The sequence below is a fragment of the Brevundimonas sp. genome, from assembly GCF_047617075.1.
Lineage (GTDB): Bacteria > Pseudomonadota > Alphaproteobacteria > Caulobacterales > Caulobacteraceae > Brevundimonas.
Map to the genome: position 1 here is coordinate 1 of NZ_JBLGCI010000011.1, position 57671 is coordinate 57671.

At 68.4% G+C, this 57671-nt stretch carries 39 protein-coding genes (1 of these 39 running past the window's edge); 18 read left to right on the forward strand and 21 right to left on the reverse strand.

Annotated features, from left to right (window positions below; translation table 11 throughout):
* The coding region (locus ACI8U3_RS11595; protein ID WP_415015035.1) for an outer membrane protein at nucleotides 1-823 on the reverse strand (823 nt) is incomplete at its 3' end.
* Nucleotides 824-1093: 270 nt separating this feature from the next.
* On the opposite strand from ACI8U3_RS11595, the gene ACI8U3_RS11600 reads away from it, so the two are divergent.
* Nucleotides 1094-2254: a DegT/DnrJ/EryC1/StrS family aminotransferase gene (locus tag ACI8U3_RS11600; protein WP_415015036.1), complete on the forward strand. Its 1161-nt coding sequence runs from the start codon at nucleotides 1094-1096 to the stop codon at nucleotides 2252-2254.
* 10 nt (nucleotides 2255-2264) lie between these two features.
* Here ACI8U3_RS11600 and ACI8U3_RS11605 read toward each other — a convergent pair whose 3' ends face one another.
* A complete protein-coding gene (locus ACI8U3_RS11605; RefSeq protein WP_415015037.1) occupies nucleotides 2265-2822 on the reverse strand; it encodes an ActR/PrrA/RegA family redox response regulator transcription factor in 558 nt (185 codons plus the stop codon).
* Between the two features lie 48 nt (nucleotides 2823-2870).
* On the reverse strand, nucleotides 2871-4247 hold the full coding sequence (locus ACI8U3_RS11610) for an ActS/PrrB/RegB family redox-sensitive histidine kinase (RefSeq protein ID WP_415015038.1): 1377 nt from the start codon (nucleotides 4245-4247) through the stop codon (nucleotides 2871-2873).
* Nucleotides 4248-4301: 54 nt separating this feature from the next.
* On the opposite strand from ACI8U3_RS11610, the gene ACI8U3_RS11615 reads away from it, so the two are divergent.
* Entirely contained in the window at nucleotides 4302-4913 is a 612-nt protein-coding gene (locus ACI8U3_RS11615) for an SCO family protein (RefSeq protein WP_415015039.1), read from the forward strand.
* 4 nt (nucleotides 4914-4917) lie between these two features.
* Here ACI8U3_RS11615 and pheT read toward each other — a convergent pair whose 3' ends face one another.
* Genes pheT through pheS form a run of 3 tightly spaced genes read right to left on the reverse strand, consistent with a single transcriptional unit; the run spans nucleotide 4918 to nucleotide 8849 of the window.
* Complete coding sequence (pheT, locus tag ACI8U3_RS11620; RefSeq protein ID WP_415015040.1) at nucleotides 4918-7335, reverse strand: phenylalanine--tRNA ligase subunit beta; 2418 nt, start codon at nucleotides 7333-7335, stop codon at nucleotides 4918-4920.
* Complete coding sequence (locus ACI8U3_RS11625; protein ID WP_415015041.1) at nucleotides 7332-7757, reverse strand: hypothetical protein; 426 nt, start codon at nucleotides 7755-7757, stop codon at nucleotides 7332-7334. The genes pheT and ACI8U3_RS11625 overlap by 4 nt, the downstream gene beginning before the upstream one ends.
* A 15-nt stretch (nucleotides 7758-7772) precedes the next feature.
* A complete protein-coding gene (pheS, locus tag ACI8U3_RS11630; RefSeq protein WP_415015042.1) occupies nucleotides 7773-8849 on the reverse strand; it encodes a phenylalanine--tRNA ligase subunit alpha in 1077 nt (358 codons plus the stop codon).
* Nucleotides 8850-9058: 209 nt separating this feature from the next.
* Here pheS and ACI8U3_RS11635 point away from each other — a divergent pair, with 209 nt between their 5' ends.
* Nucleotides 9059-10657, forward strand: coding sequence for an ATP-binding protein (locus tag ACI8U3_RS11635; RefSeq protein WP_415015043.1), 1599 nt, complete (start codon nucleotides 9059-9061; stop codon nucleotides 10655-10657).
* Nucleotides 10658-10714: 57 nt separating this feature from the next.
* Here ACI8U3_RS11635 and rplT read toward each other — a convergent pair whose 3' ends face one another.
* The 4 genes from rplT to infC all read right to left on the reverse strand — a co-directional run bounded on the left by rplT (nucleotide 10715) and on the right by infC (nucleotide 14182).
* Nucleotides 10715-11068 (reverse strand): 50S ribosomal protein L20, encoded by a 354-nt coding sequence (gene rplT, locus ACI8U3_RS11640; RefSeq protein WP_021697751.1) that lies wholly within the window; start codon nucleotides 11066-11068, stop codon nucleotides 10715-10717.
* 111 nt (nucleotides 11069-11179) lie between these two features.
* Nucleotides 11180-11377: a 50S ribosomal protein L35 gene (gene rpmI / locus ACI8U3_RS11645; RefSeq protein ID WP_021697750.1), complete on the reverse strand. Its 198-nt coding sequence runs from the start codon at nucleotides 11375-11377 to the stop codon at nucleotides 11180-11182.
* Between the two features lie 170 nt (nucleotides 11378-11547).
* Nucleotides 11548-13500 carry an alpha/beta hydrolase family protein gene (locus ACI8U3_RS11650; protein ID WP_415015044.1) on the reverse strand — a complete coding sequence of 651 codons (1953 nt, stop codon included), beginning with the start codon at nucleotides 13498-13500 and terminating at the stop codon, nucleotides 11548-11550.
* Nucleotides 13501-13660: 160 nt separating this feature from the next.
* Complete coding sequence (infC, locus tag ACI8U3_RS11655) at nucleotides 13661-14182, reverse strand: translation initiation factor IF-3 (RefSeq protein WP_415015045.1); 522 nt, start codon at nucleotides 14180-14182, stop codon at nucleotides 13661-13663.
* Nucleotides 14183-14334: 152 nt separating this feature from the next.
* Here infC and ACI8U3_RS11660 point away from each other — a divergent pair, with 152 nt between their 5' ends.
* Nucleotides 14335-15078, forward strand: coding sequence for an alpha/beta fold hydrolase (locus ACI8U3_RS11660; RefSeq protein WP_415015046.1), 744 nt, complete (start codon nucleotides 14335-14337; stop codon nucleotides 15076-15078).
* A gap of 64 nt (nucleotides 15079-15142) precedes the next feature.
* Here the strand turns inward: ACI8U3_RS11660 and ACI8U3_RS11665 are convergent, their stop codons facing one another.
* The 4 genes from ACI8U3_RS11665 to ACI8U3_RS11680 are packed head-to-tail and all read right to left on the reverse strand — an operon-like array spanning nucleotide 15143 to nucleotide 21038.
* Nucleotides 15143-16657 (reverse strand): tryptophan halogenase family protein, encoded by a 1515-nt coding sequence (locus ACI8U3_RS11665; protein ID WP_415015047.1) that lies wholly within the window; start codon nucleotides 16655-16657, stop codon nucleotides 15143-15145.
* 6 nt (nucleotides 16658-16663) lie between these two features.
* Nucleotides 16664-18193, reverse strand: a complete 1530-nt coding sequence (locus tag ACI8U3_RS11670; RefSeq protein WP_415015048.1) for a tryptophan halogenase family protein — start codon at nucleotides 18191-18193, stop codon at nucleotides 16664-16666.
* On the reverse strand, nucleotides 18190-19518 hold the full coding sequence (locus ACI8U3_RS11675; protein WP_415015049.1) for a tryptophan 7-halogenase: 1329 nt from the start codon (nucleotides 19516-19518) through the stop codon (nucleotides 18190-18192). The genes ACI8U3_RS11670 and ACI8U3_RS11675 overlap by 4 nt, the downstream gene beginning before the upstream one ends.
* Nucleotides 19519-19520: 2 nt before the next feature.
* On the reverse strand, nucleotides 19521-21038 hold the full coding sequence (locus ACI8U3_RS11680; RefSeq protein WP_415015050.1) for a tryptophan halogenase family protein: 1518 nt from the start codon (nucleotides 21036-21038) through the stop codon (nucleotides 19521-19523).
* Between the two features lie 290 nt (nucleotides 21039-21328).
* Between ACI8U3_RS11680 and ACI8U3_RS11685 the strand changes: the two genes are divergently transcribed.
* The 9 genes from ACI8U3_RS11685 to ACI8U3_RS11725 all read left to right on the forward strand — a co-directional run bounded on the left by ACI8U3_RS11685 (nucleotide 21329) and on the right by ACI8U3_RS11725 (nucleotide 34308).
* On the forward strand, nucleotides 21329-24538 hold the full coding sequence (locus ACI8U3_RS11685) for a TonB-dependent receptor (protein ID WP_415015051.1): 3210 nt from the start codon (nucleotides 21329-21331) through the stop codon (nucleotides 24536-24538).
* A 109-nt stretch (nucleotides 24539-24647) separates the two neighbouring features.
* On the forward strand, nucleotides 24648-25961 hold the full coding sequence (locus tag ACI8U3_RS11690) for a cation:proton antiporter (RefSeq protein ID WP_415015052.1): 1314 nt from the start codon (nucleotides 24648-24650) through the stop codon (nucleotides 25959-25961).
* Nucleotides 25958-27103, forward strand: a complete 1146-nt coding sequence (locus tag ACI8U3_RS11695) for an endo-1,4-beta-xylanase (RefSeq protein ID WP_415015053.1) — start codon at nucleotides 25958-25960, stop codon at nucleotides 27101-27103. Before ACI8U3_RS11690 ends, ACI8U3_RS11695 begins: the two co-directional genes overlap by 4 nt.
* A 19-nt stretch (nucleotides 27104-27122) precedes the next feature.
* The gene (gene manD / locus ACI8U3_RS11700; RefSeq protein WP_415015054.1) at nucleotides 27123-28334 is read left to right on the forward strand and encodes a D-mannonate dehydratase ManD; all 1212 of its coding nucleotides are present in this window, start codon (nucleotides 27123-27125) and stop codon (nucleotides 28332-28334) included.
* Nucleotides 28335-28384: 50 nt separating this feature from the next.
* Complete coding sequence (locus tag ACI8U3_RS11705) at nucleotides 28385-29683, forward strand: MFS transporter (RefSeq protein WP_415015055.1); 1299 nt, start codon at nucleotides 28385-28387, stop codon at nucleotides 29681-29683.
* A gap of 64 nt (nucleotides 29684-29747) precedes the next feature.
* Entirely contained in the window at nucleotides 29748-30494 is a 747-nt protein-coding gene (locus ACI8U3_RS11710; protein ID WP_415015056.1) for a DUF969 domain-containing protein, read from the forward strand.
* Nucleotides 30491-31459, forward strand: coding sequence for a DUF979 domain-containing protein (locus tag ACI8U3_RS11715; protein ID WP_415015057.1), 969 nt, complete (start codon nucleotides 30491-30493; stop codon nucleotides 31457-31459). The genes ACI8U3_RS11710 and ACI8U3_RS11715 overlap by 4 nt, the downstream gene beginning before the upstream one ends.
* Nucleotides 31459-32460, forward strand: coding sequence for a DUF2891 domain-containing protein (locus tag ACI8U3_RS11720; RefSeq protein WP_415015058.1), 1002 nt, complete (start codon nucleotides 31459-31461; stop codon nucleotides 32458-32460). Before ACI8U3_RS11715 ends, ACI8U3_RS11720 begins: the two co-directional genes overlap by 1 nt.
* A 15-nt stretch (nucleotides 32461-32475) precedes the next feature.
* Nucleotides 32476-34308 (forward strand): glycoside hydrolase family 9 protein, encoded by a 1833-nt coding sequence (locus ACI8U3_RS11725; RefSeq protein ID WP_415015059.1) that lies wholly within the window; start codon nucleotides 32476-32478, stop codon nucleotides 34306-34308.
* 17 nt (nucleotides 34309-34325) lie between these two features.
* Here the strand turns inward: ACI8U3_RS11725 and ACI8U3_RS11730 are convergent, their stop codons facing one another.
* Nucleotides 34326-36869: a glycoside hydrolase family 3 protein gene (locus ACI8U3_RS11730; protein WP_415015060.1), complete on the reverse strand. Its 2544-nt coding sequence runs from the start codon at nucleotides 36867-36869 to the stop codon at nucleotides 34326-34328.
* 227 nt (nucleotides 36870-37096) lie between these two features.
* Here ACI8U3_RS11730 and ACI8U3_RS11735 point away from each other — a divergent pair, with 227 nt between their 5' ends.
* On the forward strand, nucleotides 37097-39259 hold the full coding sequence (locus tag ACI8U3_RS11735) for an alpha-glucuronidase family glycosyl hydrolase (protein ID WP_415015061.1): 2163 nt from the start codon (nucleotides 37097-37099) through the stop codon (nucleotides 39257-39259).
* 2 nt (nucleotides 39260-39261) lie between these two features.
* Here the strand turns inward: ACI8U3_RS11735 and ACI8U3_RS11740 are convergent, their stop codons facing one another.
* Both ACI8U3_RS11740 and ACI8U3_RS11745 read right to left on the reverse strand, forming a co-directional pair.
* A complete protein-coding gene (locus tag ACI8U3_RS11740) occupies nucleotides 39262-42858 on the reverse strand; it encodes a hydantoinase B/oxoprolinase family protein (RefSeq protein WP_415015062.1) in 3597 nt (1198 codons plus the stop codon).
* Nucleotides 42855-44102 carry an NAD(P)/FAD-dependent oxidoreductase gene (locus tag ACI8U3_RS11745; protein WP_415015063.1) on the reverse strand — a complete coding sequence of 416 codons (1248 nt, stop codon included), beginning with the start codon at nucleotides 44100-44102 and terminating at the stop codon, nucleotides 42855-42857. The genes ACI8U3_RS11740 and ACI8U3_RS11745 overlap by 4 nt, the downstream gene beginning before the upstream one ends.
* 122 nt (nucleotides 44103-44224) lie before the next feature.
* Here ACI8U3_RS11745 and msrA point away from each other — a divergent pair, with 122 nt between their 5' ends.
* Nucleotides 44225-44857, forward strand: coding sequence for a peptide-methionine (S)-S-oxide reductase MsrA (gene msrA / locus ACI8U3_RS11750; RefSeq protein WP_415015064.1), 633 nt, complete (start codon nucleotides 44225-44227; stop codon nucleotides 44855-44857).
* Between the two features lie 47 nt (nucleotides 44858-44904).
* Here the strand turns inward: msrA and gltB are convergent, their stop codons facing one another.
* Together gltB and ACI8U3_RS11760 are read right to left on the reverse strand one after the other, a co-directional pair.
* Nucleotides 44905-49392: a glutamate synthase large subunit gene (gene gltB / locus ACI8U3_RS11755; protein WP_415015065.1), complete on the reverse strand. Its 4488-nt coding sequence runs from the start codon at nucleotides 49390-49392 to the stop codon at nucleotides 44905-44907.
* Nucleotides 49389-50822: an NAD(P)-dependent oxidoreductase gene (locus ACI8U3_RS11760; protein ID WP_415015066.1), complete on the reverse strand. Its 1434-nt coding sequence runs from the start codon at nucleotides 50820-50822 to the stop codon at nucleotides 49389-49391. Before ACI8U3_RS11760 ends, gltB begins: the two co-directional genes overlap by 4 nt.
* A 249-nt stretch (nucleotides 50823-51071) precedes the next feature.
* Between ACI8U3_RS11760 and ACI8U3_RS11765 the strand changes: the two genes are divergently transcribed.
* The 3 genes from ACI8U3_RS11765 (at nucleotide 51072) to ACI8U3_RS11775 (ending at nucleotide 53809) form a co-directional block, all read left to right on the forward strand.
* Entirely contained in the window at nucleotides 51072-52484 is a 1413-nt protein-coding gene (locus ACI8U3_RS11765; protein ID WP_415015067.1) for an ammonium transporter, read from the forward strand.
* Between the two features lie 135 nt (nucleotides 52485-52619).
* Nucleotides 52620-53294 carry a TorF family putative porin gene (locus tag ACI8U3_RS11770; protein WP_415015068.1) on the forward strand — a complete coding sequence of 225 codons (675 nt, stop codon included), beginning with the start codon at nucleotides 52620-52622 and terminating at the stop codon, nucleotides 53292-53294.
* 119 nt (nucleotides 53295-53413) lie between these two features.
* On the forward strand, nucleotides 53414-53809 hold the full coding sequence (locus ACI8U3_RS11775) for a MerC domain-containing protein (protein WP_415015069.1): 396 nt from the start codon (nucleotides 53414-53416) through the stop codon (nucleotides 53807-53809).
* 3 nt (nucleotides 53810-53812) lie between these two features.
* On the opposite strand, the gene ACI8U3_RS11780 is transcribed toward ACI8U3_RS11775, so the two are convergent.
* Nucleotides 53813-55252: an efflux transporter outer membrane subunit gene (locus ACI8U3_RS11780; RefSeq protein ID WP_415015070.1), complete on the reverse strand. Its 1440-nt coding sequence runs from the start codon at nucleotides 55250-55252 to the stop codon at nucleotides 53813-53815.
* Nucleotides 55252-57671: the 3' portion of an efflux RND transporter permease subunit gene (locus tag ACI8U3_RS11785; RefSeq protein WP_415015071.1), read on the reverse strand. Its footprint extends 847 nt past the window's final position; the window shows 2420 of its 3267 coding nt (coding positions 848-3267); its start codon lies beyond the right edge, outside the window; the stop codon is at nucleotides 55252-55254. Before ACI8U3_RS11785 ends, ACI8U3_RS11780 begins: the two co-directional genes overlap by 1 nt.

Genomic DNA, 57671 nt, shown 5'->3' on the forward strand with positions numbered 1-57671 from the left:
GCGCCGGCGGAGGCGGCGGGGGCGGAGGCGGCGGGGGAGGCGGCGGCGGGGGAGGCGGCGGCGGCGGGGGCGGAGGCGGCGGGGGAGCCGCGACCGGACCGAACGCATAGCGCAGACCCACGGTCAGGGTGTGGCTGAAGTCATAGTCGCCTTCGAACGAACCCAGCGCCGGGGCGCCGACCGTCGTGCTGTCCCAGCTGGTTTCGCCGGTCAGGTAACGATAGGTCAGGTCGACATTGGTGCGCTCACCCAGAGCCCACGCCACGCCGGCCAGAGCCTGGAACGCCATTTCGACAGTGTCGTCGCTCACCGAGAGAGCGGCCGTGCGATCGCCGCGCAGCGCGCCGACAGCTTCGGCTTCAACCCAGTTGGCGCCGACGCCCGCGCCCAGGAACGGGCGAGCCCGCCAGCTGGTGTCGCCGAAGTCGTAGATGGCGTTGAGGAACAGGGTCCGCGAGTTGATGTCGCCCTCGGGCGAGAAGCAGGGGCCGGTCGCGGGCTGGAAGTTGCAGAGGCCCGACGGAACCGCATCGTTGGGCCGACGGACGCGGCCGATGTCACCCGGGCGATAGCCCAGTTCCATCTCGACGCGCCAGTTCGGGTTCAGACGATAGCCGAGACGCGCAAAGGCGGCCCAATCCTCGTTGACTTCCCAGTTCCACGCCGGGCCGGCGTCGGAACGGGTGTTGATGTCATTTTCCAGAAAATGACCGCCGATGTCGCCGGCGATGTACCAGCCATCCGGCTCGGCCGACGCGCTGGTCGCCGCAAATGCGAGCGCAGCAGCGGCGCCCGTCGCCATCACGAAATTCTTGAAGCGCATGGGTGCTAGCCCTCTCCGCAGTTTCCTCGGCGGTCCTGCCGCCCCGCAATCCTCATAACAGCCTTGTTTCAGCAGGTCGATAGCGCCGAACGCAGGTTCGGGTCGGCAAGGGCGAAACCGTGGCCGTTATGCGACAGCAGGTTGCGGAGGAGCCGAAAACGCCCCTTGATCGTTAAGAACCGACACCAATGGTGACCGCTGCGCGACTTTACGATCGCGAATCGACAGCCTTATGACAAGGCCGACTTCCCGGGACGACAGGACGTTTCCATGAGCATCGCCTTTATCGACCTTCAGGCCCAGCGGGCGCGGATCGCCGAGCGGATCGACGAGGCCGTGCGCAAGGTCATTGACGGCGGCGCCTATGTCATGGGCCCGGAAGTGCGCGCCTTTGAACAGCAGATGGCGGATTTTGGCGAGGCGCGACACGCCATTTCCTGCGCCAACGGCACGGACGCCCTGGCCCTGCCGCTGATGGCGTGGGGCGTCGGCGAAGGGGACGCCGTCTTCTGCCCCTCGTTCACCTTCGCGGCCACCGCCGAGATCATTCCCTGGTTCGACGCCACCGCTGTGTTCGTGGATATCGACCCTGCAACCTACAATATGTCGCCGGATCACCTTGAGGCCGCGATCGAGGCCGTGAAGGCCGAGGGCAGGCTGACGCCCAAGGTGGTGATCGCCGTGGATCTGTTTGGTCAGCCGGCTGACTATCCTCGCATCGCCGCGATCGCTCGCAAACACGGTCTGAAACTGATCGCCGACACGGCCCAGGGGTTCGGCTGCACTCTTGAGGGCAAGCATCCCGTTTCTTGGGCCGACGTGGCCACCACCAGCTTCTTTCCCGCCAAGCCGCTGGGCTGTTACGGCGACGGCGGCGCGGTGCTGACCAATGACGACGATCTGGCGCAGTTGCTGGACTCGCTGCGTGTTCACGGAAAGGCCGTGGCCAGGGATCTCGAGGGCCGATCCTTCGAACACGACCCCAAATATCTGAACATGCGGGTGGGCATGAACTCGCGCCTGGACACGATCCAGGCCGCGATCCTGATCGAGAAGCTGGCCATCTTCGCCGACGAGATCGAGCGCAGGAACCGGATCGCCGAGCGCTATAATCGCCTGCTGGAGCCTTACGTCAGCGCAGTCCCGCGCGTGATCGACGGAGGAGTCTCTGTCTGGGCGCAGTACACCATCGAGCATGAGGATCGTGACGGGCTGGCCGCGCACCTGAAAACACAGGGCGTGCCCACGGCGGTCTATTATCCCATCCCCATGCATCGCCAGCCGGCCTATGGGGGACACCCGGTGGGACCGGGCGGATTGCCGGTGACGGAGGCCAAGGCCGAGCGTGTCCTCAGCCTGCCCATGCATGCCTGGCTGGAGGAAGACACGCAGGATCGTATCGTTCAGGCGGTTGCGAGCTTCGGCCGCTGAGACGCGCGATCTATCGCGGCGCGCGCTTGGCGAGAATCCGCTGCAGCGTCCGGCGGTGCATGCCCAGGCGTCGCGCGGTTTCCGAGACATTGTGGTCGCACAGCTCGTAGACGCGCTGGATATGCTCCCAGCGCACCCGGTCTGCGGACATGGGATTGTCGGGCGGCTCGGGGGCGTCGCCCTCCTCGCTCATCAGGGCCTTGACCACGTCGTCGGCGTCGGCGGGCTTTGACAGATAGTCCACGGCGCCGGCCTTGACCGCCGCCACGGCGGTGGCGATGGCGCCGTAGCCTGTCAGCATGACCATGCGGGCGTCGTCCCGGCGAGCGCGAATGGCCTCGACGATCTTCAGGCCGTTGCCGTCCTCCAGCCGCATGTCCAGCACGGCGAAGGCGGGAAGGCCGGCGCGCAGGGCCTCCTGCGCCTCGGCGATTGAACTGACGGTCGTCACTTGAAAGCCGCGCGATTCCAGCGCCCGGCCCAGACGCGTTCTCAGCGCCTGATCGTCGTCCAGCAACAGCAGGGACTTGTCCTCGAGGGCGGCGATGCGGTCTTCCAGACTGGCCATGGTTTCAAATACTCCTGAGTCTTCAAGTCGGATGCGATACGGCCAAGGTCAAGTCGGATCCACTTCCAGCGCCGAACGCGGCCAGCGCACCGTGACCCGCGCGCCGCCGGTTTCGCCCGTCCCCGCCGAGACCCTTGCGCCGGTTCTTTCCAGCAGCGTACGGGCGATGAAGAAGCCCAGCCCCATGCCGCCGCCCACACCCGCCCCAAGCGCCTGCTTGCCCTTGCGCGATCGTCCCAGGGGCCGGCTGGTCACATAGGGTTCGCCCAGGCGGGCCAGGATGTCAGGCGCGAAGCCGGGGCCGTCGTCGGAAACTGTCACCTCGACGTATCGGGCGTCCACACGGGCGACCACCGCCACCCGCTCGGCGGCGAAATCGGCGGCGTTCTCCACAATGGCTGACAGACCGTGGACGATCTCCGGCAGACGGCGCACGTGGGGCGCGTCGGCTTCCTCCACCCCTTCGATATGGCAGTCCATGTCCAGATCGATGCCCCTGTGCGGCTGGACCACTTCCTCGAGCAGAGCCTTGAGGCCCACCTCGGCGTAGATGGCGTCGCCGTCCTCCGGCCGCTGGGACAGGCGCTTCAGGATTTCGCGGCAGCGGTCGGCCTGCTGGATCAGCAACCGCGCGTCTTCGGCGATGGCGGGGTCGCCGCTCTTGCGATTGGCGGCGCGCAGCATCTCCTTGGCCACCACCTGGATGGTGGCCAGCGGCGTGCCCAGTTCATGGGCGGCGGCCGCGGCCAGCCCGCCCAGAGCCGCCAACCGTTGCTCGCGCTCCAGAACCTGCTGGGTGGCGGCCAGGGCCAGGGCCAGACGATCCGCGTCCTCCGCCACCCGCCAGGCGTATCCGGCGGTGAACAGCACGCCCACCCCGACGGCCAGCCCCATGCCCACCTTGTAGAGCGGCGGCAGGCTCAGGGTCGTTCCCTCGCTCCACGGCAGCGGTAGAGACCATAGAAACAAAGCGCCCGTGCAGATCAGGGCGAGGCCGCCCAGCATCATGGCCTTGCGCGACGGCAGGGCGGCGGCGGCCACGGTCACCGGGGCCACCAGCAGCAGGCAGAACGGATTCTCCAGCCCGCCCGTCAGACCCAGCAACACGGCCAGCTGGACAATGTCGAAGCCCAGCTGGGCGGTGGTCTCGCGCCCGGCGGAGCGGCGGCCCTCGATGGTCTGGAGCCGCGCCATGGCGGTCATGTTCATCAGCGCGCTGGCCAGGATGACCACCAGACAGGCGCCGATGGGCAGGCCCAGATCCAGCACCAGGGACGCGGTGAGGACCGCCACCGTCTGACCGGCCACGGCCAGCCAGCGCAGGATGATCAGGGTGCGCAGCTCCAGTCCGCGCACCAGCCGCGGCAGGGCGGCGGCGTCCGGCGGTTCAGACTGCGGCGACGGGTCGGCTTGGGGCTGGCTCACGCGCCCTCTATAGACCGGGGCGACGCCTTCGTCTCGTCAGGGAGCCCACGCATAATGCCGCGCAAGTCCATCCTTCTGTTCGCCGGCGCCTGCATCGCCATCGCCGCCGCCTTGGCCGTGGTCACGGTCGTCGTGGTGAATGGTCGTCAGCAGTCAGAGGCCGTGTCCACCGGCACGGCGGAAGTGGGCGGACCGTTCGAACTGGTGGACCAGACCGGCCAGCCGGTGGACGAGTCCATCCTTGAGGGTCAGTGGACCGCCGTCTTCTTCGGCTTCACCCATTGCCCGGACTATTGCCCCACCACGCTGCAGTCGCTGAAGGCGACCCGGGCCGCCATGGGCGAGCGGGGCGAGGATCTGGAGATCGTCTTCATCTCGGTGGACCCGGAGCGGGACACGCCGGAGTTCCTGGGCGATTATCTGCAGACCAGCAGCTTTCCCGAGGGCGTGACGGGCCTGACCGGAACGCCGGAACAGGTGGCCCAGGCGGCCCGCGCCTATCGCGCCTTCTTCGAGAAGGTGGGCGACGGTCCCGGCTACACCATGAACCACACCCTGACCGTCTATCTGATGGGGCCGGACGGACAGTTCCGCAGCGCCCTGACCCACGACCTGGCGCCGGACGACGCCGCTCAGGTCATCCTGAACGCCATGGAGCGGGGCTGAGCCGTCAAGCCCGCAGGGTCGCCCCGGTCTTTCCGGCGGCGGCCACCACCTTGGCCGACAGGGCGTCGATGTCCTTGTCGGTCAGGGTCGTTTCGCGGGGCTGGATGACCACTTCGATGGCCACGGACTTGCGTCCTTCGCCCGCGCCCTGGCCGCGATAGACGTCGAACACGCGCACGTCCTGGATCAGGGCCTTGTCGGCGCCGGCCACGGCACGGGTCAGGTCGCCCGCCGCCACCGCCTCATCCACCACGAAGGCGAAGTCACGGGTCAGCGGCATCAGGGTCGGCAGGTCCGCGGGGCCGCGCGACTTGCCCGCCGTCTTCGCGGCGCGCGGCTCGGGCACGGATTCCAGCACGATTTCGAAGCCCAGCATCGGACCGTCCGCGTCCAGCGCCTTGAGCACGCGCGGATGCAGGGCGCCGAAGTGGGCGATCACGGTCTTGGGGCCCAACTGCAGCCGGGCCGAGCGGCCCGGGTGCCACCACTCGGGGTTCTGACCCTGGGCCAGTTGCATCGACGCGACCGGCGCGCCCAGTTCGTCCAGCAAGGCCAGCAGATCGGCCTTCAACGCGAGCAGGGCGTCCTCGCCCGCACCCGACCAATGGCGGGAGCCGTGCGGCGCGATCAGGCCGGCGATCACCGTGCGCTGGTCGTCCGGGCCGTCGCCCAGATAGATGGGCCCGATCTCGAACAGGGCCACATCTGGATGGCCGCGCGCGGCGTTGCGCGCCGCCGCCTCGATCAGGTTCGGCAGGATCGCGGGCCGCATGCAGTCCAGATCCGAGGCGATGGGGTTCTCCAGCACCAGACGCTCGTCACCGCCGCCGAACAGGGCGGCCTTGTCCCGGCGCGTGAAGGACCAGGTCAGGGCCTCCGCATAGCCCATGGCGGCCAGGGCGCGGCGGGCGATCCGCACCCGCTTCTGGCGCGGGTCCAGCACGCCGGACGCGGCGCGGGCGACCTCGGGCAGAGGGGTTGTCGGCAACTGGTCATAGCCGACAATGCGGGCCACTTCCTCCACCAGATCGGCCGGGCCTTCCACATCGCGGCGCCAGGACGGCGGAGTCACGCGCACGGTGACGCCGTGGCCCTCAACCTCGAAGCCCAGACGGCACAGCACCTCCACTACGCCCTCGCGGCCGATGGCCAGGCCCGACAGGCGGCACACCTGCTCCGGATCGAAATCAAAGGCGGCGGGGCCGGCGGGCGCCTCGCCTGCCACGGTGACGTCCGACGCCTCGCCGCCGCACATGTCCAGGATCAGGGCCGTAGCCAGCTCCAGACCGGGAACCACAAAGGCCGGGTCCACGCCCCGCGCGAACCGGTACTGTGCGTCCGAACTGATGGTCAGCAAACGGCCCGTCTGGGCCGTGGCCAGCGGGTCGAACCAGGCGCTTTCGATGAAGACGTCGGTGGTGGCCTCGTCACAGCCGGTGGATTCCCCGCCCATGACGCCGCCCAGGCCAATGGGACGCTCGCCGTCCGCGTCGGCGATGACGCACATGCCGGGTTGGGCAGCATAGGTCTTGCCGTCCAGGGCGATCAGATGCTCGGGCTCGCCTGAGCCGCTTGCCGCCTGACCATGGCGGGCCACGATCACATCGCCCGACAGCTTGGCCACGTCATAGACGTGCAGCGGCCGCGCCCGGTCGTAGGAGAGCAGGTTGGTGACATCCACCAGGGCGTTGATGGGGCGCAGGCCGATGGCCTTGAGCCGATCCCGCAGCCACCGAGGCGACGGGCCGTTCTTCACGCCCCGGATCACACGCCCGGCGAAGATGGGACACAGCTCCGGCGCCTCGATGCGAATGGCGACGGGGCACGGGAAGGCGCCCTTCACCGGCTCGGGCGTGCGGTCGATGAAGCGGCCCAGGCCCGTGGCGGCCAGATCGCGCGCGATGCCGGACACGCCCAGCCAGTCAGGCCGGTTCGGCGTCACCTCGAAATCGATCACTGGTTCGGCGGCGAAGACCTCTGCCGCCGGCGTTCCGACGGCCCAGGTTTCGGGCAGGTCCAGAATGCCGTCGCTGTCGCCCGCCTGCTCCAGCTCGGCGGCGGAACACAGCATGCCATTGGAAACCACGCCGCGCACCGGCTTCTCAACCAGCGTCACGTCGAGGCCCGGCACATAGGCGCCGATGGGCGCATAGATGGTGACCAGCCCCGCCCGCGCATTGGGCGCGCCGCAGACGATTTCCTTCATGCCGTCCACGGTCTCGACCTGACAGACCTGCAGCCGGTCGGCGTTGGGATGGCGCTCGGCCGACATGATGCGGGCCACGCTGAACGGCGCCAGGGCGGCGGCGGAGTCCAGCACCTCCTCCACCTCCAGCCCGGCCATGGTCATGGCGTCAGCGACGGCGGCCACACCGGCGTCGGTTTCCAGATGCTCCTTCAGCCAGGACAGGGTGAACTTCACGCCTTGGCTCCATCACCGGCCCGCGCGCTGATCAGCGTCCGTTCCATGTCTTCCAGGAATTCCGGAGCGCCGGTGAAGCCGATGTGCGCGAACTTGCATCGAACAAATTGGCAATTGGACATGCCGACCACGCCGGCGACGGAATCGCCCAGCGGTTTCAGCAGCAGGGTGCGCGGATTTCCGGCCACACCCATGTTGCAGCCGTCGAAATGGGTGCCCGCCATGACCACCATCACCGCCGGTCCTTCGATGAGGCAGTCCGTGAAGGTCTTGCCGTCGATGACCCTCTCGCCGGCGTTGAGGTGCTGAACCGCCAGCATGGGCAGCCATACGGCTTCCCGTTCAAAGGTCGTGCGCGCGACAAGAGCGCGTCCCGCCGCTTCTTCCGCGCTGATGGTCGCAGTGTCAGTCTTGTCGGTCATATCGTGTCCAGTAACTCAGCTGAGGCCCGAAGCGGGATTCGGCGCGACGAAGGGCGAGAAGCCGTAGTGGGCGAGCCAGCGCGTGTCGGCCTCGAACATGGGCCGCAGGTCGGTGATGCCGTATTTCAGCATGGCCAGGCGATCGACGCCCATGCCGAAGGCGAAGCCCTGCCATTCGTCGGGATCGAGGCCGCAATTCCGCAGGACGTTGGGATGCACCATGCCGCAGCCCAGGATCTCCATCCAGTCGTCGCCCTCGTTCAGCTTCAGCGTTCCGCCAGACCGGTCGCAACGGATATCCATCTCGGCCGACGGCTCGGTGAAGGGGAAGTGGTGCGGGCGGAACCGGGCGTGAACGCCGGACAGCTCGAAATACCGCGCCACGAAGGTCTCCAGCGTCCACTTCAGGTGCCCCATGTGAATGGCGCGGTCGATCACCAGACCCTCCACCTGATGGAACATGGGCGTGTGGGTGGCGTCGGAATCCTTCCGGAAGGTGCGGCCCGGGGCGATGATGCGGATGGGCGGCTTTTCGCTCATCATGGTGCGCACCTGCACCGGGCTTGTGTGGGTGCGCAGCACCTTGCGCTCGCCGGTTTCGGGATCGGCTTTCAGGAAGAATGTGTCGTGCAGTTCCCGCGCCGGATGCTTGGGCGGAAAGTTCAGGGCGGTGAAGTTGTGGAAATCGTCCTCGATGTCCGGGCCTTCGGCCACCGCGAACCCCATCTCGGCGAAGACCGCGATGATCTCGTCCATGGCCTGCATGGTGGGGTGCACCCCGCCCTTGCGGCGCGGCCGGGCGGGCAGGGTCAGGTCGATCCTCTCGGCCAGCAGGCGAGCGTCCAGCTCCGCGGCTTCCAGCTCGGCCTTGCGGGCGGCCAGGGCGGCGCTGACCCGGTCGCGCAGACCGTTGATCTTCGGGCCCTGCTCGCGACGCTCGTCAGGGCTCAAGGCGCCCATACCCTTCAGCAGGCCCGAGATGGAGCCGGACTTGCCCAGGGCGGCGACACGGATGTCCTCGAGACCCGTCACGCTCTCGGCGGCGCCGATGGCGTTGATCAGGTCCAGTTCCAGTTGGTTCAGGTCGGTCATGACTGCGACCGTCTAGCCGTTGAGAACGCGGGCGGAAACCCCACCTCACCAGCCCTTGTGGCATTTCAGTGCGCCAAGATCAGATCCGGCTGACGGAACGCTCCGTCTGCTGACATAACTCCATGAAGATGTTGCAAAATCTTCTAAAACGGCAAAGCTGTCATTAATCGCTAGCCACCTAAGCCCTTCTCGTCAGTAGGAGTTGGGGCATGGCCCGGATCAAGGATTTCGTGGTGAGCGCCGCGCCCGTGGCGCCGGACGTCAGCGGCTCGGCCGTATTTGACCGGTTCCAGGACGAGCCGAACACCCTGGCTATAGCGGTGGTGGACGCCGACCTGCGGCCCGTCGGACTGGTCGAGCGCAACGCCTTCACCTTGAAGATGGCTGCCGAGTTCGGCCGCGCCCTCTACGCCCGGCGACCCATTTCGGTGTTGATGGATGCCGCTCCCCTGATCCTTCAAGGGGACACGGAGGCGGAAGAGCTGTTTCGCACGGTGGACGCCGCAGGGCTCAGCGGCTTGCTGGGCGGCTTCATCGTCACCGAAGGCGGGCGCTATCTGGGCGTCGGCTCAGGCGTTCAGGTGCTTCAGGCCGCCGGAACCCTGGCCCGCCGCCGCGCCGACGAAATGGCCGCCCTCGCCCGCGATCTGGCCAAGGCCGAGGCTGAGGCCCGGGCCTCCAGTCGCGCCAAGTCCGAATTTCTGGCGGTCATGAGCCACGAAATCCGTACGCCCCTGAACGGCGTGCTGGGCGTCGCCGCCCTGATGGAGCGCCAACTGGAGCAGGAATCCTTGCGTCCCCACGTGCGCACCATCCTGGATTCGGGCGCAAACCTTCTGCGCCTGCTGACGGACGCCCTCGACATGTCGCGGGCCGAGGCGGGCATGCTGAGCCTCGAGCCAGCCCCCATGAAACTGTCAGACCTGGCCGACGATCTGCAGGCTTTGTGGCGCGCCCGCGCGGAGGAGAAAGGCCTGACTCTGGCCATCACCACAGACATCGCGGGCGAGGACTGGGTCGAGGCGGATGAGACGCGGCTGAAGCAGCTGCTGAACAACCTGATCGGCAACGCCATCAAATTCACGCCAGAAGGCCGCGTAGAGGCCCGGATCGAGGCCCGGCGGGACGGTGGGCTTGTCCGTCTCGCGGCCTGCATCGACGACAGCGGGCCCGGCGTGCCGCCGAACAGGCTGGAGACCGTTTTCCAGCCCTTCAACACCGGTGACGCGAACCGGCAGGGCGCAGGGGCCGGACTGGGCCTGGCCATATGCCGACAGATCGTGGAGCGCATGGGCGGCTCCATCTTGGCGGACACCTCGCCTCTGGGCGGCGCGCGGTTCCGGTTCGATCTCACGCTCAAGCCGGCGACTCCGGAGGCCCGCGCCGCCAGGCGGGCTTTGGTCGAGCCGACGCCGCACGAGACCCTGCACGTCCTGGTGGCGGACGACCACCCCGCCAACCGCTTCCTGGCGGGCAAGCTGCTGGAGATGTTCGGCTGCACCCACGACGCGGTTCAGAATGGCGCCGAGGCGCTAGAGGCCGCGCGGAACGGCGCCCACGATCTGATCCTGATGGACATCAAGATGCCGGTCATGGACGGTGTCGCTGCGACCCGCGCCATCCGGGCCCTGGGCGACGAGCGGGCAAGTCTGCCCATCTTGGCCCTGACCGCCAATGCGGATGAGCGCGACGCCGCCGCCTATCTGGCCGCCGGCATGGACGGCGTCGTCCAGAAGCCCATCGAACCCGACGTGCTGCTGAACGCCATACGCCGTGCGGTGGGCGACCGGATGCGGGCGGCGGCCTGAACGAAAAGAGCCCCCCGGCAGGGCCGAGGGGCTCTTTCAACGCTATGCGCGCGAAGATTACGCCAGAGCGGCGCGAACCTTCTCAGCGACGGCCTTGAAACCGGCCTCATCAGCGGCGATGGCGGCCAGAACCTTGCGGTCCAGCTCGATGCCCGCCTTGCCCAGGCCGTGCATGAACTGGCTGTAGGTGAAGCCCTCGGCGCGAGCCGCGGCGTTGATGCGCTGGATCCATAGGGCGCGGAACGAACGCTTCTTGGTGCGGCGGTCGCGGTAGGCGTACTGCCCGGCGCGGTCCACGGCGGCCTTGGCCGTGCGGATGGTGTTCTTGCGGCGGCCGTAGAAGCCCTTGGCCTGCTTCAGAACCTTCTTGTGCTTGGCGTGGGACGTTACGCCCCTTTTGACGCGAGCCATATTTCTATTCCCTTCGGGATGTCCCTACCGCTCGGCCCGCGGGGCCTCGCTGCTTGAGGGACATGTTTTCAAACTGATGCTGTTGGAGATCGAGGTTCGTGCCGACGCCGATCAGGCGTAGGGCATGTAGGACTTGATCTTCTTGGCGTCCGCGTCGGCCATGACCTTGGTGCCGCGGTTCTGGCGGATGTACTTGGAATTGTGGCTGATCAGGCGGTGACGCTTGCCCGCCACGCCGGCCTTGACCTTTCCAGTCGCCGTCAGTTTGAAGCGCTTCTTGGCGCCCGACTTCGTCTTCAGTTTCGGCATTTTCACTCTCTTTATTTAGTGGGCTACCGCCCTTTGGGCTACTTGAGCCCGCGAGACGGAGCGCTGTTTAAGAACCGCCCAGGCATGCCTGTTCGCCCGGCGGCTCGATACGCGAAGGCGCGGCTCATACGTTATGGCGCCCGCGATGGCAAGGGCGGGATGCCCCGGCTTCAACGCGCCGGGTTGTGCGTCTCCAGAAAACGCACCGTCTCGTTGAGCATGCGCTGCCGGGTCTCCGCCCGCGACAGCCAGTGATCCTCTCCATCCAGGCGGATCAGTTCATAGGGCCGCCCGGCCTGCTCCAGCGCTTCGGCCATGATGCGGCTCTGGTCATAGGGCACGACCGTGTCATCCCAGCCGTGCAGCAGCAGAATGGGCGCGTCGGCCTCCGCCGCCCTGAATGCCGGAGAGCGGTCATCCAGCGAACGATCGCCGAGCCGTTCAGCGCCCATGAAGCGGTTCCAGTATCGTACGACCGGGCTGTCCCGACGGCCGGCCTGGGACGCGGACCACTGGACCATGGTCCGCAGATCAGAGACGCCCGCCACGGACACGGCGCAGCGATAGACGCCAGGATCCAGCGTGGGCCCTGCAAGGGCGGCGTACCCGCCGTAGCTTGCGCCCACGATGCACACGCGCTGCGGATCGATGATTCCCTCCGCGGCCAGGTGGCGCACGCCGTCAGACAGGTCCGTCTGCATTCGCAGGCCCCACTCGCCATAGCCGGCCTCCAGATGGTCGTCCCCCAGTCCGGCGGAACCGCGGAAATTCGGCTGGAGCACCGCATAGCCGCGCGACGCCAGTCCCTGCGCCCACCAGTCGAAACCCATCACGTCCCGCGCCGCCGGGCCGCCGTGCGGCAGCACCACCAGAGGCAGGCCGCGCGGCTCGGTGACGCCTGGCGGCAGGGTCAGGTAGCCGGGAATTTCCATGCCGTCCGAGGCTTCGTACCGGACGACCCGCACAGCGCCGACGAGGTCGGCGTTGAGGTCGGGATAGGCGTAGCCGATCACCTGGGCGGAGCCCGCCTCAAGATCAATCAGATGGTAGGTTCCGGAATCGCCCGACCCGTTGGTGAAAATCACGATCCGGGACAGGTCATCGGACCAGGACCTCAGCGTCACGACCAGTCCCGGATAGGCGTTGTCGATCGCCCGCCAGATTACGGCCATGCGTGCGTCGAGGAATTCGTAATCCTGCCCTTCATCGGTGATGACGCCTGCTCCGGCGAGCAGTCCGGACGTCGGATGGCTGACGGTGAAATCCGGGTCGAAAGCGAACGGAAGGCTCGTCCAGGAACCGGATTCCAGATCGACCTCATAAAGACCAGCCTCACCGTCTTCGGGGGCGGCGTAGATGACCACGGTCTGTTCGGTGCGGCCGAGGCCCGCCAGAGACGGCGTGTCGATCGGCGCGGTCGTTTCCCACACGGTTCGCCAGAAGCCGCCGCGTTTGGCCTGCAGGCTCCAGGTGGACGAGCGGACCTCGTAGCGGGTGCGCGCCACCGCCTCGCCGGCGGCGTTGAGGACGTAGCCTCCCGTGTCCGGTTCGCCGTCTTCGACCTGCTGGCCCCGGCCGGTCTCGGGATCGATCCGGTAGAGATAGGCCCGCGCCGGGGGCCTGAGCGGAACGACCCTCGTATAGACAGCCGCATCATCCCCCGTCCCGCGAATGATCGTGGAGCCGGTCAGCTTGGTGAAGAACCCGCCGTCCAGCCCCGTCAGAAGGTTGCGCACCTCCCGCGTGGGGATGTGATAGATCTGGGCGTCAGCCAGCTCCTGGCGCCGGATGCCCAGGGCGGCGCCCGACTGGGTGGCGGTCGTCGTCAGAAGAACGCGGTCCGAGCCGATCCAGTCCAGGCCTCTCACCTTGGTGTCGCCGGCCCGCACGCCGCCGATCACGGCCATGCCGTCAAGCTCATGGATCAGCAGGCTGCGCTCCTCGCCGACCACGGCGATATGGGCGAGGCGGGAGCCGTCCGGTGAAAGCTGGACCGACTCCATGGCCGGCATCCGGCCGAAGACCTCCAGCGGGGCCGTCCCGGTGTCCTGGGCGGCGGCCAGACCAACGTGTCCAAGGAAAGTGACGGCCAGCGCCGCGACCAAGGCGTACAACTTTTTCACGAAAACCCCCGTCCTCTTGAAAGGACAATAGGCATCGTGCCGGAGGGGGAATCAATCCGCAGACGCGTGCGGGAACGCGGCGTTCAGGCGAACCGGCGATGAACCCGACGCAAAAACGCCCCGGCGCGAGCCGGGGCGTCTGAAGTCTTGCTTCGCCGTGTCAGCGGGGCGCCAGGATCATGATCATCTGGCGGCCTTCCATGCGCGGGGCGTATTCCACCTTGGCGATATCGTCGAAGTCCTCCTGCACCTTTTGCAGCAGCTTCATGCCCAGTTCGGGGTGCGCCATCTCGCGACCGCGGAAGCGCAGGGTCACCTTGACCTTGTCGCCCTCGCCGAAGAACCGGTGCATGGCCTTGGCCTTCACCTCATAGTCGTGGGTGTCGATATTGGGCCGCAGCTTGATTTCCTTGAGCTCCACAACCTTCTGACGCTTGCGGGCCTCGGCCTTCTTTTTCTGTTCCTGGAAACGGAATTTGCCGTAGTCCATGATCTTGCAGACGGGCGGATCGGCGTTCGGCACGATCTCCACCAGATCCAGCCCCACCTCTTCGGCGGCCTCGAGGGCGGAGGACGTGGGCATGACGCCCTGCTTCTCGCCATCCTGATCGATCAGCAGCACCCGCGGAACGCGGATGTCATGGTTCATACGGGGCCCGTCTTTCACGGGCGGCGCTTGCATGGGACGGCGAATGGGCGTCGTTTCCTTATGTGGTCAACAGATGCATGGGTGAGCGCGCGACCGCGCGGTCGCGTTCCCTCCACGCCGGATATATGACCTCGAAGGCCCGCACAATCAAGCGGGACAAGCCTTTCAAAGCCCGCGGAGGCCTCATGCGCTACGACACCCTTCGCCGACCGGACGGCGAACAGATGGCCTTCCACAGCCTCGACGGGGCGGGGCCCACGGTCCTGTGGGTCGGCGGTTTCCGGTCGGATATGGAGGGGACAAAGGCGATCGCCCTTGAACAGGCGGCGCACGAGCGGGGCTGGGCCTATCTGCGCTACGACCATTTCGCCCATGGCGCCTCGTCCGGGGACTGGAAGGCGGCGACGGTGGGGCGCTGGCGCGAGGACGCCATCGCCATGATCGACTCGCTCAAGGGGCCTGTGTTGCCGGTGGGGTCGTCAATGGGCGGGTGGGTTGCGCTGCTGGCGGCGCTGGCCAGACCCGAAAAGCTGGCGGGGCTGGTTCTGGTTGCGCCTGCGCCCGATTTCACCGAGCGGCTGATGTGGCCGTCGTTGCCGGACCACATTCGCCAGGCCATCCTGCGCGACGGCGAGGCCGAGATGCCCGATGAGGGCCTGGGCCCGTATGTGCTGACCCGCGCCATGTTCGAGGAGGCGCGGAACTGGCTGCTGCTGGACGGCCCCATCCGTCTTGCGGCGCCGGTGCACATTCTTCAGGGCAAGCAGGACGAACCGGTGCCGTGGCGGCACGCCCTGGCGCTGGCGGAGCGGATCGACGGTCCCGACGTGCGGCTGGATCTGATCACAGACGGGGATCACCGATTGTCGAGGCCTGCTGATCTGACGCGGCTGATCGATGCGGTGTCGCGGTTGCGGGACGGCGCCTGACCAGCACCCATGCCCGGGCGACTGTCGCGCTTGACCCGCCCGGGCCGACGGCGGGATCGAGACCTCAGGCCGCCGCGCAGTTCTTGCGGATGAACTCGGTCTGCAGGGGCATGTAGTCGGCGGAGGTGCGCATGACGCGGCGGATTTCCTCGAGGCGGGCGCGGGTTTCGTCCAGGCTCAGGACGTCGGCGACGGGATCGTAGCCGCGGGCCTTGAGGCCCTGGCCCACCATGACGGCCATCCAGCTGGTGTCGTTGAACAGCTCGTCATTCTCGCGGAAGATCCGGCCGTAGCCTTCGAACAGGCGGTATTTCTCCTTGAGGCTGTCGGGCACGTCCATGGTGCGGCAGCGGTCCCAGAACGGCGTGTCGTCCCGTTCGGTCAGGTGATAGTGCAGAATGATGAAGTCGCGGACCTGCTCGGTCTCGAGCTGTGTCATGCGGTTGAAGCGCTCGCGGTCGGCGGGCTCGAAGCGCTTGTCCGGGAACATCTGCATCAGCTTGGCGATGCCGCTCTGGATCAGGTGAATGCTGGTGGACTCCAGCGGCTCGATGAAGCCGGACGCCAGGCCGATGGCCACCACGTTCTTGACCCAGGCCTCTTTGCGCCGCCCGGTGACGAAGCGCAGGAAGCGCGGGTCCGCCAGGGCCTTGCCGTCCAGGTTCGACAGCAGGGTGTGGGCGGCCTGCTCGTCGGTGATGTGATTGCTGGAATAGACGTAGCCGTTGCCGGTGCGGTGCTGCAGCGGAATGCGCCACTGCCAGCCGGCCTCCCGCGCGGTGGAGCGGGTGTAGGGGGTGAAGTCAGCCACGCTTTCGCAAGGCACGGCGGCGGCCCGGTCGCAGGGCAGCCAGCGGGTCCAGTCCTCGTAACCGGCCTTGAGGGTCTGTTCGATCAGCAGGCCCCGGAAGCCGGAGCAGTCGATGAACAGCTCGCCCTCGATGCGCTCGCCGCTTTCCAGTTTCACCGCCTGGATGAAGCCGTCCTCGCCGCGCTGCTCCACATCGACCACCTTGCCCTCGCGGCGCACGACCCCGCGGGTCTCGGCGAACTCGCGCAGGAATCGGGCGTAAAGCCCGGCGTCGAAGTGGAAGGCGTAGGCGATCTTCGACAGGGGCGAGCGCCCGGCGTCGATGGCGCGCATGAAGCGGTTATCGGCCGCCGCCACGGCCTGCAGCGAATAGTCCTCCAGCCGGTGCGGGTCGCCCGCCAGATGCAGCCGCTGCCAGTAGGCGTGAAAGGACACCCCCTCCATGTCCACGCCGAACGGACCGAAGGGGTGGAAATAGGTGTGGCCCTTTCTGCCCCAGTCCACGAACTGGATGCCCAGTTTGAACGAGCCCTGGGTCTTGCGGACGAATTCATTCTCATCCAGCCCCAGCATGCGGTTGTAGATGCCGATCTGGGGGATGGTGGCCTCGCCCACACCGACGATGCCGATGTCGTCGGACTCCACCAGGGTGATGTCGGCGAAATCGCGACCCAGCAGCTTGGCCATGGCGGCGGCGGTCATCCAGCCGGCCGTGCCGCCGCCCACGATGACGATCTTGCGGATTCGGTGGGGATTGAGCTCGGTCATGGGGCCTCAGGCAGGGACGGCTTCGGGTTCGGGCGCGGCGCAGTGGCGGGCCAGGAAATCGGCGTGATCGGGCAGGCTTTCGGCGGCGGCGCGGACGGTGGTGCGCAGCTCCTCCATGGCCCGGGCCACGTCATCCTCGGGAAGGGAATCCACGAGGGGGTCGTAGCGCTGCGGCATCACGTTCTGGCCGATCAGCACGGCCATCCAGCTGGACTCGGCGAACAGTTCGTCCTCGTGACGGAAGAAGCGGCCGGCGCCCCGGAACAGGTCCAGCTTGTGTTGCAGGGAGTCGGGAATCTGCATGGTGCGCACGTGGTCCCACAGGTCCAGACCGGTGCGCTCATTGGCGTGGTAATGCAGGATGATGAAGTCGCGGATCTGCTCGATCTGGACATTGGTCAGGCGGTTGTATTCATCGATGGCCACCGGGTCGAAACCGTGGTGCGGGAACAGGGCCAGCAGCTTGGTGATTCCCGCCTGGATCATGTGAATGCTGGTGGATTCCAGCGGCTCCAGAAATCCTGAGGCGAGGCCCAGGGCGACGCAGTTCTTGACCCAGGCCCTCCTGCGGCGCCCGGCCCGGAAGCTGAGTTTCCAGGGGTCGGTCATGGCCTTGCCGTCCAGATTGGCCATGAGGGTGTCGGCGGCCTGATCGTCGGAGATGTGGGCGCTGGAATAGACATAGCCCGTGCCCACCCGGTGCTGGAGCGGAATGCGCCATTGCCAGCCGGCGTCGCGGGCGGTGGACCGGGTGAAAGGCGAGATCGCATTGTCGTTCAGGGACTGGACCGCCACGGCGCGGTCGCAGGGCAGCCAGTGGTTCCAGTCCTCGAATCCGGCCTTGAGCGTCTGTTCGATCAACAGGCCCCTGAAGCCGGTGCAGTCGATGAACAGCTCCCCCTCCACGCGGCGGCCGTCCTCCAGCACAATGGCGTCGATGAAGCCGTCCTCGGGGCGCTGCGCCACCGAGACCACCTTGCCCTCCTGACGCACCACGCCGCGCGCCTCGGCGTAGTCGCGCAGGAAACGGGCGTAGCGAGCGGCGTCGAAATGATAGGCCCAGGCCATGCGGGTCATGGGCGAGCGGTGCTGGGGCGCCACGGCGCCGAAGCGGTTCATGCGCGCGGCCACGTCGCACAGATTGTAATCGCCGAATTCGGCGGCGCGGCCCTCGCGCCGCATCTTGAGCCAGAACTGGTGAAATTTCACCGCGTTGATGTCGGCGCCGAAGGGGCCGAACGGGTGCAGATAGGTGTGGCCCGGACGGGTCCAGTCCACGAACTCGATGGCCAGCTTGTAGGATCCGCGGGTGGCCTGAAGAAAGGCGCGCTCGTCCAGGCCCAGCATCTCGTTGAAAGTGCGGATCGGCGGGATCGTCGCCTCGCCCACGCCCACCGTCCTGATGGCGTCGGACTCCACCAGTGTGACGGTGGTGACGCCGTTCCTGATGAGGCGCGACAGGGCGGCGGCGGCCATCCAGCCGGCGGTGCCGCCGCCGACGATGACGACGTTGCGGATCAGGTCCGGCTGGATCATGGGGCGGAGCTCCAGGGCGGCAGGGCAGCGGCGGTGCGGGCGGCCAGATCGCGGATGCGGTCAGCGCGGGCGGTCAGCTTGGCGGGGTCCAGCGCCTCGGCCAGCGGGTCGATGCAGCGGGGCCGGACGCCCGAGCCCAGCAGGGCGGCGGCGAGGAAGCCGGGGGTGAAGGGCTCGTGTTCGCGGCGGCTGACCCGGCCCCGGGCCTCGAACAGGGCAAGGCGGTGGGTGGCGGCTTCGGTCGGGACCGCGCCCTGACCGCGCAGCATCATCAGGGCGAAGTCCCGGTCGGCCTCGACCTCGGCGGTCATCAGCCGGTTGAACTCGCGCGCCTCAACGGCGTGATCGGCCGCGGCGGGCCACAGGCGGGGCAGATGATGCGCCGCGCGGTGGATCAGGTGCAGACTCCCTGCACTCAGCGTCGGCAGGACCTGGGCGGCGGCGCCGACGGTGATGACGTTGCGGTCCCAGAAGCGCTCGCGGCGGCCGGGCTGAAACGGGACGCCGTCGCCGCCCCGGGTCAAACGCGCCGTGACCATTCGGCCGGGCAGGGGGGCGGCGCGCTCGAGGCTGCCGTTGGTGGCGCGGAAGGTGAGATAGAGCGGCGGTCGGGCGTCGGGGCTCGTCGCGACGTGAAGCCGGTCGAACGGGAGATCGCCGGACCACGACTGGAAGGGCGTGTCGGTCAGGACCGCGGCCGGGCCCGAAGCGTCGATGAACAGGTCGCCGACGACGCGCGCGCCGTCCGCGAGGATGACGGCGGCGAGGGCGCCGGACGGGGCGCGCTCCACCGACGCGGCCCAGCCTTCGACGACCGTCACCCCGGCCTTCTGGGCATGGCGGCGCAGGAGAGCTGTATAGGCGGCGGCGTCCAGACTGAGCCCGTGGTCAAGGGTCGACAGGAAGGATGCCGGATCGCGCGAAGGCGGGGCGTAGCGGCGCTCGCGCGCGAGCTGGGCGGACAGGGAATGGTCGGCCAGCGCATCCAGACGGCCCAGCCGGGCCAGTTGCTGGTGGAAGGCGACCGAGAAGGCGTCGGCGCCGGTCTGGCCGGACGGAACGAAGGCGGGGCCATCACTCCAACCCTCGAGCGACAGGCCAAACAGCGGCACGGCGATGGCCATGATTTCCGCTTCACTCACCCCTGCGCGGGCGTGGTGGGCGCGGGCGGCGGCAGGGGCGGTCAAGGCCGGTCCGAAAGGATCGACGTCATCCGGCGACGGCTGCGCGATCACCGTCACGCGGGCAGGCGCCTGACGGGCGAGGGTCAGGGCCATGATCCAGGCGGCGGGGCCGTCGCCGACGATGACGGTTTCTGTGGTCATGCTCAGGCCTCGGCCATGACGGCGGCGCGGGCGGCGGCCAGGACGTCAGCGTGGCGAGGCTGGCGCTCGGCCAGGGCGGTGATGCCGCGGCGCTGATGGTCCAGATCGGCGCGCACGGCGGCGGGGTCCAGATGGTTCAGGCGGGGATCCCAGCGGCGAGGCGTGATGTGCTGGCCCGTGTAAACCGCGACCCAGCTGGGATGCAGAAAGACGCCGTGCTCATAGGCGGCGACCACGCCACGCTCGCGGAACAGCTCCATCTTTGAGGCCAGGGAATCGGGGATGGCCATGGTGCGGCAGTGGTTCCAGAATTCGGAATCGTCACGTTCGGTGGCGTGGTAGTGCAGCACCAGAAAGTCGCGGATGCGCTCGTACTCCATGTCCATGGTCCGGTTGAACTCGGCGGCGTCGGCCGGGTCCCAGTCACCGGTGGGAAACACGTCCAGCAGATAGCCGATGGCGGCCTGGATCAGGTGGATGGAGGTAGACTCCAGCGGTTCGAGAAAACCGGACGACAGGCCGATGGCGACGCAGTTGCGGTTCCACTGCAGCTTGCGCTTTCCGGTGAGGAACCGCAGCCGGTTGGGCGGGGCCAGGGCGGCGCCCTCCAGCTGCTCCAGAAGCATGGTCTCGGCCGTGTCGTCGTCCAGAAAGGCGCTGCAATAGACGTGGCCGTTGCCGACGCGGTGCTGGAGCGGGATACGCCACATCCAGCCGGCCGTCTGCGCGGTGGCGCGGGTCGCGGGAGGGAAGGCGCCGCCGTGCGCGCAGGGCAGGGCGACGGCCCGGTCGCACGGCAGCCATCGGCTCCAGTCGTGATAGCCGGTCTTCATGGCCTGCTCGATCACCAGCCCCCGGAAGCCGGAGCAGTCGATGACCAGGTCCGCGGCGATGCGTTCGCCGCTCTCGAGCGTCACATGGGTGACGAAGCCGGTCTCGCCGTGAAGGGCCACGTCGGCGATGCGGCCCTCGGTGCGCACGACGCCCCGCGCCTCGGAATAGCGGCGCAGGTAGGCTGCGTAGAGGGAGGCGTCGAACTGGTACGCGTAGGAGAAGGCCGACAGGGGCGAGGCGGCGTCGTCGGAGGGGTGGGTGAAGCGCTCGCGCCGCACCATGGCGACGGGCAGGCTGTAATCCTCGAGCGCGCTGGGCGCGCCGGCGCGGGTCCATAGGTGGTGGAACAGCTCGGCTTCGTGGGCGGCGGGATCCGCCCCGTAGGCGCCGAACGGATGGACGTAGCTGTCGCCAAGCCGACCCCAGTCGCGGAACTCGATGCCCAGCTTGAAAGTGGCCTGGGTGCGGGACAGGAAGTCCGCCTCGTCGATGCCGAGGCGCGCGTTGAAGGCGCGGATATGGGGAATGGTGGACTCGCCCACGCCCACTGTGCCGATGGTCTCGGACTCCACCAGACGGATCGTCAGGGGCAGCCCTTTGAGGGTTTCGGACAAGGCGGCGGCAGTCATCCAGCCGGCAGTTCCACCGCCAACGATGAGCACGCGACCGATGCATTTGTCAGACATGGTGTTGCGCTCTCCCCACAGCGCCTTCGCGCCATCTAGAGGCAGAAAAAAGGCGCCGTCAATGCCGCTTGCCTGGCGCGAGAAGTCGAACAAGGCCATGTTTTTCAAGGTGGTTGGGGGTTTCGCGAGGCGTGCTCAGCGCAAGTGTGGCGGAAGTGGACACCTGTTTCCGTCAGGGAAAGGAGGGCTTGCGGAAGGGAAAAAGCTGGTCTACCAATCTATTAATCAGACATTTTGCGCTGCTGGATTTTGGTAGCGCTAACAAAAGAAAATGCTGGGGAGGAAATCGGGTGCATACTTCAAGAACAATACGGGCGGAATCCGTCCGATACGGAGCCGGGCTGAAGGCCGGAGCCTCCATCGCGGCCATCGCCGCGGTCATGGCTGCGACGCCGGCCCTTGCGCAGGATGCGCCGCCGGACGACGAGGCCGTCGAGGTCGAGGAAGTCGTCATCACCGGCATCCGCGCCAGCCTGCGCAGTTCGCAGGACATCAAGCAGAACGCGGAAGTCTTCGTGGACTCCATCACCGCCGAGGACATCGGCGCCCTGCCGGACCGCAGCGTGACCGAGGCCCTGCAGCGTGTGCCGGGCGTGTCCATCGACCGCTTCCGCGCCGGTGTGGACCCTGACCACTTCTCCATCGAGGGATCGGGCGTCGTCGTGCGCGGCCTGACCTGGGTGCGCAGCGAGCTGAACGGCCGCGACACCTTCAGCGCCACCAACGGCCGTGTGCTGAGCTTCGCCGACGTGCCCGCCGAGTTGATGGGCGGGGTGGACGTCTTCAAGAACCCGTCCGCCGACATGGTCGAGGGCGGCATTTCGGGCACCATCAACCTGCGCACCCGCACCCCGTTCGACTCGCCAGGCCGCGTCCTGGCCGGCTCGGTCGAGGGCAGCTATGGCGACTTCGCCGAGGAATGGACCCCGACCGTGTCGCTGCTCTACAGCGACCGCTGGGACACCGAGGCCGGCGAGTTCGGCCTGCTGCTCAATGCGGTGAATTCGGAACTGACCGCGCGCAGCGACGGCCAGCAGATTTCCAACTATGCGCCCCGCACGCTCTACAGCAACGGCGACGTGGTCGGACCGGCCGGCACGGAGGTCGCGGACGTCTGGTTCCCGCGCGGCGCCGCCTTCCGCAGTCAGATCTTCGAGCGCGAGCGCACCGGCTATGCGGCGGCCGGCCAGTGGCGCAGTCCGGACCGGACCATGGAGGCCACGGCCCAGTTCCTGCGGTCGGACTCGACCCAGGCGTGGACCGAGCACGCCATGGAGATCGCCACCGACAACGTGTCCAACAACGGCGACTCCCAGGCGCTTCAGGGCACCACCCTGGAGTTCGGGCCGGACGGCCTGTTCACCAACGGCATCATCACCGGCCAGACCGGCTGGCGGGACGACCAGAACGGCGCCGATCCCCGCACGCCCATCTGGGGGCTGCAGAGCAACAATATCCGCCGCGATGTCGACCAGACGTATGTGACGACGGACATCGGTCTGAACTTCAAGTGGACGCCGAACGAACGTCTGCGCGTCAATGTTGATTACCAGCACGTGGATTCGACGGTCGACGTGATCGACGCCGGTCTGTGGAACTCGACCTTCCAATATGCCGACATCCAGATGCGAGGCGACGACATTCCGATCGTCACCTTCCTGACACCGGATCGTCGGGCTCCGGACGGCAGCATCTGCACCGGACCGGCCACGAACAACTGCCCGACCTACGGGGTCAGCCCGAACGACAGCCTGTCCAACCCCTACAACACCTTCTCACGCTCGGCGATGGACCACATCGAGCAGAGCGAGGGCACGCTGGACGCGTTCAGGGTCGATGTGGACTACGCGTTCTTCGACATGCCGATCCTGGAATCCGTGCGCTTCGGCGTGCGACGGTCGGAGCGGGACCAGACCACCCGGTTCACCACCTACAACTGGGGTGTGATCAGCGAGATCTGGGGCGGCGGCGGACCTGTCTGGCTCGATGAATCCGCCAACGGCGATCCGACAACCGGCGGCGGCGTCAACCCTGCCGACTTCCACCAGCCCTTCGCCTTCGACAACTTCATGCAGGGTGATGCGCCGAACCCGACGGGCGGGCAGCCGAGGCTGTTCTACGGCTCCAACATCGTTGAAAACTATCAGGACTACGTCGATTACGCCTTGTTGATGGGCGACGAGTGGCGTGAGCGGCTGGTCAACGGATGCCCCCAGAACTGGGTGCCGCTGGCCATGCGATGCGGCGTCAACCCGGGCACGCCGTTCCTGCCGCAGGAGATCAACCCGGTTCAGGAGAACACCAACGCGGCCTATGCCATGTTGCGGTTCCGGGGCGACCTGCAGAACGGCGTTGAACTGAGCGGCAATGTGGGCATCCGCTATGTGGATATGGAACGCAGCGCCGAAGGCGTTCGCGCCTTCACCCAGCAGACCTTCTCAACCGAAGCCGAATGCACCGCCCCCCTGCCAGTCGGCGAGGAACGGACGGCGTTCTGCACGCTGGACCCGGCGGTGCGCCAGGACGCGCGAGACTTCGCCAACGGGGCGACGTTCGAGGACAACGCCGAAACCTCGTTGGACTACTGGCTGCCCAGCGTGAACGTGCTGGCGCGGATGCAGAACGGTCTTCAGTTCCGTTTCGGCGTGTCACGGGCGATCACGCTTCCCGACATCGGCCTGACCCGCAACTACTACAACGTAGCGCTGTCTGTGCTGGACGATGACATCATCGATGGACGTCCCACGGGTCGGTTCGGCGTCGGCAACGCGTACCTGCGTCCGATCGACTCGGTAAACTTTGACGCTTCCGCCGAATGGTACTTCGATGACGTGGGTTCGATCACCCTGTCGCTGTTCTACAAGCGCCTCAAGGACGTGATCACCAACGGGATCGTCCGGACCGAGTTCACCAACAACGGCGCCACATTCGACGCTGTGGTGACCCAGCCGGTCAACTCCGACGAGACGGGCTCGGTGCAGGGCTTCGAACTGGCGTATCAGCAGATTTACGACTTCCTGCCGGCGCCGTGGGACGGCCTGGGTGTGAACGCCAACTACACCTATGTGGACTCAGAAGGGGTCAGCCAGAGCACCCTGTCATCCACCGACCCGGATGTTGCGTCAGGCCGGGTGGCGAATATCGACACCGGTCTGCTGCCGCTGCAGGGGCTGTCAGAGCACACGGCCAACTTCGCGGCGTTCTACGAAAAGGGCCCGCTGTCGCTTCGCCTGGCCTATGCCTACCGTTCGGACTTCGTGGTGACGGTGCGCGACGTGATCGTGCCGTTCGCCCCGATCATCCAGGAGGGCGGCGGTCAGCTGGACGGCTCGGCCTTCTACACCATCAACGACAACTTCAGGATCGGGGTGCAGGCGGTCAATCTGACCAATGAAGTCACCCGCACCAGCCAGGTTCTGAACAACGATCTCCTGACGGCCGGACGATCCTGGTTCATGAATGATCGTCGCTTCACCGTGGTGCTGCGCGCGACTTTCTAGGAGCTGATCGGTCGACTTGGGGGCGGATCCGCCGGTTCGCCGGAGGCCGCCCCCTTTTTCTTTTCCGCCGTCCGCGTGATGTGTCCGTGGCGGTGTCGGAGTACGGGTCATGACGGCCGCCGAGTTGAGCGTCGTATTCTTTCTGCAGCTGGCCGTGATCCTGGCCGCGTGCCGGGTCGTGGGCTGGGCCGCGAAGCGCTGGCTGGGCCAGCCGCAGGTGGTGGGCGAGATGATCGCCGGGGTGATCCTGGGGCCGTCGCTGTTCGGCCTGCTGACGCCCGAAATCCAGGGCCTGCTGTTTCCCGAGGAGTCCCGGGACGTCCTGTATGTGGGCGCCCAGCTGGGTGTAGGCCTGTACATGTTCCTGGTGGGGCTGGGGTTCCGCACGGACCATTTTCTCAGTCAGGCCAAGAGCGCCGCGGCGGTGTCCTTCGCCGGGACGGCCGCCCCGTTCCTGCTGGCGGTGCTGATCACGCCCTGGCTGCTGAACACGCCGGGCCTGTTCAGCGAGCGGGCAACCACGGTCCAGGCCATGCTGTTCATGGGCGCGGCCATTTCCATCACCGCCTTTCCCATGCTGGCGCGGATCATCCATGAGCGCGGCCTGTCGGGCACGCCGCTGGGGACGCTGTCCCTGTCGGCCGGCGCCATCGGCGACGCGGGCGCCTGGATCATTCTGGCCATCGTGCTGGCCAGCTTCGGCGCGGGCGCGGGCATGGCCGTCACGGCGGTGGGCGGGGCGGCCCTGTTTGTGGTCTTCATGACCACCATCGGGCGGCGCCTGCTGGCGCGCCTTGGTGATCGGGCCCAGCGGGACGGCGGGGTCGGGCCAGGCCTGATGGCCGTGACCCTGATGCTGTTCGCCCTGTCCGCCTTCGCCATGGACGCCATCGGCATTCACGCGGTGTTCGGCGGCTTCCTGCTGGGCGCCGTCATGCCCAAGGGGCTGTTCGCCGAACAGGTGCGCAAGCAGCTTGAGCCGTTCACGGTGGTGGTGCTTCTGCCGTTGTTCTTCACCTATTCCGGCCTGAACACCCAGCTGACGGCGGTGGACAGCTGGCCGCTGCTGGTCATCGCCTTGGCGGTGCTGGCAGGCTCGGTGCTGGCCAAGTTCGGCGCCTGCTGGGCGGCGGCGCGACTGACCGGCCAGGACAACGCCACGGCACTGGGCATCGGCGCCCTGATGAATGCGCGGGGCCTGATGGAGCTGATCATCATCAACATCGGGCTGCAGCGCGGCCTGATCGGCCCGGCCCTGTTCTCCATTCTGGTGCTGATGGCCATCGCCACCACCCTGATGGCCTCGCCCCTGTTTGAGCGCGTCTATGGCCGCAGTGCCCGGGCGCGCGGCGAACTGGGCCGTCTGACTGACCCTGAACCCGACGCGCCTCCCGGCGCTGCAAGCGTAAGAGAGACATCATGATGAACCGTCGTCAGGCCCTCAGCCTGTCCGCCGCTGGTCTGCTGGCCGCCTGTCAAAGCGTTCCGGCGAGGGGGGCGGCCCTTCCGACGCCGTCCCTGCATCAGCTGGCCCGTGAAAAGGGCCTGCGCTTCGGCAGCGCGGTGGGCGCGGGGCGACCGGGCACGGTGACCGCGTCGTTCGACGATCCGCTCTATCGCGAAATCCTCGCCCACGAGTGCGGCGTGCTGGTGCACGAGAACGAGTTGAAGTGGTACGTGCTGCGCCCCGATGTGAACACCTACGACTATGCGCGGGCGGACCGGATCATGGACTTCGCCGCCCGGCACGGCATGGACGTGCGGGGCCACACCCTGGTCTGGCATCACCCCCAGTGGTTCCCGGAGTGGATCGAGACCCACGACTACGGCGCGCGCCCGGCGGCCGAGGCCGAGCGTCTGGTGGTGGAGCACATCAACGCCATCGTCGGCCGGTACGGTGATCGGATCGATTCCTGGGACGTGGTCAACGAGACGGTGGACCCGGCCACGGGCGGCCTGCGGCGCACGGCCCTGTCGCAGCATCTGGGCGATCAGGAGATCGTGGACCTGGCCTTCCACACGGCGCGGGCGGCGGCCCCGAACGCCCAGCTGGTCTATAACGACTACATGAGCTGGGAGGCCGGCCACGAGACGCACCAGGCGGGCGTGTTGCGGCTGCTGGAAGGCATGAAAGCGCGGGGCGTGCCCATCGACGCCCTGGGCGTGCAGAGCCACATCGGTTCGGGCAACAGCGACGATTCCGTCGGCTTCGACACGGCCCGGGAGGCCAACTGGCGCCGCTTCATGGACGAGGTGACGGGCATGGGCCTGGACATCGTCATCAGCGAGTTCGACGTGCACGACAAGAACCTGCCGGCGGACATCGCCTCGCGGGATCAGGCCATGGCCGAGCTGGCGCGGCGGTATCTGGACCTGATGCTCAGCTATCCCCAGACCAAGGACGTTCTGGCCTGGGGGATGATGGATTCCTATTCCTGGCTGCAGGAGAACTGGCCGCGCGCCGACGGCATCGCCAAGCGGCCGACACCCTATGACGCGAACCATCAGCCCAAGCCGCTGCGTCAGGCCATCGCCGACGCCTTCATGGCGGCCCCAGCGCGCTAGCCTTCTGTTCCGAGTCCCCATGCCCATCATCACCGCCGCCCGCACCATCGTCACCTGTCCCGGGCGCAATTTCGTCACCCTGAAGATCGAGACCGACGCCGGGATCAGCGGCGTGGGCGACGCCACCCTGAACGGGCGCGAACTGGCGGTGGACGCCTATCTGGCCGAGCACGTCATTCCCTGCCTGATCGGCAAGGACGCGCACCGCATCGAGGACATCTGGCAGTATCTGTACCGGGGCGCCTACTGGCGGCGCGGGCCGGTGACCATGACCGCTATCGCGGCGGTGGACATGGCGCTGTGGGACATCAAGGCCAAGGTGGCGGGGCTGCCGCTGTATCAGCTGCTGGGCGGCGCGTGCCGCGAGGGCGTGATGGTCTATGGCCACGCCAACGGCGAGACGGTGGACGAGACCGTGGCCCAGGCGGCGGACTATGTGGCCAAGGGCTACAAGGCGGTGCGTCTGCAGACCGCCGTGCCGGGGGTGAAGGGGACCTACGGCGTCTCGAAAGACAAGATGTTCTATGAGCCCGCCGACGCGGCCCTGCCGACGGAAACCCAGTGGGCGACCGAGCCCTATCTGAGGACCGCGCCGCAGCTGTTTGACGCGGCGCGCGAGGCGCTGGGTTGTGACGTGCATCTGCTGCACGACGTGCACCACCGACTGACGCCCATCGAGGCGGGACGGCTGGGCAAGGATCTGGAGCCTTACCGTCTGTTCTGGATGGAGGATGCGGTCGCGGCCGAGAACCAGGCCGGGTTCCGGCTGATCCGCCAGCACACCACCACCCCGCTGGCGGTGGGCGAGGTCTTCAACTCCATCTGGGACTGCAAGACCCTGATCGAGGAGCAGCTGATCGACTACATCCGCGCCACGGTGGTTCATGCGGGCGGGATCACCCACCTGCGGCGGATCGCGGCCCTGGCGGACCTCTACAAGGTGCGCACCGGGTGCCACGGGGCCACGGACCTGTCGCCGGTGGCCATGGCGGCGGCCCTGCATTTCGACCTGTCGATCCCGAACTTCGGCATCCAGGAATACATGCGCCACACCGCCGAGACGGATGCGGTGTTCCCCCATGCCTACAGCTTCGAAAGCGGCATGATGCATCCGGGCGAGGCGCCGGGTCTGGGCGTGGATATCGACGAGGTTTTGGCGGCGCAGCACCCATACCGCCCCGCCTGTCTGCCGATCGCACGCCTTCCGGACGGGTCCATGACCGACTGGTGAGACGCGCCCTGCGATGACGCCGGCGCCGTGCGCGCGGGCAAGGAGGAAGCATGACCCACGCCGTGGCTGACACGCCGCCAGGGCCCCCGCGCGCGCCCGGTCGAGGCAAGCGATACCGCTGGGTCATCTGCGCCCTGCTCTTCTTCGCCATCACCATCAACTACATCGACCGGTTGGTGTTCGGCGTGCTCAAGCCGGTGCTGGAGGTGGAGTTCGGCTGGAGCGAGACTGACTACGCCGACATCGTGTTCTGGTTTCAGGCGGCCTACGCCATCGGCCTGCTGGTGGTCGGACGGTTGATGGACCGGGTGGGGGCGCGCTGGGGCATGGGCCTGGCCATCGGCTTCTGGAGTCTGGCGGCGACCGTGCACGCCGGCGCGTCGTCGGTGATGCAGTTCGCCATGGCCCGTTTCGCCCTCGGCCTCGGCGAGGCCGGGGGCTTTCCCGGCGCCATCAAGGCGGTGTCCGAGTGGTTCCCCAAGCGGGAGCGGGCGCTGGCCACCGGCATCTTCAACGCCGGGTCCAATGTGGGCGCCCTGCTGACGCCCATCATTGTGCCGATCCTGGTGCTGGCCTTCGGCTGGCGCGCCGCCTTTATCGTCACGGGGCTGAGCGGTCTGGCGCTGATGGCGGTGTGGTTCGTCGTCTATCGCCGGCCGCAGGAGCATCCGAAGGTGAGCGCCGAGGAACTGGCGTGGATCGAGAGCGACGCGCCCGACGACGCGGGCGGGCGGATGACCTGGCTGCAGGCCCTGAAGCGGCGCGAGGCCTGGGCCTTCATCGTCGGCAAGTTCCTTACCGATCCGGTGTGGTGGCTGTTCCTGTTCTGGCTGCCCGACTTCTTCGCCAAGACCTATGACCTCAACCTTCTGACGTTCGGGCCGCCGCTGGTGGCGGTCTATCTGCTGGCCGACGTGGGCAGCGTGGGCGGCGGCTGGCTGTCGTCACGGTTGATCCAGCGAGGCTGGTCGGTGAACCGGGGCCGCAAGACCGCCATGCTGATCTGCGCCCTGTGCGTGACGCCCATCTCGATGGCTGTGTTCGCGGACAATCTGTTGGCTGCGGTGGCTGTGATCGGTCTGGCGGCGGCGGCGCACCAGGGTTGGTCGGCCAATCTGTTCACCCTGGTGTCCGACACCTTCCCGCGCCGGGCCGTGGGTACCGTGGTCGGGCTGGGCGGATTCGCCGGCGCCGTGGGCGGCATGTTCATCGCCAAGGTGGCCGGCTGGACCCTGGAGACCACCGGCAGCTACGTGCCCCTGCTGGCCTTCGCCAGCGTGACCTATCTGCTGGCGCTGGGAATCATCCATCTGCTGACGCCCAAGCTGAAGACGGTTCAGCCCGTCTGATCACAGGGCTTTCTCCGCCGGAGAATCCGCGCGACCATCCCCGCGAGCAATCGGGGGATGGTCCATGTGGGTGCTTCTGGGGATCGCGGTCGTGGTGGCCGGGTTCGTGCTGCGGCTCAATCCGCTGCTGGTGATCCTGGCCGCGGCCCTGACCACGGGCGTGGCCGGCGGGCTGGGTCTGGTGGAGACGGTCGAGGCGTTCGGGGCGGCGTTCAACGACAACCGCTACATCTCCATCGTCTGGCTGGTGCTGCCGGTGATCGGACTGCTGGAGCGGTCGGGATTGCAGGAGCAGGCGCGCATCCTGATCGGCAAGGTGCGCGGGGCCACCACGGGGCGTCTGCTGCTGGGCTATTTCGTGGCCCGCCAGATCACCGCCGCCCTGGGCCAGACCAAGCTGGGCGGGCATCCCCAAATGGTGCGGCCCCTGATCGCGCCCATGGCCGAGGCGGCGTCGGAGACGCGGCACGGGCCCCTGCCGGACGCCGTGCGGTTCCGTATCCGCGCCCATTCGGCGGCGGCGGACAACATCGCGCTTTTCTTCGGCGAGGACATCTTCATCGCCATCGCCTCGATCCTGCTGATCAAGGGCTTTCTTGAGCAGAACGGCATCATCGTACAGCCGCTGGAGCTGTCGGTGTGGGCCATTCCGACGGCCATCGTGGCGCTGCTGATCCACGGCACGCGGCTGGTCCTGCTGGACCGGCGGATCGCGGCGGAGGTGGCCAATGCGCCGCCCGCGCGCTCAAGCAGCCCGACGGGCGGTAGCGCCACTAAGGATGAGGATGTGGTCGAGGAGGCGGGCCGATGATCACGCTTCAGTGGATCTACATTCTGGCGGGCGCGGTGTTTGTCGCTTTCTCGGTGCTGAGCGCGGGGGATCGCGAGAACCCGAAGCGGTTCAAGAACACCGCCTTCTGGGGCCTGCTGGCCGTCAGCTTCCTGTTTGGCGGTTATTTCAGCGACCTGATGAACGGCCTGCTGGTGATCGGCCTGGTGCTGCTGGCGGGCATCGGCGGGCTGGGGCAGGGCAAGCCGCGCACCACCTCGCCGGAGGAGCGGGCGGACGCCGCCGTCAAATTCGGCAACCGGCTGTTCATTCCGGCCATGATCATTCCGGTGACCGCGCTTCTGGGCACCCTGTGGCTGGCCAAGGTGGAGATCGGCGGAACGCCCCTGTTCGACCCGCGCGATCCGACCCTGATCGCCCTGGGGCTGGGGGTCGTGCTGGCCATCGGCGTGGGCATGGCCATGCTGAAGCCGCCCATCATGGCGCCGCTGCAGGAAGGGCGGCGGCTGATGGACGCGGTGGGCTGGGCCGCCATTCTGCCCCAGATGCTGGCGGCGCTGGGCGCGGTCTTCGCCCTGGCGGGTGTGGGCGAGGTGGTGGGCGGGCTAATCGCCGACGTCATCCCCATGAACGCCAGCCTGATCGCGGTGGTCGCCTATTGCGTGGGCATGGCCCTGTTCACCGTCATCATGGGCAACGCCTTCGCCGCCTTTCCGGTGATGACCGCAGCGGTGGGGCTGCCGTTCGTGGTGTTCCAGTTCGGCGGCAACCCGGCCATCGTCTGCGCCATCGGCATGCTGGCGGGCTTCTGCGGCACGCTGATGACGCCCATGGCGGCGAACTTCAATGTGGTGCCGGCGAACCTGCTGGAGCTGCCCGACCGCAACGCCGCCCTGAACGGGGTCATCCGGGCCCAGATCCCCACCGCCCTGATGATGCTGGTGGCCAACATCGTACTCATGCAGTTCCTGGCGTTCCGCTTCTGATGACCAAACTGACCCCCGACATCGCCGCCCTGTACGCCCGCACCGCCCTGGGCCATGTGACGCGCGAATATCCCAACAAGATGGATCATGTGCTGGCGGGGCCGCAGGATGTGCAGGGGCCGCGTGCGCTGCACCCGATCTTCTTCGGCAGCTTCGACTGGCACTCGTGCGTGCACGGCTGGTGGACCCTGTTCACCGTGCTGCGGCTCTATCCCGAAATGGATGAGGCGGCGGACATCCGGGCGCTGGCGGACGCGCTGTTCACTGAGGCCAATGTGGAGGCCGAGCGCGCCTATCTGGACCGGCCGACCAGCCGGGGGTTCGAGCGGCCCTACGGCTGGGGCTGGCTGCTGGGGCTGGCGGCGGAGCTGGACCGGCATCAGACGGACGACGGGCGGCGATGGGCGGCGACGCTGAAGCCGCTTGCCCAAGCCTTTCGGGACCGGTTCATGGCCTATCTGCCGCTGGCCACCTACCCGGTGCGGGTCGGGACCCACTACAACACCGCCTTCGCCCTCAGCCTCGCGATGGAGTGGGGCGACGTCGAGCTGAACGCCCTGATCCGCCGCAAGGCCGCCGAATGGCACGGCGAGGACCGGGCCTGTCAGGCGTGGGAGCCGTCGCAGGACGAGTTCCTGTCGCCGGCCCTGATGGAGGCGGAGTTCATGCGGCGAGCCATGGCGCCGGACGCCTTCGCCGTGTGGCTGGACGGCTTCCTTCCCGGACTGGCGGCGGGCGCGCCCAAGACCCTGTTCACCCCCGCCAGCGTCAGCGACCGCACCGACGGCAAGATCGCGCATCTGGACGGACTGAACCTTTCGCGCGCATGGTGCTGGCGCGGGATCGCCGGGACGCTGGAGCCCGGCGACCCGCGCCGCGCCGTCGTCCTCAAGGCCGCCGACGACCACCTGGCCGTCAGCCTGCCGCAGGTGACGGGCGACTATATGGGCGAGCACTGGCTGGCCAGTTTCGCCCTTCTGGCCTTGCGGGCCGGACACTAACGGGAGGAGGACCCCATGCGCCTGAAGGCGATGATCGCGGCCAGTGTTCTGGCCTTGAATGTTAGCGCTAACGCATTTGCGCAAGAAGCACAGGAGGCGCCGGTTCCGCCGGTGCGGCTGAGCCAGGTCGGTTTCGAAACTGACGGCCGCAAGATCGCGGTGGCGGCCAGCGAGGCGACGACGCCGCTGGACTGGCGGGTGGTGGATGCCTCCGGCGCCGTGGCGGCGTCGGGGAGCAGCGAGCCGTTCGGCATGGACGACGCCTCGGGCCAAGCGGTGCACCGCATCGACTTCAGCGGCGTGACGGCTGCGGGCGAGGGCTACCGCCTGATCGTCGGGGAGATGGAGAGCCGTCCGTTCACGATCAGCGAGCGGCCCTGGGCCGGACTGGCGGCGGATGCGGCCAGCTATTTCTATCAGAACCGTAGCGGCATCGAGATTGCGGCGGCCCACGTGGAGCGGCCCGATCTGGCGCGCCCGGCTGCCCATGTGGACGAAACCCTGACGTGCTTCTCGGGCGAGGACATGAACGGGAATGTCTGGCCGGGGTGCGACTACTCCCTGAACGTCGGCGGCGGCTGGTACGACGCGGGGGATCACGGGAAGTATGTGGTCAACGGGGGCATCGCCCTGTGGACCTTGCTGAACGCTCACGAGCGGTTCGGGATGACCACCTTCGCGGACGGCGCCCTGGCCTTGCCCGAGGCAGGCAACGGCGTAGGCGACCTGCTGGACGAGGCGCGCTGGCAGATGGAGTTCATGCTGGCCATGCAGGTTCCTGACGGCGCCCGGCTGAGCGTGCCCGTGGGCCGGTTCGAACGCGGCGCGGCCCTGACCTTCACCGGGATCGACGCGGGCGGCATGGCGCACCACAAGGCCCACGACGTGCGCTGGACCGCCCTGCCCATGGCGCCGCACGACGATCCGGAGAAGCGCTTCCTCTATGCGCCGTCCACCGCCGCGACCCTGAATCTGGCGGCGACGGCGGCCCGGTGCGCGAGGGTCTGGCGCGAGGTGGACCCGGCCTTCTCGGCGCGCTGCCTGACCGCCGCCCGGCGCGCCTTTGCGGCCGCCGAGCGGAATCCGGAGGTCTACGCCGTCGGCTCATTCCACGGCGGTGGAAACTACGGCGACGAGGACGTCGGGGACGAGTTCTACTGGGCGGCGGCGGAGCTCTACGCCGCTACGGGTGAGCAGGCCTTTGCCGACCGTCTGCGGTCTTCGCTCCACTTCCCGGACGGACAAGGCGCAGCGGGCAACATCGCCTGGCCCGCCACGGCGAGCCTCGGGACCCTCACTTTGGCCTCGGTCGAGACGGGATTGAGCGATGAGGAAGGGAGTCACGTCCGCGCCGCGCTGATCGCCGCCGCCGACGGCTATCTCACGATCCGCGACGCGGAAGGGTTCGCCGTGCCGTTTGGAGAAGGGGATTACAACTGGGGCTCCAACGGAGACTTCCTGAACCGGGCCATGATCCTGGCCGTCGCCCATGACCTGACCGGTCAGGCGCGGTACCGCGAAGGCGTGGTGGACGTGATGGACTATGTGCTGGGCCGCAATGTGCTGGACCGGTCCTATGTCAGCGGCTGGGGCGCGCGGCCAATGATGAACCCCCACCACCGGTTCTGGGCGCACATGGCCGACCCGGCCTGGCCGCTGCCGCCGGCGGGCGCCCTGTCGGGCGGCGCGAACAGCCGCGCCATGACCGACCCGGTGGCCGAGGCGATGCAGGGCTCATGTGCGCCCCAGGCCTGCTGGGCCGACCACTTCGAGTCCTATGCCATGAACGAGGTGGCCATCAACTGGAACGCCCCGCTGGCGTGGGTGGCCGCCTGGCTGGATCAGTGAGCAGCCCGTCCTGATCGTCAGGACGGGCACACTGCGTCGCCCTCATTGGAGGCCAGCCGCACGTTTTCGAAGCTGATGGCGAAGGCGGATTCGGTGCTGAGGCCGAACGGTTCGGACACCTCGGACACATTCGCCCCGGCGTCACGCAGGCAGGACAGGCGGACCTTGATTTCGCGCCATTCGCCGATGGGCGCCTCGCCAAAAACGCCGGTCATGTCGATCCTGCCTTCGTCCAGCGTCAGGAACACAGGGCCCGTAGGCGCCGCGTCCACGCGGTAGCGGAAGCCGATGGCCATTTCGCCGTTTGTCTGGCGGGTCAGGTCCACCGGGGCGGCCGAGATATTGGCTACGCCGCCGTCGCTGGAGAACACCAGCGCCCGGGCCGATTCCTGGGCCGAGCCGTCGGCGGAGCGCACGGTCACGCCGTCGCGCGGGCTGGCGCCGGAAGCTTCCTGACCCAGCCGCCGCTCGCCGCCTGCGTCGCGCAGGGCCAGCGACCAGGGCGGGGTGAACCGGCCGTCTGTGAAGTAGCGGTCGGGGTTGGCGGCCGCCCCGGTGACCCCCGACTCCTCGCTGAGCTCCGGGACCTCGCCTGGCTGGGCGTAGGACAGGCCGTGGCCATAGGCGAACAGCGGATCATAGTCGGGATCGCCCGCGTTCAATGGCCCCTGCACCGCCGTGCGCGGCCAGGAGAAGGACAGGGTTCCGGTGAAGTCGTGGCGGGGCGCACCCTCCGCGTCGCCGATCAGCACGTCGGCGATTCCACCGCCCTCCGTGCCCGGCAGCCAGGCGGCCACGAAGGCGTCCGAGGCGTTGATCTCCGGATTGGTCCACATTGGCCGGCCCGACAGGAACACCGAGACGGTGGGGATGCCCTGGGCCTGCAGCGCGCGCAGGGTCTCCAGCGGCTCTTCGGGCACGAAGTCCAGATGCTCCACGTCGCCCTGGAACTCGGCGTAGGGCGTCTCGCCGAAGACGACGATGGCCACGTCGGGGCGAGTGTCGAATGATCCGTCCGCCGACAGGGTGGCCGCGCCGCCCGCCTCGCTCACGGCCTCCTCAATGCCTTCCCAGATGGACTGGCCGTTGGGGAAGTGTTCGCGCCGGTTGCCCGTGCCCTGCCAGGTGAGGGTCCAGCCCCCGGCCGCCTGACCGATGTCGTGGGCGGCCGCGCCGGCCACCAGCACATTGGCGTTCGCACGGATCGGCAGGACGCCGTCGTTCTTGAGCAGCACCAGCGACTGGCGCACCGCGTCGCGGGCCACGGCGCGGTGCTCGTCCGAACCCAGATGCTGGAACTGGCCTTCCAGCGCGCGGCTGGCCGGGCCTTCGGGCTCGAACAGGCCCAGCTTGACCTTCACGCGCAGTATGCGGCGCACGGCCTCGTCCAGCCGCGCCATGCCGATCTCGCCGGAGCGGGCCTGCTCCAGGGTGTTCTGGTACAGGGCGCGCCAGCTGTCGGGCGCCATGAACATGTCGATGCCCGCGTTGAAAGCGGCGGCGCAGCTTTCGTTGGAACAACCGGGGATCTGGCCGTGGGCGTTCCAGTCGGAGACCACAAAGCCGTCGAAGCCCAGAGGCCCGCGCAGCACGTCGGTCAGGATGGTGGGGTTGCCGGTGTGCTTGGCGCCGTTCCAGCTGGAGAAGCTGGCCATAACCGTCAGGATGCCGGCGTCGATGGAGGGCGGATAGCCCGCCGCGTGGATGTCGATCAGTTCGCGTTCGGTGATCCGGGCGTCGCCCTGGTCCGCGCCGTTCAGTGTGCCGCCGTCGGCTAGCCAGTGCTTGGCCGATCCGGCGATCCGTCCGGCCGCCAGCGGCTGTCCGGACTCCAGTTCCCCCTGCAGACCCAGGGTCACGGCGCCCGCATAGGACGCCACGATCTCGGGATGCTCGCCGTAACCTTCATAGGCGCGGCCCCAGCGGTCGTCCCGGGGCACGGCCACGGTGGGGCCGAAGGTCCAGTCGGCGCCCGTCACCGCCACCTCCAGCGCCGTGACCTCGGCGATGCGGCGGATCAGCTCGGGATTGCGCGCGGCGCCCAGGCCAATGTTGTGCGGAAAGAGGGTGGCCCCGACGACATTGTTGTGGCCGTGCACCGCGTCGATGCCGAAGATCAGCGGAATGGCCGTCCCGCCGCGCGCCGCCGCGGCCTCGCGGAACGCCACCGCCATATCCAGCCAGGCTTGCGGCGAGGCGTAGGCGTCGCCGCCCGGCTCGGAGTTGCCGCCCGCCAGGATCGAGCCCAGCGGATAGGTGGCCAGGTCTTCCGGCGTCATGGCCGAAACGTCCGCCTGAATGGTCTGGCCGACCTTCTCCTCCAGCGTCATGCGGCTCATCAACTCGGTGATGAAGGCCTCGGTCGCCGCGTCGGTGATGGCGTCCGGCGTCGCGCTGGTCGGCCAGATGGCCGGATCGGCGCGAGCGTCGTCAGGCAGGGGGATGTCCGCGCCGGACGGAACCGGGTCGGGCAGATCGACCGACTGGGCCGAGGCGCAGGCGGCGGCGGACAGGGCCAGGACGGCCGTGGTCGCGGTCAGGAAACGGCGGCTGTGGATCATCAGGACCTCCCCAGGACTGACATATCGTTTTCGTTCGTGCGCGTTGTTAAGCCGCATCACGATAGCGCTACCATCATTCATGTTGAATGCGGATACGGCAAACCTTCTTTTCATCGAAGACGGATCTGTCGGCTCCTTGGCGCCGGGAAATGCCTGTGAAATGGTAGCGATAACAAAAGGCGTCCCAAGGCGCTGATAATCGCCGCTGGGGCGACGGGAGGACGACCATGACGCGGGCCCTGCTCGCCGCGATGATCGCGGCCGCTCTGTTCCTGACCAACGCCGCCGGGGCGGCGAAGGCCGAGGACGGCTATGACCTGTGGCTGCGCTATCCGGCGGTGGAGGCGGGGGCGGCGGCGGATTACCGGGTGGCGGCGACCCAGCTGGTGGTCGCCGGGGAGTCTGCGAGCCTCGGTGTGGCGACGGACGAGCTGGAGCGCGGGTTGTCGGGGCTGCTGTCCGCGACCCCGGACCGGGCGGACGCGGTCAGTCGCGACGGGGCGGTGCTGGTGGGACGCGCGGAGGATGCGGCCATCGCGGCGCTGGGGCTGGACCTGTCGGGGCTGGGCGCCGAGGGCTATGTGATCCGCAGCTTGGAGGTGGACGGGCATGCGGCGACGGTGATCGCGGGCGGCGGGGACGCGGGGACGCTGTACGGGACGTTCCACTTCCTGCGCCTGATCCAGACGCGGCAGACGCTGACGGCGCTGAATATCCGCGAGGCGCCGGCGGTGGACCTGCGCCTGCTGAACCACTGGGACAATCTGGACCGGACGGTGGAGCGGGGATACGCGGGGCAATCCCTCTGGGACTGGCACAAGCTGCCGGACCATCTGGACCCGCGCTACACCGACTACGCACGCGCCAACGCCTCCATCGGGATCAACGGGACGGTCATCAACAACGTCAACACCGATGCGCTGAGCCTGACGGGGCCTTGGCTGGAAAAGGCGGCGGCGCTGGCGGATCTGTTCCGGCCGTACGGCATCCGGGTCTATCTGTCGGCGCGGTTCTCGGCGCCGGTGGAAATTGGCGGCCTGGACACGGCCGACCCGCTGGATCCGCGCGTGCAGGCCTGGTGGCGGGCCAAGGCCGATGAAATCTACGCCCTGATCCCCGACTTCGGCGGCTTTCTGGTCAAGGCCAATTCCGAGGGCCAGCCGGGGCCGCAGGATTACGGGCGCAGCCATGCGGATGGGGCCAACATGCTGGCCGATGCGGTGGCGCCCCACGGCGGCGTCGTCATGTGGCGGGCCTTCGTCTATTCGGATGCGGAGCCCACCGACCGGGCCATGCAGGCGTACGACGAGTTCGTCCCGCTGGACGGCCAGTTCCGGGACAACGTCATCATCCAGGTGAAGAACGGCCCCATCGATTTCCAGCCCCGCGAGCCGTTCCACCCGCTGTTCGGGGCGACGCCTGAAACGCCGCTGATGATGGAGTTCCAGATCACCAAGGAATACCTCGGCTTCGCCACCCACCTGGCCTATCTGGGGCCGTTGTATGAAGAGGTGCTGGACGCCGACACCCATGTGCGCGGGCCGGGGTCCACGGTGGCGCATGTGGTGGACGGCTCGCTGTTCGGCCACCGGCTGACCGGCATGGCGGGGGTGGCCAACACCGGCAGCGACCGCAACTGGTCCGGCTCCCAGTTCGATCAGGCCAACTGGTATGTGTTCGGGCGGCTGGCGTGGGATCCGGGACTGGGCGCCGAGGCGATCGCCCGCGAGTGGGCGGCCATGACCTTCACGCCCGATCCCGCCTTCGTGGAGCCGGTGGTTGAGATGATGATGGGCTCGCGCGAGGCGGTGGTGGACTACATGACGCCGCTGGGTCTGAACCACCTGATGGCCACGGGACACCACTACGGGCCGGGGCCGTGGGTGGACGACCTGCCGAGGGCGGACTGGAACCCCACCTATTTCCACCGGGCCGACGCGGACGGCATCGGTTTTGACCGTACCGCATCCGGCAGCGATGCAGTGAGCCAGTACGCACCCGAGGTCGCGGCGGGCTTCGCGGACCCTGAAAGGATCGATGAGCGCTTGCTGCTGTGGTTCCACCATCTGCCGTGGGACCATCCGATGCCGTCTGGATGGCCCCTGTGGGATGAGCTGGTGGCGCGTTACGACCGGGGCGTGGCGGCAACGGGCGAGATGCGCCGGACCTGGGCCGGGCTGGCCGATCATGTGGACGCGCGGCGTCATTCCGAGGTGGCAGACTTCCTGGCCATTCAGGAGGATGAGGCGCGGTGGTGGCGGGACTCCTCCATCGCCTGGTGGCGCAGCCTGAACGGCCTGCCCATGCCCGAAGGTCACGCGCCGCCGGCGCATGATCTGGCGCACTACGAGCGCCTGAGCTTTCCTCACGCGCCGGGACACTGGGACTGAGGTCAGGCCTTTCCGTAGCCGCCGCCGCCGGGCGTCTTGATGACGAAGACGTCGCCGGGCTCCATTTCGGCGAGGGCGGTTGAGGCCAGGTCTTCGGTGCGGCCGCCCTTGCGTTCGATGCGGTTGACGCCGGTGGCGCCCGGTTCGCCGCCGTTCACGCCGAAGGGCGCGACGCGGCGGTGGTTGGACAGGATCGAGGCGGTCATGGGCGCCAGGAACCGCATGCGGCGCACGGTCCCGTCGCCGCCCCGGTGCGCGCCGTCGCCGCCTGAGCCGCGCTGGATGGAGAATTCCTCCAGCAGCACGGGGAAGCGGCTTTCCAGCACCTCGGGGTCGGTCAGGCGGCTGTTGGTCATGTGGGTCTGGACGGCGGCCGTCCCGTCGAAGTCCGGCCCGGCGCCGGAGCCCCCGGCGATGGTCTCGTAGTACTGGCGCGCGTCGTCGCCGAAGGTGAAATTGTTCATGGTGCCCTGGCTGGCGGCCAGTACGCCCAGGGCGCCGTACAGCGTGTCCACCACGGCCTGGCTGGTCTCCACGTTTCCGGCCACCACGGCGGCGGGGTGGCGCGGGTTCAGCATGGAGCCTTCGGGCACGATCAGTTCGATGGGCTTGAGGCAGCCTTCGTTCAGGGGAATGGCGTCGTCCACCAGGGTGCGGAAGACGTACAGGACCGCCGCGCGGGTGATGGACAGGGGCGCGTTGAAATTGGTCGGGCGCTGGCCGCTGGTGCCGGTGAAGTCGACGGTCGCACGGCGTTCGGCGGGGTCAATGTTGATGGCCACGCGGATGACCGCGCCGTCGTCCATTTCATAGTCGAAGGCGCCAGGTTTCAGGGCGGCGATGGCGCGGCGCACGGCCGCCTCGGCGTTGTCCTGCACGTGACCCATGTAGGCGGCGACCACCTCGCGGCCGAACTCGTCCACCATGCGGATCAGCTCGTCGGCGCCGCGGGTGCAGGCGGCGACCTGGGCCATCAGGTCGGCCAGGTTCTGGTCGACGTTGCGGGACGGATAGCGGCCCGAGGCGAACAGGGCTCGGGTCTCGGCATCGCGCAGCTTTCCTTCATCGATCAGCAGGAAGTCGTCGATCAGCACGCCTTCCTCATCCACCGTCGTGGAGTTCGGCGGCATGGAGCCGGGGGTGGTTCCGCCCACGTCGGCGTGGTGGCCGCGCGCGGCGACGAAGAAGGCGGGGGTGTCGTCGCCCTCCAGAAACACCGGCATGATGACGGTGATGTCGGGCAGATGGGTGCCGCCGTTGTAGGGGGCGTTGAGCATATAGACGTCGCCGCGCCGCATGCCCCTTCCATCCGTGCGCTGGCGGATCACGGTGCGGATGCTTTCGCCCATGGAGCCCAGATGCACGGGGATGTGCGGGGCGTTGGCGATCAGGGCGCCGCCCGCGTCGAACACGGCGCAGGAGAAGTCCAGCCGCTCCTTGATGTTCACCGAATAGGCGGTGGCGCGCAGGGCCTCGCCCATCTGTTCGGCGCAGGCCATGAAGCGGCTGTTGAACACCTCCAGCAGGATGGGATCGGCCTCGGTCCCCAGGGCCGTGCGGGCGGGCAGGGGGACGACGCGTTTCAGGATCAGGTTGGCGTGGGCGTCCACCGTGGCGCGCCAGCCGGGCTCCAGCACCGTGGTGCCCGTGTCCTCCAGAATGATGGCGGGACCGTCCACGGCGGCGTCGGCGTCCAGATGCTCGCGGCGCCAGACCGGCGCCTCATGATCAGCGCCCGCCATGCGGACAGGGACGCGGGCGACCGGCTCGGCGGCGGTCGCGGCGGGCGGGGCCAGATCGCCGGCGCCCTGATCGGAGGCGGCGACGGCCTCGACCTCAAGCGTCTCCACCACCAGCGGCTTGCCCTCGGCCACGAAGCCGAAGCGGCGGCGGTGGGCGGCCCCGAAGGCGGCGGTCATGGCGTCGGCCGGGCCGAAGGCTACCGTCAGGGGCGTATCTGTTCCCGCGTATTTGATCTCGGCGCGGGGCAGGGTCTGCAGCGCCGATTCCGCAAAGTCCTGGGCGGTCAGCTCGGCGCGGGCGGCGGCGTCCAGATCAGCCACGCGCGCGGCCAGATCGGCGTCATGGTCGGGCGACAGTGGCAGGGCGGCGGTGGCCTGACGGATGGCGCGCACCTCGGCCAGACCCATGCCGTAGGCCGACAGCACGCCCGCGAAGGGGTGCAGCATCACCGTGGTCATGCCGAGCGCATCGGCCACCAGACAGGCGTGCTGGCCCCCCGCTCCGCCGAAGCAGTTCAGCGCATAGCCGGTGACGTCGTGGCCCCGGCTGATGGAGATGGCCTTGATGGCCTCGGCCATGTTCTGGACGGCGATGGCGACGAAGCCTTCGGCCAGATCGGCGGGGGCGAGGTCGCGGCCGGTCTCGGCCTTCACTTGATCGGACAGGGCGGCGAAGCGTTCGCGCACCACCTCGGCGTCCAGTGGTTGGTCCGCCTCGGGGCCGAACACGGCGGGGAAGAACTCGGGCCGCAGCTTGCCCAGCATGACGTTGCAGTCGGTCACGGTCAGAGGGCCGCCCCGGCGATAGGCGGCCGGTCCCGGCACGGCGCCGGCGGATTCCGGGCCCGCACGCATGCGGCCGCCCTCGAACCGGCAGATGGAGCCGCCGCCCGCCGCCACCGTGTGGATCGACAGCATGGGCGCGCGCAGCCGGACCCCGGCCACCACGGCGTCGGAGGTGCGCTCGTATTCACCGGAGAAATGGGAGACATCGGTGGAGGTGCCGCCCATGTCGAAGCCGATGACGCGGTCGAAGCCGGCCTGACGCGCGGTCTCGGCCATGCCCACCACGCCGCCCGCGGGGCCGGACAGGATGGCATCCTTGCCGCGGAAGGCGTCCGCCGCCGTCAGGCCGCCGGAGGACTGCATGAACAGCAGCGGGGCGTCGGGGCCCAGATCGGCGCCGACCCGGTCCACATAGGCGGCCAGCACCGGCGACAGATAGGCGTCGGCCACGGTGGTGTCGCCGCGCCCGATCAGCTTGATGAGGGCGCCCACCTCGTGGCTGACCGAGACCTGGGTGAAGCCGATCTCGCGCGCGATTTCGGCCACGCGCGTCTCATGATCGGTGAAGCGCCAGCCGTGGATCAGCACGATGGCCACGGCGCGGAAACCTTCGGCGTGGGTGGCGGTCAGGTCGGCGCGGATCTTCGCCTCGTCCAGCGGACGATCTACGGCGCCGTCCACGGTCAGGCGCTCGTCGACCTCGACCACATGGTCGTACAGCTGGTCGTTCAGTTTGATGTGGCGGGCGAAGATGTCCGGGCGGCTCTGCCAGCCGATCCGCAGGGCGTCGCCGAAGCCGCGCGTGATGGCCAGCACGGTGGGCTGGCCCTTGCGCTCCAGCAGGGCGTTGGTGGCCACGGTGGTGCCCATGCGCACGGCGTCCACCTGGCCTGCGGGCACGGGGCCGGGCGCCGCGTCCAGAATGCGGCGCACGCCCTCGGTGGCGGCGTCGGCGTAGCGCTCGGGGTTGTCGGACAGCAGCTTGGCGGTGGTCAGGGCGCCGTCCGGCGCGCGAGCGACGATGTCGGTGAAGGTGCCGCCCCGGTCGATCCAGAAGCGCCAGCCGCTCATGCCGCCACCTCCTTCATGGACACGGACGGGTCGGCCAGTCTGGCGCGGTCCACTGGGGTGGCTTTGGCGATCAGCTGCTTGCCCATCATGAACTCGGGCGGGGCGTTGACGGCCTCCACTGCGCGGACCCGATCGCCCTTCAGATGGAACACGGCGAACTTGGCCGCAGCCGGATCGCCGCGCACCAACACGTCGTCGGCCTCGAAGGGCAGGCCCGCGATCTGCAGTTTCACATCATACTGGTCGGACCAGAACCACGGCGTTTCCGGCGCGGGGTCAGGGCGGCCGGTGACGAAGGCGGCGACCTGTTTGGCCTGCTCCAGCGCATTGGGCACGCTTTCCAGACGGAACGAGCGGTCCTCGTAGAGGGGCAGGGGACGGTACGTCACATCGCCGATGGCGAAGATGGCGGGATCGGCGGTGCGAGTGTGATGATCCACCACGACTCCGTTCTCGCAGGGGATGCCCGCCGCGCGCGCCAGTTCGTCATTGGCGATGCCCCCGACGCCCACCAGCGCCACGTCGCAGGGTATGACGCGGCCGTCCTCCAGCCGCACGCCGGTGAGGACGCCGTCCGCATCCTCGAAGCCCGAGACGGCGGCGTTCAGCTCCACTGATACGCCGTGGCTGCGATGCAGATCCTGAAAGAACTCCGACAGAGGGCCGCAGGCGACCCGGGCCAGACAGCGGGATTCGCGCTCGATGATCACGGCCTCGGCGCCCAGGGCCCGCGCAGAGGCGGCGGCCTCCAGCCCCACATAGCCGCCGCCGACCACGGCCAGCCGCGCGCCGGGCTTCAGCACCGCCTTCAGAGCCTCGGCGTCGGCGAAGGTGCGCAGGGCGAGAACGCCCGGCAGGTCGGCGCCGGGAATCTCGAGGCGGCGGGCCCGCGAGCCGGTGGCCAGGATCAAGACGTCGTAGGGAACGGCCGATCTATCGTTGAGCGTCACGGTTCTGGCCGCGCGGTCGATGGCGGCCGCGGCGGTTTCGGTGCGCAGCTCGACAGTGTTCTCGGCGTACCAGGAGGCGGGGCGCAGCTGGACCGCCTCGATATCCGCCTCGCCCTTCAGCCAGGCCTTGGACAGGGGCGGACGCTGATAGGGAATGGCCGCCTCGTCGCCGATCAGGACGATGGGACCCTCATGCCCATACTGGCGCAGGAACGCCGCCGCCGAGCCGCCCGCATGGCCCGCGCCGACGATGACGATGCGGGCGTCGGCGGGATGGGCGGCGGTGTCGGTCATGGAGCATCCTTGCTGGGCGTTCGTCCGACATATGGCATCGACGGCGGGTCAGGCCAGCCCCGGGCATGCAACCTTGCGGACGGGCGGGCCGTAGCTTTGTTGACTGCGAAGAGGAGTCCGCCGTGAAATTCCCGTCCCGAAGGTCCATCGTCGCCGCCCTGGCCGGGCCGCTGGTGCTCGCGGCCTGTTCACCCGCTGACAGCGCCGAGGGCGCGGTTGTCGCCCAGACGCCGGCCGGCATGGAGACGGCGATCTTCGCCGGAGGATGCTTCTGGTCCGTGGAGCATCATTTCGAGCAGATTCCCGGCGTGGTCGAGGCCGTGTCCGGCTTCACCGGCGGGCGGGTCAGCAATCCCGGCTATCTCCAGGTGGTGCGCGGCGGCACTGGCCATGTGGAGGCCGTGCAGGTCACCTACGATCCCGAGCGGGTCAGTTATCGCCAACTGGTGGACGGCTTCTGGCGCAGCATCGACCCCACGGACCCGGCCGGGCAGTTCTGTGATCGCGGTTCCAGCTATGTGACGGCGGTGTTCGCGACGCCCGATCAGCGGGAAGCGGCCGAGGCGTCGCGGCGCGCGGCCCGGGCGGCGTTGGGCAATCCGGCGGTCTTCACGCCCGTGCGCGCGGCCCAGCGCTTCTGGCCGGCGGAGCGCACCCATCAGGATTACGCACGGCGCAATCCCGGGGCTTATCAGGCCTATGTGCGCGGCTGTCGCCGGGTCCAGGCCCTGCGCCGGGTATGGGGCGACGCCTGACCGCCGGGATCAGCCAACCACCCTTTGCGGACTGTGGTCAGGCCGACCTAAGCCCGTTTCAGCGAGGCCTTGGCGGCCGCTTCCACCGGAAGCACCTCCACGAACTGCTTGAGGGCGGTGGTCCAGTTCTCCAGCAGCCGGCGCGCCTTGGGCGAGCCGGTTTCGAGCGCATGTCGTTCGACTAGAGCCTTCAGCGCATCCGCCGACGCGCCCACCACCGGGCCCAGCACGACGGAGTCCGCATTGACGTGGGCCGCCAGATCGCCGTCCTCGTCCAGCACATGGACCCGCCCGCCGGACATGCCCGCCGCGAAGTTCCAGCCGACCCGGCCCAGGATCACCACCGCGCCGCCGGTCATGTACTCACAGCCATGGGCGCCGCAGCCCTCGATCACCGCCGTGGCGCCGGAGTTCCGGACCCCGAAGCGCTCGCCCGCCATGCCTGCCGCGTACAGGGCGCCGGAGGTGGCGCCGTACAGGCAGGTGTTGCCGACTATGGCCTGGCGCTCCATCCACTGGGTGGGGCGCACCACGATCTCGGCGCCGGACAGGCCCTTGCCCACATAGTCGTTGGCCTCGCCGTCCAGCTCGATCTTGAGCCCTTTCATGCCCCAGGCGGCCAGCGACTGGCCGGCCGAGCCGCGCAGCTTCAGGGTCAGGTGCCCGTCGGGCAGGTCCGAGCCGTATTTGCGCACGATGTGGCTTGAGGTGCGCGTGCCGATGGCCCGCTGCACATTGCGGACCGAATAGGTCAGTTGCATCTTCTCCCGCCGCTCCAGGAAGGGCGCCGCGTCGCGCACGATCTGGGCGTCCAGGGTGTCCGGCACGGGGTTGCGGCGGGCCTCGGGCCCGCGCCGGTCCTGCAATCCGCTGTCCACCCGCACAAGCAGCGGGTTCAGGTCCAGATCATCCAGCTCGGCGCCGCCGCGCGAGACCTGACGCAGCAGGTCGGTGCGGCCCACCGCCTCGTCCAGCGAACGCAGACCCAGCGAGGCCAGAACCTCGCGCGTCTCCTCGGCGATGAAGCTGAACAGATTGACCACCTTGTCCGCCGTGCCGGTGAACATGGCGCGCAGGCGCTCGTCCTGAACGCAGACGCCGACCGGGCAGGTATTGGAATGGCACTGGCGCACCATCAGACAGCCCACGGCGATGAGGCTGGCGGTGCCGATGCCGAACTCCTCGGCGCCCAGCAGGGCGGCGATGACCACGTCCCGGCCGGTGCGGATGCCGCCGTCGGTGCGCAGGCGCACGTGGTCGCGCAGGCCGTTCAGACCCAGCACCTGATGGGCCTCGGCCAGGCCCATCTCCCACGGCATGCCCGCGTGCTTGATGGAGCCCATGGCGGACGCGCCGGTGCCGCCGTTGTGGCCGGATATCAGGATGATGTCGGCTTTCGCTTTCGCCACGCCCGCCGCCACCGCGCCGATGCCGGCGGAGGAGACCAGCTTCACCGTCACCCGGGCCTCCGGGTTGATCTGCTTCAGGTCGTAGATGAGCTGGGCCAGATCCTCGATGGAATAGATGTCGTGGTGCGGCGGCGGGCTGATCAGACCCACGCCCGGCGTCGAATGGCGCATGCGGGCGATGAACTCGGTGACCTTGAAGCCGGGCAGCTGGCCGCCCTCGCCGGGCTTGGCGCCCTGGGCCACCTTGATCTCGATCTCGCGGCACTGGTTCAGATATTCGGCGGTGACGCCGAAGCGCCCCGAAGCCACCTGCTTGATGGCCGAGTTCGGGTTGTCGCCGTTGTTGCGCGGCTGATAGCGCTCCGGATCCTCGCCGCCTTCGCCCGAGACCGAGCGCGAACCGATGCGGTTCATGGCGATGTTCAGCGTCTCGTGGGCCTCGGGGGACAGTGCGCCCAGGCTCATGCCCGGGGTGACGAAGCGCTTGCGGATTTCGTTGACGCTCTCGACCTCGTCCAGCGGCGCGGGCCGGTCGGCCTCGCGGAAGTCCAGCAGGTCGCGCAGCGCAATGGACGGCAGCTCGCGGGCGCGGCGGGAATAGGCCTTGAAGCGCTTGTAGTCGCCGCGCGTGGTGGCGTCCTGCAGGCGGTGGATCATCTCTGCGTCCCAGCCGTGGGTCTCCTCCCCCGCGCGGATGCGGTGCGATCCGCCGATGCGCCGGGCCGGCCGGGGCGCCTCGAAGCCGCGCTTCGCCTTGCGCACCATCTGGGCCTCGATGCCCGCCAGGCCGACGCCGGAGATCCGTGAGACCATGCCGGGGAAGAACTCGTTGACCAGCGCCCGCGACAGGCCCAGCGCCTCGAACTCATAGCCGCCGCGATAGGCGGAGATGACCGAGATGCCCTTCTTGGCCAGGATCTTCATCAGGCCCGCCTCGACCGCCTTCTTGTAGTTCAGGCAGGCGTCGCGCAGCGTCAGGCCCGGATAGCGGCCCGCGTCCAGACGGTTCAGGAAGGTCTCCTGCGCCAGCCAGGCGTTGACCGCCGTGGCCCCGACACCCACCAGAACCGCAAAGGCGTGGGCGTCGATGGCCTCGGAGGTGCGCACCACGATGGAGACGAACGAGCGCAGGCCCTCGTCCACCAGCCGCGCATGAACCCCCGCCACGGCCAGGATCATGGGGATCAGCGGGCGGCCCGGGCCGATGTGTTCGTCGGTCAGCACGATCAGGGCGGCGCCGTCCCGGGCCGCCGCCACCGCCTCGTCACAGATGCGGTCCAGCGCCCGGCGCAGGGCCTCCCCCGGCTTGGCGCCCTCGTCTGGGGCAGGGAAGGTGCAGTCGATGTGGATGGTGGCGCCCGCGCCCACGGCCAGCAGCATGCGCTCGTACATGCCGGTGGTCAGGACCGGGGATTCCAGCACGAACACCCGCGTCTGGGTCTCGTCCTGGGCCAGGATGTTGCCCAGGTTCTTGAACCGGGTCTTCAGGCTCATGGCCCCCGCCTCGCGCAGGGAGTCGATGGGCGGATTGGTGACCTGGGCGAACTGCTGGCGGAAATAGTGGCTGAAGGGCCGGTCCTGATGGGACAGCACCGCGGGCGGGGTGTCGTCGCCCATGGAGCCCACCGCCTCCTTGCCGTCGGCGGCCATGGGGTCCAGCAGGCTCTCGATGTCCTCGTCGGTCCAGCCCACGGCGGCCTGGGCGCGGACCAGGGCCTCGCCGTCCAGACGGCGCGGCTCGTCACCGGGGCCGATCATGGGCTCCAGCTCCACCATGTTGTCCAGCCACTCGGCGTAGGGGTGATCCTCCGCCAGACGGTCGATGGTCTCGGCCTCGTCGTAGAAACGGCCCGCCTCCAGATCGACGCAGATCATGCGGCCGGGGCCGATGTGGCGGCGCTCGGCGATGCGCTCCTCGGCCACACCGGTCATGCCCGCCTCGGAGCCGCAGATCAGCAGGCCGTCGGTGGTGATGGCAGCGCGCAGGGGGCGCAGGCCATTGCGGTCCTTGCCCGCCACGACCCAGCGGCCGTCGGTGGCGCAGATGGCGGCCGGGCCGTCCCACGGCTCCATCACCGCATTGCAATAGGCGTAGAGCGCCTCGTGCTCGGGCTTCATCAGCCCGGGCAGGCGCGCCTCGGGGATCAGCAGGGCCTTCACCATGGGCGCGGGGCGTCCGGCGTGGACCAGCACCTCGAAGACGTTGTCCAGGGCGGCGGAGTCCGAGCCCGAGGCCTGGATCACCGGCTTGACCGTGGCGTCGTCGGCGCCGAACGCGTCAGCGGTCATGCGGATTTCGTGGCTGCGCATCCAGTTGGCGTTGCCGCGCAGGGTGTTGATCTCGCCGTTGTGGGCCAGCATGCGGAACGGCTGGGCCAGCCGCCATTCCGGGAAGGTGTTGGTGGAGTAGCGCTGGTGGAACAGCGCCACCGGCGCCTCCATGCGCGGGTCGGTCAGGTCCGGATAGAACTCGTCCAGCGCCTCGGCCAGCATCATCCCCTTGTAGATCACCGAGCGGGCCGAGAGGGAGCAGACATAGAACTCGGCCAGACCCTTGGCCTGGGCGCGCTTTTCGATGCGGCGGCGCAGCAGGAACAGGGCCCGCTCCAGCGCCTCGCCCTCCAGCCCCTCGGGGGGCGCCAGCATGATCTGTTCGATCTCGGGCCGGGTCGCGGCGGCGCGCTCGCCCAGCACCTCGATGCGGTGGGGCACCTGACGCCAGCCGTACAGATAGAACCCGGCCTTCAGAACCTCGCTCTCGACCAGGGTGCGGGCGCGCTCCTGCGCCCCCAGATCGGTGCGCGGCAGAAACACCTGGCCCACGGCGATGGGGCCGGGGCGGGGGGTGTGGCCGGTGTCGCGCACCTGGGCCTCGAAGAAGGCGCGCGGCATGCCGATCAGGATGCCGGCTCCGTCGCCGGACTTGCCGTCGGCGTCAACGGCGCCCCGGTGGAAGATGGCCTTCAGGGCCTTGAGCGCGAGTTCAACAACTTCTCGGCGCGGCTGGCCGTCCAGGGCGGCGACCAGACCCACGCCGCAGGCGTCACGCTCGGACGTGGGCTCATAGGCGTTCGCCGCCGCCAGGGCGTCGCGCTGGGCCTGATAGTGCTTGGGGTCGAACGTCATGCCGCAACGGAGTCCTGATTACGCAGCCACTGGTCGATCTCGGCGGCGGCGTCCTGTCCCTGCCGCACGGCCCACACCACGAGAGAGGCGCCGCGCACGATATCGCCCGCCGCGAACACGCCGGGCACGGTGGTGGCGAAGCCATGGGCGGCGACGCGCAGGGTCTTCCAGTCGGTCACCGCCAGATCGTCGGCGTCGAAGATGACAGGAAGGTTCTCCGGTTCAAAGCCCAGGGCCTGGATGATCAGATCGGCGGGCAGGTCGAACTCGCCGCCGGGCACTTCCTCGACCGTCCAGCGGCCATCCAGCGTCGGGGCCGACAGGGCCATGCGCGCCGCGCGCAGGCCGGTGACGCCGTCCGAGCCGCCCAGCACGGCCTTGGGCGCGGCCAGCCATTCGAAGCGGACGCCTTCCTCCTCGGCGTTGGTGGTCTCGCGGGCGCTGCCGGGCATGTTGTCCCGATCGCGGCGATAGACGCAGGTGACCGAGGTCGCGCCCTGGCGCACGGCGGTGCGCACGCAGTCCATGGCCGTGTCGCCGCCGCCGATCACCACCACCCGCTTGCCCTCGGCATTGAGGGGGCCGTCGTCGTAGGCGGCCACGGCGTCGCCGAAGCCCTTGCGGTTGGACGCGATCAGATAGTCCAGCGCCGCCACCACGCCGGTGGAGCCGCAGCCGGGCGCCGACAGCCGTCGGGCCTGATAGACGCCGGTGGCCACCAGCACCGCGTCGTGGGACGCGCGAAGGTCGTCGAAGGCGATGTCCTTGCCGATGTCGGTGTTGAGGCGGAATTCCACCCCGCCCTCGATCAGGCGGTCCACCCGGCGGGCGACCACATGCTTCTCCAGCTTGAAGCCGGGGATGCCGTAGGTCAGCAGGCCGCCGGCGCGGTCGTGGCGGTCGTAGATGGTGACGGCGTAGCCCGCGGAACGCAGACGGTCGGCGGCGGCGATACCAGCCGGCCCCGCGCCGATGATCCCGATGGAGCGGCCCAGTTCAGAGAGCGGACGGATGGGCGAGACCCAGCCGTTGTCGAACGCCTGGTCGCCCAGCCATTTCTCGACCGACCCGATGGTGACCGTCTCCCAGCCGGACTGTTCCAGGGTGCAGGCGCCTTCGCACAGGCGGTCCTGCGGACAGATGCGGCCGCAGATCTCGGGCATGGCGCTGGTGGCCTCGGACAACCGCCAGGCTTCCTCGACGCGGCCCTCGGAGGCGAGGCGCAGCCAGTCGGGGATGTTGTTCTGAAGCGGACAGCCGGACTGGCAGAAGGGCACGCCGCACTGGGCGCAGCGGCTGGACTGTTTCGTGCCTTCAGCGACCCGGAACGAGGCGTAGATCTCGTCGAAATCGCGTACGCGTTCAGACGCGGCGGTCTTCGCAGGACCGGCGTGCGGAACGGTCACGAACTTCTGGTTCGCGTCAGCCAAAACAAAACCCTCTCGCAAGTGCGGGCGAAGACCCTATGAGGAGAGGTCTTTTGACGCAATAAATTAGCCGCAAGCAAGCGGCGATCGCGTGAATTTGGCAACAATTGTGCTCCGACCACGGCAAAGCCTCTTGCGCATTTCGCAAATGCGTTAAACAGTTCGCACCTGCGGGATAACCAACCAGGGGGAATACCAGTGACCAAGATCTGGAACCGACTGCCCGGCTTTGTCGGGCTATGCATTCTTACAATGGCGTTGTTCTACGCCGGAGGCGCCTTCGCCGCCGTCACCGACGCGCCGGCTGAAGCCGTCGCCGCCATCACTGCCCAAGCCGAAGACACGGCCGCCGACGCCTCGGCGGCCGTTTCTGATTCCACCGCCGAGGAGGCCGCGCCGGCGCCCGAACTTCTAGACCACCAGGCCGTGGCCGAGATCGACGGTTCGGCCACCAGCTGGATCCTCACATCCACCGCCCTGGTGCTGCTGATGACCCTGCCCGGTCTGGCGCTGTTCTACGGCGGCATGGTGCGGCGCAAGAACGTCATCGCCACCATCACCCAGTCCGTGGGCGTGGCCGCCGTGGTCAGCATCTGCTGGTTCGTGGCGGGCTACAGCCTGGCCTTCGGGGTGGGTCAGCCGATCGCCGGCTTCAGCGGCGAGCAGGTCAACGCCGTGGTCGGCGGTCTGCAGGCCATGTTCCTGAACGGCGTCGGTATGGAGACGGCCTATGGGGCCGCGCCGGGCCTGCCGGAGTATCTCTGGATCGCCTTTCAGCTGACCTTCGCCATCATCACCCCGGCCCTGGTCACCGGAGCCTTCGCCGAGCGCATGAAGTATTCTGCGCTGCTGCTGTTCACGGCCCTGTGGACGCTCTTCATCTATTCGCCCATCTGTCACTGGGTGTGGGGCGGCGGCTTCCTGGGGGGCATGGGCGTGCTCGATTTCGCCGGCGGCGCGGTGGTTCACGTGAACTCCGGCGTGGCCGGTCTGGTCTGCGCCATCTTCCTGGGTCCGAGAAAGGGCTATGGCGTCGGTCCGATCGTGGCCCACAACCCCGTCCTGACCCTGATCGGCGCCAGCCTGCTGCTGGTGGGCTGGTTCGGCTTCAACGCCGGTTCGGCCTGGGCTGCGGACGCCATCGCCGGGGTGGCCGTGCTCAACACCCTGCTGGCCGCCATGGCCGCCTCGCTGAGCTGGAAGCTGATCGAGGTCATCGAGAAGCGCAAACCCTCGCTGATCGGGGTTCTGTCGGGTCTGGTGGCCGGTCTGGTCGCCATCACTCCGGCGGCCGGCTTCGTCGATCCCAAGGGCGCGGTCATCATCGGCTTGATCGCCGGACCGGTCTGCTACGCGGCCTCGGTCTGGATCAAGAAGCTGCTGCGCTACGACGACAGCCTGGACGTTTTCGGCATTCACGGCGCGGGCGGCCTGATCGGCGCGCTTCTGACCGGCGTGTTCGCCACCACCGCCATCAACAGCGTGTCGGAAGGCGCCAACGTCCCGACCCAGGCCCTGGGTCTGGCCTGGACCATCGCATGGAGCGCGGTGGGCACCTTCCTCATCCTGCTGATCTGCAAGTTCACCACGGGCCTTCGCGTGCGGCCCGAGGAGGAGGAGACCGGTCTGGACACCGTGATCCACGGCGAGGCGCTGGAGCACTAGCTTCATCGCCGCGCGCCCGTGGGGCGGAGGGGGACGGGAGAGCGGGATCGAGGGGGTTCCGCTCTCCCACCGCCCCGGGCGCGATCTGAAGGCTCAGAGCTTTCAATCACACCAAATGAAACGAGGGGATATCCAATGAAAACAGTGCTCGTATCCGTCTGCTCCGCCGCCGTCCTCGCCCTGGCGGGCGCGGCCTCGGCCCAGGACGTCAGCTTCAACCTCACCGCCACCTCCGACTACGTCTGGCGCGGCGTGAGCCAGTCCGACGAGAACTTCGCCATCCAGGGCGGCGCGGACTTCGAATCCGGAATCTTCTACGCCGGCGCCTGGGCGTCGTCGGTGGATTTCGGAGACGACACCGACGCCGAGATCGATTTCTACCTGGGCGTCGCCCCGTCGGCCGGCGGCTTCGACTGGGACTTCGGTGTCACCCACTACATGTACGCGGGTGATCCGGACGGCTCGGACTATGACTTCACCGAAGCGTCGGCAGCGGTGTCGCGCGCCATCGGCGCGGCGACCTATGGCCTGAAGCTGGCGTATTCTCCGGACTTTTTCGGGGCCGAGGACGACGCCACCTATCTGGAGGCCAATTTCGCCGTCGAACCCGCGCCGAAGTGGAGCGTGTCCGGCGCGGTGGGCCAGCAGTGGGTGGATTCAGGCGCTGATTATCTGGGCTGGAATCTGGGCGCCACATACGCCCTCAATGACGTGTTCGGTCTGGACCTTCGGTATCACGACACCGGACGGCACGAATGGGGCGATATCTTTGACAGCCGCGTGGTGGTGAGCCTGACCGCCGGCTTCTGAAGTTGCAGACGCCCGTCTGAATGAAGCGCCGTCCGGTTCGCCGGGCGGCGTTTTTCATCGGGGCGCCTTGCGTAAGTGTTATACAATAACATATGAGCGGGGCCATCGAAGGATCCCGCATGAATCCCCCAGCCGCTGACTCTCGTCTCGCCGCCCGTTCTCTGGGCGACATGGCCGCCATCGGCCTGTCCATCGCCTGCCTGGCCCACTGCCTGGCCCTGCCCGTGGCGGCGGCGTTTCTGCCTGTGCTGGGACTGGGTTCAGAGGCGACCTGGGCCCACTGGGCCTTCGTGGCCGTGGCGGCGCCGCTGTCCATCTGGACTCTGGCCTGGCCGCCGCGCGGGGCCCTGCGGCCTCTGCCCATGACGCTGGCGGCGCTCGGCCTGACGGCGCTGGTTCTGGGCGCGGCCGAGTGGCCCAGCCATGATTGGGAGACGCCGATCACCGTGGGCGGCGCTCTTCTGCTGAGCGCCGCCCACGGGATCAATCTGCGGCGACGCCGTCACCGCTGTTGAGAACTACTCCTCGACAGCCCATCCGCCGGCCAGGGCCTTGAACAGGGTGATCTGGTTGCTGCTCACCTGAGCGTCTGACGCGGCCAGGGCGGCGTCGGCCTGGGCCAAGGTGCGCTGGGCGTCCAGAAGCGTCAGGAAACTGTCGGCGCCGGCGTCAAAACGCAGGCGCGACAGTCGCTCGGCGTCCGCCGCCCTGTCCCGCGCCGTGGTCAGGGCCGCGCGGCGGTCCAGCTCATTGGCGTAGGCCGACAGGGCCGTCTCCGTCTCTTGCAGCGCCACCAGCACCGTCTGGTCGAAATTGGCCAGGGCGATGTCGGTCCCGGCCTCGGCCTGGGCGATGCGGGCGCGGGTGGCGGCGATGTTGGGGAAGGACCAACTGATCAGCGGCCCGACGTTGAAGCGGAAGGCTGCGTCATCCCCCAGATCGGAGGCGTCGAACGCCGTGGCGCCCAGCGACCCGCCCAGCTGGATGGTCGGATAGAGCGAAGCGACCGCCACATTCACGCGGGCGGCGGCGGAGGCCAGCTCCCGCTCCGCCCGGCGCACGTCGGGGCGGCGCGCCAGCAGCGCCGCGCCGTCGCCCACAGGGATGGGCTGGGTCAACTGGGGCGGACGGGCGCAGTCGCGCGCGGCCTGGCTGGCCTCGGCGGGGGTGACGCCGGTCAGGGTGGACAGACGGAACAGGGCCGCGTCCCGCTGGGCCCGCAGGGGCGGCAGGGTGGCGCGGGTGGACTGCAGGGCGGCGTCCGCCCGGGCGGTGTCCAGACCCGTGCCCCGGCCCAGATCCAGCAGGCGCTGTGTCAGGTCAGCCGTTTCCTGCTGCAGGCCGATGGTGCGTTCGGCCACGGCGATCTGGGCGTTGGCGGAACAGGCGTCGGCATAGGCGCGGGCCGCCTCGGCGGCCACCGTGACCTGCACCACCTCCAGCGCGGCCTGGGCCGCGTCCGCGTCGGCGCGGGCGGCGCGGATGGCCGACCCGACCCGTCCGAACAGGTCGATCTCATAGGCCACGTCCAGACCCACGTCATAGGTCTCGCCCTCGTCCAGCGCTTCGGTCGCGTCCGGATTGACGGTGTAGGCGGACTGGCGGCCATACTGGCCCGAGGCGCCCACGGTGGTGGACGGCAGCCGGGCGGAGCGGGTCTCGCTCAGCGACGCGCGCACCAGCCGCAGATTGGCGGCGGCGGCCTCAAGCTCGTTGTTCTCCGTCAGGGCCTGAAGAACCAGACCGTCCAGCACGGGATCATTGTACAGACGCCACCAGTCGCTGCGGGCCTCGGCGGGGCTGACCTGCGCGGTCAGCCCCTGGCCGATGAAGGCGCCCGAAGCCGGGGAAGGGAGGGTGGCTTCGGGCGCCCCTGGCCCCACCGCGCACGCCGACAGGAGAGCCGTTGCGCAGGCGGCGGAGAGGAAACGGGTGGAAGTGGACAGACGGGGTCTCATCAGTGGTCTCCGGTCCGGCCGGCGGCAGGCGCCGGCGCGTCAGGATCATAGGGGTCGTGGGGCGGCGCGCCGTAGCTGGTCGGCAGGTCGCGGTCCTTCTCCGGGGCCTTGGGCAGCTTGCCGGCGATCCAGCGAGAGATGACGTAGAACACCGGCGTGAAGATCAGGCCGAAGAACGTCACCCCGACCATGCCGAACACCACCGCCACGCCCAGGGCCTGACGCATCTCCGCGCCCGGTCCCGTGGCGATGGCCAGGGGCAGCACGCCGAAGATGAAGGCGAACGACGTCATCAGGATGGGCCGCAGGCGGGTGCGCGCGGCGCGGACGGCGGCGTCCCAGCGGTTGAGCCCGTCGTCCTCTTCGGCCTGTTTGGCGAACTCCACGATCAGGATGGCGTTCTTGGCCGCAAGAGCGATCAGAACCACCAGGCCCACCTGGGTCAGGATGTTGTTGTCCATCCCGTTCAGATTGACCCCGATCATGGCCGCCAGAATGCACATGGGCACGATCAGGATGACCGCCAGCGGCAGGGTGAAGGCCTCGTACTGGGCCGCCAGCACCAGGAACACGAACACCACGGCCATCAGGAAGATCAGTGTCGAGGACGAGCCCGACTGTTGCTCCTGGAAGGCCAGGCCGGTCCATTCATAGCTGAACCCGTCCGGCAGGGCCTCGGCGGCCAGCGCCTCCATCGCAGCCAGCGCCTGCCCGGACGACACGCCCGGCGCCGCCTGGCCCTGAAGCTCGGAGGCCGGGAACATGTTGTAGCGCACCACGCGCGCCGCACCGGAATCGTCCCTCAGTGTCGCCACCGAACCGATGGGCACCATGGCCCCGGACGATGAGCGCGTCTGCAGGTTGGCGATGTCCGAGATGTCGTCCCGATAGGCCGGCTCCGCCTGGGCCGTGACGCGGAAGGTGCGGCCCAGATAGTTGAAGTCGTTGATGTAGGACGAGCCCAGATAGACGCCCAGCGTGCTGTACACATCGGCGGGCTGGACCCCCATCATCAGGGCGCGGTCGCGGTCCACGTCGGCCTGAATGCGCGGCGTGCCGGTGTTGTACAGGCTGAAGACCTGCTGCACCTCTTCGGGAACCTGGGCGGCGGCGCCCATCATGGCGAAGGTGGCCCCCTCCAGCGCCTTGTAGCCGGCGCCGGAACGGTCCTGGATCATCATGACGAAGCCGTTGCCGTTGCCCAGACCCTGCACCGCGGGCGGCGCGATCATGAAGATCTGCGCTTCCTCGATGGCGCCGGCGGCCATGGACAGCTGTCCGGCCAGGGCCGTGGCCGTCAGTTCGGGCGCCGAGCGCTCCTCGTGGTCAGCCAGACGGATGAACATGGTCGCCGCGTTGGAGCCCGCCGAGAAGCTGGTGCCGTCCAGACCGGCGAAGGCGGCCACGTCGATGACGCCCTCGGTCGAGCCGACGATCTCCACCGCCCGGTTCATGGCGGCCTCGGTGCGGTCCAGCGACGAGCCGGGCGGCAACTGCACCACGCCGATCAGAAAGCCCTGATCCTGCTCGGGAATGAAGCCGGTGGGCGTGTCCATCAGCCGCCACCCGGTCAGGGCCAGCAGACCCACATAGATGATCAGCACGATCGACACGGTGCGCACCAGCCGCGCGGTCAGGCGGCCATAACGGTCCGACAGCCAGTCAAAGCCCTGATTGAACTTGGCGCCCGCCATGCCGAGGTAGTGGAACCCCGTGCCGATGGGGCCGCGCTTGCGGGCGTTCGCATCGTGGGCCTTGTGCGGCTTGAGCAGCAGGGCCGCCAGCGCCGGGGACAGGGTCAACGACACCAGCAGGGAGATCACGGTGGCCCCGGCGATGGTGACGGCGAACTGGCGATAGAAGATGCCCGGGATGCCCGCCACAAAGGCCGTCGGCACGAACACCGCGATCAGCACCAGACCGATGGCGATCAGGGCGCCCGACACCTCGCGCATGGACTTGTAGGCGGCCTCGCGCGGGGTCAGGCCCTCGCGGATATAGCGCTCCACGTTCTCCACCACGATGATGGCGTCATCCACCACGATGCCCACCGCCAGCACCAGGGCGAACAGGGACAGGGAGTTGATGGAGAAGCCCAGCGCCAGCTGGATGGCGAAGGTGCCGACCAGGGCCACGGGAATGGCGATGATGGGGATGATCGCCGCGCGCCAGGTCTGCAGGAACACCAGCACCACGATCATGACCAGGAAGATGGCCTCAACCAGGGTGTGCTGAACGGCCTCGACCGAGGACTCCACGTATTCGGTCGGGTTGTAGGGGATGGAATAGGTCATACCCGGCGGGAAATCGCCGGACAGGGCCTCGACCTCCTCCAGCACCGCATGGGCGGTGTTCAGGGCGTTGGCGCCCGGCTGCTGGACGATGGCCATGGCCACGCCTCGCTCGCCGGAGAAGTAGC

Excerpts from the sequence above, each read along its gene's own strand:
- ACI8U3_RS11600 (WP_415015036.1), top strand. The coding sequence starts at position 1,094 with ATGAGCATCGCCTTTATCGACCTTCAGGCCCAGCGGGCGCGGATCGCC.
- ACI8U3_RS11605 (WP_415015037.1), bottom strand. The coding sequence starts at position 2,822 with ATGGCCAGTCTGGAAGACCGCATCGCCGCCCTCGAGGACAAGTCCCTG.
- ACI8U3_RS11615 (WP_415015039.1), top strand. The coding sequence starts at position 4,302 with ATGCCGCGCAAGTCCATCCTTCTGTTCGCCGGCGCCTGCATCGCCATC.
- ACI8U3_RS11625 (WP_415015041.1), bottom strand. The coding sequence starts at position 7,757 with ATGACCGACAAGACTGACACTGCGACCATCAGCGCGGAAGAAGCGGCG.
- pheS (WP_415015042.1), bottom strand. The coding sequence starts at position 8,849 with ATGACCGACCTGAACCAACTGGAACTGGACCTGATCAACGCCATCGGC.
- ACI8U3_RS11635 (WP_415015043.1), top strand. The coding sequence starts at position 9,059 with ATGGCCCGGATCAAGGATTTCGTGGTGAGCGCCGCGCCCGTGGCGCCG.
- rplT (WP_021697751.1), bottom strand. The coding sequence starts at position 11,068 with ATGGCTCGCGTCAAAAGGGGCGTAACGTCCCACGCCAAGCACAAGAAG.
- rpmI (WP_021697750.1), bottom strand. The coding sequence starts at position 11,377 with ATGCCGAAACTGAAGACGAAGTCGGGCGCCAAGAAGCGCTTCAAACTG.
- infC (WP_415015045.1), bottom strand. The coding sequence starts at position 14,182 with ATGCAAGCGCCGCCCGTGAAAGACGGGCCCCGTATGAACCATGACATC.
- ACI8U3_RS11660 (WP_415015046.1), top strand. The coding sequence starts at position 14,335 with ATGCGCTACGACACCCTTCGCCGACCGGACGGCGAACAGATGGCCTTC.
- ACI8U3_RS11665 (WP_415015047.1), bottom strand. The coding sequence starts at position 16,657 with ATGACCGAGCTCAATCCCCACCGAATCCGCAAGATCGTCATCGTGGGC.
- ACI8U3_RS11670 (WP_415015048.1), bottom strand. The coding sequence starts at position 18,193 with ATGATCCAGCCGGACCTGATCCGCAACGTCGTCATCGTCGGCGGCGGC.
- ACI8U3_RS11675 (WP_415015049.1), bottom strand. The coding sequence starts at position 19,518 with ATGACCACAGAAACCGTCATCGTCGGCGACGGCCCCGCCGCCTGGATC.
- ACI8U3_RS11680 (WP_415015050.1), bottom strand. The coding sequence starts at position 21,038 with ATGTCTGACAAATGCATCGGTCGCGTGCTCATCGTTGGCGGTGGAACT.
- ACI8U3_RS11690 (WP_415015052.1), top strand. The coding sequence starts at position 24,648 with ATGACGGCCGCCGAGTTGAGCGTCGTATTCTTTCTGCAGCTGGCCGTG.
- ACI8U3_RS11695 (WP_415015053.1), top strand. The coding sequence starts at position 25,958 with ATGATGAACCGTCGTCAGGCCCTCAGCCTGTCCGCCGCTGGTCTGCTG.
- manD (WP_415015054.1), top strand. The coding sequence starts at position 27,123 with ATGCCCATCATCACCGCCGCCCGCACCATCGTCACCTGTCCCGGGCGC.
- ACI8U3_RS11705 (WP_415015055.1), top strand. The coding sequence starts at position 28,385 with ATGACCCACGCCGTGGCTGACACGCCGCCAGGGCCCCCGCGCGCGCCC.
- ACI8U3_RS11710 (WP_415015056.1), top strand. The coding sequence starts at position 29,748 with ATGTGGGTGCTTCTGGGGATCGCGGTCGTGGTGGCCGGGTTCGTGCTG.
- ACI8U3_RS11715 (WP_415015057.1), top strand. The coding sequence starts at position 30,491 with ATGATCACGCTTCAGTGGATCTACATTCTGGCGGGCGCGGTGTTTGTC.
- ACI8U3_RS11720 (WP_415015058.1), top strand. The coding sequence starts at position 31,459 with ATGACCAAACTGACCCCCGACATCGCCGCCCTGTACGCCCGCACCGCC.
- ACI8U3_RS11725 (WP_415015059.1), top strand. The coding sequence starts at position 32,476 with ATGCGCCTGAAGGCGATGATCGCGGCCAGTGTTCTGGCCTTGAATGTT.
- ACI8U3_RS11730 (WP_415015060.1), bottom strand. The coding sequence starts at position 36,869 with ATGATCCACAGCCGCCGTTTCCTGACCGCGACCACGGCCGTCCTGGCC.
- ACI8U3_RS11735 (WP_415015061.1), top strand. The coding sequence starts at position 37,097 with ATGACGCGGGCCCTGCTCGCCGCGATGATCGCGGCCGCTCTGTTCCTG.
- ACI8U3_RS11740 (WP_415015062.1), bottom strand. The coding sequence starts at position 42,858 with ATGAGCGGCTGGCGCTTCTGGATCGACCGGGGCGGCACCTTCACCGAC.
- ACI8U3_RS11745 (WP_415015063.1), bottom strand. The coding sequence starts at position 44,102 with ATGACCGACACCGCCGCCCATCCCGCCGACGCCCGCATCGTCATCGTC.
- gltB (WP_415015065.1), bottom strand. The coding sequence starts at position 49,392 with ATGACGTTCGACCCCAAGCACTATCAGGCCCAGCGCGACGCCCTGGCG.
- ACI8U3_RS11765 (WP_415015067.1), top strand. The coding sequence starts at position 51,072 with ATGGCGTTGTTCTACGCCGGAGGCGCCTTCGCCGCCGTCACCGACGCG.
- ACI8U3_RS11770 (WP_415015068.1), top strand. The coding sequence starts at position 52,620 with ATGAAAACAGTGCTCGTATCCGTCTGCTCCGCCGCCGTCCTCGCCCTG.
- ACI8U3_RS11775 (WP_415015069.1), top strand. The coding sequence starts at position 53,414 with ATGAATCCCCCAGCCGCTGACTCTCGTCTCGCCGCCCGTTCTCTGGGC.
- ACI8U3_RS11780 (WP_415015070.1), bottom strand. The coding sequence starts at position 55,252 with ATGAGACCCCGTCTGTCCACTTCCACCCGTTTCCTCTCCGCCGCCTGC.